General features: G+C 42.7%; 37 protein-coding genes and 1 pseudogene. 23 read left to right on the top strand and 15 right to left on the bottom strand.

What is annotated here, in order from left to right:
• Window positions 1–186 precede the first annotated feature (186 nt).
• Window positions 187–972 (top strand): reverse transcriptase domain-containing protein, encoded by a 786-nt coding sequence (locus QUB06_RS01415; protein WP_445251354.1) that lies wholly within the window; start codon window positions 187–189, stop codon window positions 970–972.
• 395 nt (window positions 973–1,367) lie between these two features.
• On the opposite strand, the gene QUB06_RS01410 is transcribed toward QUB06_RS01415, so the two are convergent.
• Entirely contained in the window at window positions 1,368–1,550 is a 183-nt protein-coding gene (locus tag QUB06_RS01410; protein WP_333280177.1) for a hypothetical protein, read from the bottom strand.
• Between QUB06_RS01410 and QUB06_RS01405 the strand changes: the two are divergent.
• From QUB06_RS01405 to QUB06_RS01395, 3 genes and pseudogenes are all read left to right on the top strand, one after another.
• Window positions 1,545–3,225, top strand: a pseudogene (locus tag QUB06_RS01405) (IS1634 family transposase). The gene QUB06_RS01410 and the pseudogene QUB06_RS01405 overlap by 6 nt on opposite strands.
• A gap of 157 nt (window positions 3,226–3,382) precedes the next feature.
• The gene (locus QUB06_RS01400) at window positions 3,383–3,538 is read left to right on the top strand and encodes a hypothetical protein (RefSeq protein ID WP_333433917.1); all 156 of its coding nucleotides are present in this window, start codon (window positions 3,383–3,385) and stop codon (window positions 3,536–3,538) included.
• Window positions 3,539–3,583: 45 nt separating this feature from the next.
• A complete protein-coding gene (locus tag QUB06_RS01395) occupies window positions 3,584–3,907 on the top strand; it encodes a hypothetical protein (RefSeq protein ID WP_333433916.1) in 324 nt (107 codons plus the stop codon).
• A gap of 199 nt (window positions 3,908–4,106) precedes the next feature.
• Here QUB06_RS01395 and mutS read toward each other — a convergent pair whose 3' ends face one another.
• Window positions 4,107–6,734: a DNA mismatch repair protein MutS gene (mutS, locus tag QUB06_RS01390; protein WP_333433915.1), complete on the bottom strand. Its 2,628-nt coding sequence runs from the start codon at window positions 6,732–6,734 to the stop codon at window positions 4,107–4,109.
• A gap of 661 nt (window positions 6,735–7,395) precedes the next feature.
• Here mutS and QUB06_RS01385 point away from each other — a divergent pair.
• Together QUB06_RS01385 and QUB06_RS01380 are read left to right on the top strand one after the other, a co-directional pair.
• Window positions 7,396–8,562, top strand: a complete 1,167-nt coding sequence (locus QUB06_RS01385) for a zinc-dependent alcohol dehydrogenase (protein WP_333433914.1) — start codon at window positions 7,396–7,398, stop codon at window positions 8,560–8,562.
• A gap of 27 nt (window positions 8,563–8,589) precedes the next feature.
• Complete coding sequence (locus tag QUB06_RS01380) at window positions 8,590–8,799, top strand: acetyltransferase (protein ID WP_333433913.1); 210 nt, start codon at window positions 8,590–8,592, stop codon at window positions 8,797–8,799.
• A gap of 85 nt (window positions 8,800–8,884) precedes the next feature.
• Here QUB06_RS01380 and QUB06_RS01375 read toward each other — a convergent pair whose 3' ends face one another.
• A complete protein-coding gene (locus QUB06_RS01375; protein ID WP_333433912.1) occupies window positions 8,885–10,039 on the bottom strand; it encodes an AAA family ATPase in 1,155 nt (384 codons plus the stop codon).
• 15 nt (window positions 10,040–10,054) lie between these two features.
• On the bottom strand, window positions 10,055–10,846 hold the full coding sequence (locus tag QUB06_RS01370; RefSeq protein WP_333433911.1) for an RNA ligase family protein: 792 nt from the start codon (window positions 10,844–10,846) through the stop codon (window positions 10,055–10,057).
• Window positions 10,847–10,991: 145 nt separating this feature from the next.
• On the opposite strand from QUB06_RS01370, the gene QUB06_RS01365 reads away from it, so the two are divergent.
• The 3 genes from QUB06_RS01365 (at window position 10,992) to hpxZ (ending at window position 13,141) form a co-directional block, all read left to right on the top strand.
• Window positions 10,992–11,861 carry a prohibitin family protein gene (locus QUB06_RS01365; RefSeq protein WP_333433910.1) on the top strand — a complete coding sequence of 290 codons (870 nt, stop codon included), beginning with the start codon at window positions 10,992–10,994 and terminating at the stop codon, window positions 11,859–11,861.
• Window positions 11,862–12,097: 236 nt separating this feature from the next.
• Window positions 12,098–12,517, top strand: a complete 420-nt coding sequence (locus QUB06_RS01360) for a peptidylprolyl isomerase (RefSeq protein WP_333433909.1) — start codon at window positions 12,098–12,100, stop codon at window positions 12,515–12,517.
• Between the two features lie 231 nt (window positions 12,518–12,748).
• Window positions 12,749–13,141 carry an oxalurate catabolism protein HpxZ gene (gene hpxZ, locus QUB06_RS01355; protein ID WP_333433908.1) on the top strand — a complete coding sequence of 131 codons (393 nt, stop codon included), beginning with the start codon at window positions 12,749–12,751 and terminating at the stop codon, window positions 13,139–13,141.
• A gap of 206 nt (window positions 13,142–13,347) precedes the next feature.
• Here hpxZ and QUB06_RS01350 read toward each other — a convergent pair whose 3' ends face one another.
• The 6 genes from QUB06_RS01350 to QUB06_RS01325 form a co-directional block, all read right to left on the bottom strand.
• On the bottom strand, window positions 13,348–14,472 hold the full coding sequence (locus tag QUB06_RS01350; protein WP_333433907.1) for a THUMP domain-containing protein: 1,125 nt from the start codon (window positions 14,470–14,472) through the stop codon (window positions 13,348–13,350).
• A gap of 239 nt (window positions 14,473–14,711) precedes the next feature.
• Window positions 14,712–16,058, bottom strand: a complete 1,347-nt coding sequence (locus QUB06_RS01345; protein WP_333433906.1) for a TldD/PmbA family protein — start codon at window positions 16,056–16,058, stop codon at window positions 14,712–14,714.
• Window positions 16,059–16,117: 59 nt separating this feature from the next.
• Window positions 16,118–16,369 carry a DUF4926 domain-containing protein gene (locus tag QUB06_RS01340; protein ID WP_333144873.1) on the bottom strand — a complete coding sequence of 84 codons (252 nt, stop codon included), beginning with the start codon at window positions 16,367–16,369 and terminating at the stop codon, window positions 16,118–16,120.
• Entirely contained in the window at window positions 16,359–16,700 is a 342-nt protein-coding gene (locus tag QUB06_RS01335) for a DUF6883 domain-containing protein (RefSeq protein ID WP_333280146.1), read from the bottom strand. The genes QUB06_RS01340 and QUB06_RS01335 overlap by 11 nt, the downstream gene beginning before the upstream one ends.
• A 20-nt stretch (window positions 16,701–16,720) precedes the next feature.
• On the bottom strand, window positions 16,721–18,208 hold the full coding sequence (locus tag QUB06_RS01330) for a TldD/PmbA family protein (protein ID WP_333433905.1): 1,488 nt from the start codon (window positions 18,206–18,208) through the stop codon (window positions 16,721–16,723).
• 266 nt (window positions 18,209–18,474) lie between these two features.
• Complete coding sequence (locus QUB06_RS01325) at window positions 18,475–19,779, bottom strand: aspartate aminotransferase family protein (RefSeq protein ID WP_333433904.1); 1,305 nt, start codon at window positions 19,777–19,779, stop codon at window positions 18,475–18,477.
• Window positions 19,780–19,939: 160 nt separating this feature from the next.
• Between QUB06_RS01325 and QUB06_RS01320 the strand changes: the two genes are divergently transcribed.
• The gene (locus QUB06_RS01320) at window positions 19,940–20,482 is read left to right on the top strand and encodes a Uma2 family endonuclease (RefSeq protein WP_333433903.1); all 543 of its coding nucleotides are present in this window, start codon (window positions 19,940–19,942) and stop codon (window positions 20,480–20,482) included.
• A 93-nt stretch (window positions 20,483–20,575) separates the two neighbouring features.
• Here QUB06_RS01320 and QUB06_RS01315 read toward each other — a convergent pair whose 3' ends face one another.
• On the bottom strand, window positions 20,576–21,613 hold the full coding sequence (locus tag QUB06_RS01315) for an adenosine deaminase (protein WP_333433902.1): 1,038 nt from the start codon (window positions 21,611–21,613) through the stop codon (window positions 20,576–20,578).
• Between the two features lie 392 nt (window positions 21,614–22,005).
• Here QUB06_RS01315 and QUB06_RS01310 point away from each other — a divergent pair, with 392 nt between their 5' ends.
• The 10 genes from QUB06_RS01310 to QUB06_RS01265 all read left to right on the top strand — a co-directional run bounded on the left by QUB06_RS01310 (window position 22,006) and on the right by QUB06_RS01265 (window position 36,333).
• Window positions 22,006–23,346, top strand: coding sequence for an adenylosuccinate synthase (locus QUB06_RS01310; RefSeq protein WP_333433901.1), 1,341 nt, complete (start codon window positions 22,006–22,008; stop codon window positions 23,344–23,346).
• A 300-nt stretch (window positions 23,347–23,646) separates the two neighbouring features.
• On the top strand, window positions 23,647–24,018 hold the full coding sequence (locus tag QUB06_RS01305) for a hypothetical protein (protein WP_333433900.1): 372 nt from the start codon (window positions 23,647–23,649) through the stop codon (window positions 24,016–24,018).
• Between the two features lie 37 nt (window positions 24,019–24,055).
• The gene (locus QUB06_RS01300) at window positions 24,056–24,424 is read left to right on the top strand and encodes a hypothetical protein (RefSeq protein WP_333433899.1); all 369 of its coding nucleotides are present in this window, start codon (window positions 24,056–24,058) and stop codon (window positions 24,422–24,424) included.
• Window positions 24,425–24,488: 64 nt separating this feature from the next.
• Window positions 24,489–25,094, top strand: a complete 606-nt coding sequence (locus QUB06_RS01295; protein WP_333433898.1) for a 50S ribosomal protein L25/general stress protein Ctc — start codon at window positions 24,489–24,491, stop codon at window positions 25,092–25,094.
• A gap of 562 nt (window positions 25,095–25,656) precedes the next feature.
• Window positions 25,657–30,258: a tetratricopeptide repeat protein gene (locus QUB06_RS01290; protein ID WP_333433897.1), complete on the top strand. Its 4,602-nt coding sequence runs from the start codon at window positions 25,657–25,659 to the stop codon at window positions 30,256–30,258.
• Window positions 30,259–30,444: 186 nt separating this feature from the next.
• On the top strand, window positions 30,445–31,002 hold the full coding sequence (locus tag QUB06_RS01285) for a hypothetical protein (RefSeq protein ID WP_333433896.1): 558 nt from the start codon (window positions 30,445–30,447) through the stop codon (window positions 31,000–31,002).
• Between the two features lie 135 nt (window positions 31,003–31,137).
• Complete coding sequence (locus QUB06_RS01280; protein ID WP_333433895.1) at window positions 31,138–33,381, top strand: tetratricopeptide repeat protein; 2,244 nt, start codon at window positions 31,138–31,140, stop codon at window positions 33,379–33,381.
• A 21-nt stretch (window positions 33,382–33,402) separates the two neighbouring features.
• Complete coding sequence (gene wecC / locus QUB06_RS01275; protein WP_333433894.1) at window positions 33,403–34,623, top strand: UDP-N-acetyl-D-mannosamine dehydrogenase; 1,221 nt, start codon at window positions 33,403–33,405, stop codon at window positions 34,621–34,623.
• A 160-nt stretch (window positions 34,624–34,783) separates the two neighbouring features.
• Window positions 34,784–35,590: a class I SAM-dependent methyltransferase gene (locus QUB06_RS01270; RefSeq protein WP_333433893.1), complete on the top strand. Its 807-nt coding sequence runs from the start codon at window positions 34,784–34,786 to the stop codon at window positions 35,588–35,590.
• A 116-nt stretch (window positions 35,591–35,706) separates the two neighbouring features.
• Window positions 35,707–36,333: a class I SAM-dependent methyltransferase gene (locus QUB06_RS01265; RefSeq protein WP_333433892.1), complete on the top strand. Its 627-nt coding sequence runs from the start codon at window positions 35,707–35,709 to the stop codon at window positions 36,331–36,333.
• Between the two features lie 59 nt (window positions 36,334–36,392).
• Here QUB06_RS01265 and QUB06_RS01260 read toward each other — a convergent pair whose 3' ends face one another.
• Entirely contained in the window at window positions 36,393–38,405 is a 2,013-nt protein-coding gene (locus QUB06_RS01260) for a glycosyltransferase (protein WP_333433891.1), read from the bottom strand.
• An 8-nt stretch (window positions 38,406–38,413) separates the two neighbouring features.
• A complete protein-coding gene (wecB, locus tag QUB06_RS01255) occupies window positions 38,414–39,523 on the bottom strand; it encodes a non-hydrolyzing UDP-N-acetylglucosamine 2-epimerase (RefSeq protein WP_333433921.1) in 1,110 nt (369 codons plus the stop codon).
• 21 nt (window positions 39,524–39,544) lie between these two features.
• Between wecB and QUB06_RS01250 the strand changes: the two genes are divergently transcribed.
• Window positions 39,545–43,477 carry a polysaccharide pyruvyl transferase family protein gene (locus QUB06_RS01250; protein WP_333433890.1) on the top strand — a complete coding sequence of 1,311 codons (3,933 nt, stop codon included), beginning with the start codon at window positions 39,545–39,547 and terminating at the stop codon, window positions 43,475–43,477.
• A 45-nt stretch (window positions 43,478–43,522) separates the two neighbouring features.
• Here the strand turns inward: QUB06_RS01250 and QUB06_RS01245 are convergent, their stop codons facing one another.
• Together QUB06_RS01245 and QUB06_RS01240 are read right to left on the bottom strand one after the other, a co-directional pair.
• The gene (locus QUB06_RS01245; protein ID WP_333433889.1) at window positions 43,523–45,031 is read right to left on the bottom strand and encodes a tetratricopeptide repeat protein; all 1,509 of its coding nucleotides are present in this window, start codon (window positions 45,029–45,031) and stop codon (window positions 43,523–43,525) included.
• A 172-nt stretch (window positions 45,032–45,203) separates the two neighbouring features.
• Complete coding sequence (locus QUB06_RS01240) at window positions 45,204–46,988, bottom strand: putative capsular polysaccharide synthesis family protein (protein WP_333433888.1); 1,785 nt, start codon at window positions 46,986–46,988, stop codon at window positions 45,204–45,206.
• A gap of 50 nt (window positions 46,989–47,038) precedes the next feature.
• On the opposite strand from QUB06_RS01240, the gene QUB06_RS01235 reads away from it, so the two are divergent.
• A complete protein-coding gene (locus QUB06_RS01235) occupies window positions 47,039–47,911 on the top strand; it encodes a nodulation protein NodZ (RefSeq protein ID WP_333433887.1) in 873 nt (290 codons plus the stop codon).
• A gap of 79 nt (window positions 47,912–47,990) precedes the next feature.
• A partial coding sequence (locus QUB06_RS01230) for an FkbM family methyltransferase (RefSeq protein WP_333433886.1) occupies window positions 47,991–49,078 on the top strand: 1,088 nt, incomplete at its 3' end.

Here is a 49,078-nt window from a genome sequence, read left to right as displayed (position 1 = left end):
GCCGGATGCAGTGAAAGCTGCACGTCCGCGTTCTGAAGGAGAGGTGTCCTGTGGTAACACAGGCATCGACTCTAATTTAGGGGAGGGGAGAGAGGTGACTCTCAAACCTCACCCGACTAATTGGTCGCTCGGTGTTCAGAAAACATGAACTGGAGTAGAGAATGATTAGACACAGCAATAACGCTAGTGAATCCTGGAGAACGTTGCCGTGACTTATTCCGCCGTGACTTATTCCGCCTACAAAAGCGAGTGTTCAAAGCTATTCGAGAGGGCGACAGGCGGAGAGCAGCTTCACTTCAGAAGCTGATTCTTAAATCCACCGCAGCGAGGCTAAGGGCAATACGCCAAGTCACGCAGCTCAATGCTGGAAAAAAGACTGCCGGAATTGATGGTAAGGCTTCCCTCTCATTCGAGGATAGATTCGCTTTGAGTGAACAACTCAAACAATCAGTTAACAATTGGAAGCACTCAAAACTACGAGAGATACCCATCCCTAAGAAAGATGGTAAGACTCGTATTCTGAAAGTCCCCACCATTGCGGACAGAGCATGGCAATGCCTTGTTAAATACGCACTGGAACCAGCACACGAGGCAACTTTCCATGCGAGGAGTTATGGATTTAGGGCAGGCAGATCGGCACACGACGCGCAGAAATATCTGTTCGACAATCTGAATTCCAGAGTAAATGGGATAGAAAAGCGGGTCATAGAACTCGATATCGAAAAGTGCTTCGACAGGATAAGCCACAAATCAATTATGGAACGGCTCATTGCCCCAACGGGTATAAAGCTCGGAATCTTCCGATGCCTCAAAGCAGGAGTCAACCCAGAATTCCCCGAACAGGGTACACCTCAAGGGGGTGTGGTGAGTCCCCTACTTGCCAACATTGCGTTGAATGGGATAGAGGACATACACCCATCAGTTCGTTATGCGGACGACATGGTTAGCGCGACACGATGTCGCATGTTGTGAGTGAGGAGGTGACTTCTCTAGGTTAGTGTCCAAACCTATCCTCAATCTCCAAGGGCATCACTGGTAACGGTGGGGTCTTTTGCAAGGAGGTAACGTCTAAGGAGCGTCCAAGCCATTTGGACAAACCGGGCAAGAGGAAGACTGAATGGGTGAACGCAAGTGAATCTCTGATGAGGCTGCGTGACGTCTGGTCATCGAAATATGGCTGATACGGTGATGAAGCCCACATTCCGCACCCTCAACTGGCACACACACAGTTGGGGTGGGAAGGAAGAGTCGATGGGTCGGTGAGATTTGAGTAATAAATACTCAGAAAGCCGTGTGACGAGCGCGATTTGTGGTCAATTTTGAAAAATACAGCCGACGGAAGTGCTTCTGTGAAAGATCGTTGGAGATTAAGTGCGCGCGACAACAACCAACCTGTGTCGCTCGAAAGCTTGGTAAAACGATTCAGGATGAAAATGTGCGATCGTGTAAATGAACAACAAAAACCAGTCGTCCCCTGTGCAGCGCTGCGGATAAAAATAGTCTAAACTCAGGTAGCAAACAACTCGCTCGAACTCAAGAAGCCCGTGCATCAAGCAACTGAGATAACCGTCTCTAACCTCGACCATCTTGGTCTGATAGCAGGTCTAGTTGATGAAATAGGAATTGTCCAAAAAATCAACGAGTTAATAGGGGAACAACCGGGTGAGATTGTCAGTCCGGGTCAGGCAGTCAAAGCGATGATTATCAATGGGTTAGGGCACGTTTGGGCTCCATTATACTTATTTCCCAAATTTTTTGAAGGCAAAGCAATCGAACATTTAATGGGTGAAGGTATTCAAGCATCACACCTTAACGAATACCGCTTAGGTAGAGTATTAGACAAGCTATATTTAGTAGGAAGGAGCCAAATATTTACTACTATCGCCGCTTCCGCAGCTCAAAAAATTGAGATCGATACAGGGACAGCTCATTTAGATTCAAGTTCCTTTCACCTGCATGGCAAATACGAATCAGAGCTAGCATCTGTATCTGTTATCGAGTCAGAAACGGCACTCGATCGCGGAGATCGCGATTCCACTAAACCTGTGTCATCGGCGGTGCCAATTAAGATTACCTACGGCTACTCCCGCGACCACAGGCCCGACTTAAAACAATTCATTTTAGATTTAATTTGTAGTAGGGATGGAGATGTACCACTATTTTTACGGGTGCGTTCGGGAAATGAATCAGATCGTGCCGTATTCACATCAATTTCTCAGGAGTTTAAACAACCGTTAAATCTGGACAGTTTAATGGTTGCTTCGGGTGCATTATATTGAGCCCCAAATTTCTCCATGTTAACCAATTTAAGATGGTTAACTCGCGTACCGTTGAGCCTAAAACAAGCGCAGCAACTGGTATTTCAGTTAAATGAAACAGAATTTAACTCTAGTTATGTGACGGGATATAGTTGGTCAGAACACAAAAGTAATTATGGTGGAATTACACAAAGATGGTTAGTAGTAGAGAGCAGTTTACGTCGTGATGCCGACCAACGTAAATTAGAAAAAAAACTCAAAAAAGCTGAAATTGAGGGTCAGAAAAAGTTGCGAGAGTTGTCAAATATTGAATTTGCTTGTGACACCGATGCCTTGTCAGCAGCCCGTCGTTTATCTACAGAAGTAAAATATCATAATTTCACCCAAATTAGTAGCAGACAATCGACAGCAAAATCCGATGCTAATTCGACCATATCTGACATTTATAGCTCTAAGTTAATATTTAAAGTTCAAGCACAACTAGAATTAGATGAAGCGTGCGGTAGCCAAGGCAACAAAAGCTAGTGGTAGATTTATCTTAGCTACTAATGTGCTGGAGGCATCACAATTAAATCCTGATGAAATGATTTTAAAATATAAGGAACAGCAGTCGGCAGAGAGAGGGTTTGGGTTTTTGAAAGACCCCTTATTTTTTACGGATAGCGTGTTTCTAAAGTCGCCGGAAAGAATCGAGGCTTTAACTTTGATAATGGGTTTGTGTTTTTTGGTTTATACTTTAGGTCAAAGGTTACTCCGGCAAAACTTGCAACTCACTAATAAAACCGTAAAAAATCAATTGGGTAAAGGAACCAATCGACCTACTTTGCGCTCGCTATTCAAAAGTTTTCAATCGATTAATGCCGTTTTTATTCAAGTAACTCAACAAGTTTCTAAGTTGACATCCGAACGGTTAGCTATCTTAAATTTGTTTCCAGTCACCTGTCGGTCTTATTATTTAGTGTTATGAAATGAAGTCGATTATTGATTGGTAAAACTGACTTACATTTAAATAATTGTTGATTCAGCAGTGATGTATTATTGTCATAATGCAGGCGATATGCTGGAAATTAATAGTTGTTAATGGTCTGATTTTTGACGTTTTATGGGTTAAGAAGATTTAATTTATGCCCTCACGTCAATTTTTAGGAATTCCTAACTGGGTGATGATCTCGTTGCATAGATTTTTGGGTGTTTTTACTCACGCTCTATCTCAGATGATTCACTTTTTCCCCCTCAATCCGCCGGTAGTGCCAGTTGGGGGTGCGGAATGTGGGTTGTAATTCTCGCCTTTACTTTTTACACAAGTCTATCATATCTTTAAAAAAATGGTATTAGATATTATCGCTCGCCTAACGGCTGCTGGCAATTTACAAGCCAATTTAATTAACCGAGGAGATGCAATTGAGGCATTACAGATTACTAGGGAAAGTTTGGTTTGTGCTTTGCGGACAGAAATAATTCTTAGGGAAAATCAGCAATTTATCGGTCGCCGTTACGAGTTATTTGCTAATATTGAAAGTAATTTGGCTGCTTTGATGGCGGTGGATGTGAGCGATCGGGCGACTGAATACGGGCGGTTGCTGAATGAGGCTTTGGAAATTGGGATGAGCGTACACAAAGAGGTAAGAAAGTTGCAAAATGGGCGTTAGAGTTGCTGGAGAGTTCCTGGTTTGTAGTAAAAGTAGTAACTGAGATATTGCACCATTTTTATGAACAGGCAAGATGCCTGTTCCACAAAGAGTGAATTTTCTTGTGGGAGTAGGGTTGGGCATCCTGCCCGCCCCTGAAAGGCTTATTGAAAATGGTGCAATATAGAAGTTACTACAATTTTTTTGACCATCGGAAATTTCAATCCTCAAAAATATCCAACTGTTCCCCCTCCGACTCTTTTTTACCATCTTTTTTAACACCTTTCCGCAGCCCGATCGCAATTTTGCTATGTTTCTCAATCTGCTTCATCACCTGTCTCGCCCTGTCAATCACCGACGGCGGCAAACCAGCTAATCTGCCCGCTTCAATTCCGTAAGATTTGTCAGCACCTCCCGGCTGAACTTGATGCAAAAATACGATTTGATCGGGCAATTCTTTCACTGTCACCTGATAATTGGCGACATTATCTAAAATAGAAGCTAACTCATTTAACTCGTGATAGTGAGTCGCAAAAATTGTCCGCGCCCGAATCTCAGTTGCTAAATATTCTGCTACAGACCAAGCAATAGAAAGTCCGTCAAAGGTTGCCGTTCCCCTGCCAATTTCATCTAACAACACCAATGATTGTGGCGTGGCGTGATTGAGAATATTTGCAGTTTCGTTCATTTCCACCATAAACGTAGATTGACCCGTTGCCAAATCATCTACTGCGCCGACGCGGGTAAAAATGCGATCGCAAATTCCCAAACTCGCAGCTTTCGCCGGCACAAAACTGCCCATCTGCGCCATTAACTGGATCAAACCCACCTGCCGCAAGTAGCAGCTTTTCCCGCTAGCATTCGGCCCGGTTAAAATAATTAAATCTGGGCGGTTTAGCGATTCTTCCCGACCCAAAAAAGCCGAATTAGGTACAAAAAATCCCGGCGGCAAAGACTTTTCCACCACCGGATGACAACCTTCAATAATTTTAATTTCCCGACTTTCTGTCATAGTCGGGCGGCAGTAATTCTGGTAAACTGCTACTTCTGCCAAACCGCACAAAACATCTGCCGCCGCCACGGCGCGGGAAACGTTGCGAATAATTTCGGCGTGTTCTCCTACCTCCGATCGCACTTTAGCAAAAATATCGTATTCCAATTGATTTAAATCTTCCCGCGCTGTCAGAATTCGGACTTCTCTTTCTTTTAATTCTTCAGTGCTATAACGTTCTTCATTGGTGAGAGTTTGCTTGCGGGTGTAGTCTTTCGGTACTTGGTCTACTTTCGATTTGGTAATGCTGATGTAATAGCCGAAAGCTTTATTGTAGCCGACTTTTAAATTAGAAATTCCGGTGCGTTTTCTCTCAGTTGCTTCTAAATTGGCAATCCATTCTTGGTCTGCTGATGCAGTTTGGCGCATTTCATCTAGCATCGGATTGATTCCCGATCGAATTAAACCTCCTTCTTTTAAATGAATCGGCGGTTCGTCAACTAAATGAGCGTGAATTTTACTTGCTAATTCTTCTAAAATGGGCGGTACATTTTGCAGCGCTTTCAAATAGGGCGATCGCCCTTGGGCTGCGATTGAGGCTAATTCCGGCAGTTTCGAGAGAGAATCAGCTAAAGCGACCAAATCCCGCGCGCTAGCTGTTCCAGAACCGGCGCGGCCTGTCAGTCTTTCGATGTCGTAAATTTGGCGCAGCAACTGCTGCAAATCTTGGCGCAGGGCGTTATTTTCTACTAATTCTTGGATCGTGTCGTGTCGGGCGCCAATGCCTTTAATGCTGAGCAAAGGTTGCAGCACCCAGCGGCGCAAAGCGCGGCCTCCCATTGCGGTGCTGGTTTTGTCTATAGCCCACAGCAGCGAACCGTGAAAAACCCCATCTCTCACTGTTTGAGTAATTTCGAGATTGCGGCGAGTTTGGTAGTCGAGTATGAGAAAATCGGTGAGAGTGTAAGTGTGCAATCTTTGCAAAGAAACTGCTTTTTCCTTTTGAGTTTCTTCGAGATATTGCAACAAACCGCCGGCGGCGCGCACTGCGAGGGGCAAATGGCCGCATCCCATGCCTTCGAGCGATCGCACTTTGAACTTTTGCAGGATTCTCTGTTTTGCTTCGGACAAACTAAACGGAATTTGCGATCGCAAAGAATAGCAAAACGAATTCGGCAAACACTCTGGTAAATGCTCGGATTTCTCTCCGGGCCTCAACATAGTCACCAAATCCGGCGCATTAGTCGGTACCAAGACTTCCGAAGGCTGCAAACGCAGCAATTCTAGGGTTAATTGTTCTAAACTGTCTGCTTGGGTAGTGACGAATTCTCCCGTAGAAATATCTGTATAAGCCAATCCCCAATGTTCCCCAGCAATGACGACTGCTGCTAAAAAATTATTTTGTCTGGGCTTAAGCATTCCGTCATCAGTCAAAGTTCCGGGAGTGAGAATGCGGGTAATTTCTCGCTTGACTTGGCGGCCTTCTTTCGCAGCTATCGAGGCATCTTCAACTTGATCGCAAACTACCACAGCATAGCCTTTTTCTACTAACATTGAGGTGTAGCGGTCTAGGGCGTGGTGCGGCACTCCTGTCATCGGCACTCTGCCAATTTCCTTGCCGCTTTCTTTACTCGTACAAACAAGTTCTAATTCGCGCGAAATCGTAACTGCATCTTGGAAAAAACACTCAAAGAAATCTCCGACTCGAAACAATAAAAGTGCATGGGGATACTGTTCTTTCACTTCCACATACCGCTGCATCATCGGAGTTAGCTTGGTGAATTCTAGTAGGCGGTGGTCGGCATTGCGGATGTTGGCTTGATTGGGGTCTGTTGGGGTAGATGCAGTGTAAGGCATAAAAGGCGATCGATAAATTTTAATCTTTAACAACTTTAGCGCAAGCTCGGCTTTTAGCTATAACTAATGATACAATATTTGACGATTAATCCCCCTTAAGCAGGGTGCGTAATTCTCAAGATTTGGGCGGAGTGTTGACCTCTACAAAAGTCACGCGCCCTGCTTAATAATCTATAAACCCGCTTTTACTTAAGAAGTTTTCGGTCGGCTTTTATCTAAAGTGAGCAAAGGCATCGGTCATAGTGAGATTAAGTGAGAAAAATTTATTTTTTGTGAGATGAGAGCGATCGCCGATCGACAAAAACAACCTCATCCATCTCGTTATTAGCTGTTCTAGCAGATGTTGAACGAAGACCGAAGTTGCAATCTTCCCCAAGGATTTAGCAATTAAGAATGTTCTAACCGTCGGGCGCGGTTGCTATAACTGTTGGCAGTTAACGGAAAAATGTAAAATTTCCCGCACTTTAGGGGCAGAAACTTTACATTTTTGGTATTGAAAACAGCCGGAAGATAGATTTTTAAATTATACCTTGGATAGAGAGAATATATATTTTATATGCTTAAAATTAAAAACATCCAAGCGAGTAATTGATCGGCTTAGTAAAGGTAAGATTTAGAATCAAAAATTTGCTAGCTAGTAGTTAACTAGAGGAAAAAAATAATGAAAGCTCTTTGCTGGCACGGAGCAAATGATGTGCGCGTTGATAATGTACCAGACCCAACAATTATCAATCCGCGCGATGCAATAGTTAAAATCACGTCTACAGCAATCTGCGGCTCAGATTTGCACCTCTACAATGGCTTCATCCCGACAATGCAATCGGGCGACATCATGGGGCACGAATTCATGGGGGAAGTAGTCGAACTCGGCAGCCAAGTCAAGAACTTAAAAAAGGGCGATCGCGTCGTGATTCCTTTTACTATTTCTTGCGGCAGTTGCTTTTTTTGCAACCGCGATTTGTGGTCGCTGTGTGACAACTCCAACCCCAATGCTGGGCTGGCTGAAAAAATGTTCGGTCATTCCCCGGCAGGATTATTTGGCTACTCGCATTTAACGGGCGGTTATGCAGGCGGACAAGCAGAATACGCGCGAGTTCCGTTTGCAGATGTCGGCCCTTTAAAAATTCCCGACGGACTTTCTGACGAACAAGTATTGTTCCTCACCGATATCTTTCCTACTGGTTATATGGCGGCCGAAAACTGCGACATTCAGCCGGGGGATACTGTAGCTGTTTGGGGATGCGGGCCAGTCGGACAATTTGCGATCAGAAGCGCGTTTATGCTGGGGGCCGATCGAGTAATTGCGATCGACCGCATACCGGAACGCTTGCAAATGGCGGCCGCGGCCAAAGCTGAAATCATCAATTACGAAGAAATAGACGCCGGGGAAGCCGTCACCGAAATGACGGGGGGACGCGGGCCCGACTCCTGCATCGACGCTGTGGGGATGGAAGCCCACGGCACCGGTCTCGACGCTTTGTACGACAAAGCCAAGCAAGCCGTGCGTTTGGAGAGCGATCGACCTACGGCCCTGCGACAAGTGATCCTCGCGTGTCGCAAGGGCGGCACAGTGTCAATTCCCGGCGTTTACGGCGGCTTCGTTGACAAAGTGCCATTAGGTGCAGCTTTCAACAAAGGCTTGACCATGAAAATGGGACAGACGCACGTTCACCGCTATTTGCGGCCTTTGCTTGATCGCGTTCAAAAAGGCGAAATTGACCCGTCATTCGTAATTACGCACCGAATGAAATTGGATGAAGCGCCCCACGCCTACGACATTTTCAAAAACAAAAAAGACAACTGCATCAAAGTTGTCCTCAAACCCTAACTCGCATTTACCCTTTAAGGAGAAACTATGCTTTTACAAGAAAAAGAATCAGGCGACTTGATAGAAATCCTCGATGTAGATGCTTTAATCAGCCCTACAAAACAAGAAGTGCCGGGAAAAAATCAAGCTGGTCAGGAAGAGCAAGAGAAAGCAACTTTTGCAAAAAGCAATTTAGTGTTTCCTTCCGGTGAAACTCTGCCGCGCTGTTGGACTGAGGAAAATTATCAAACTAGCTGATTCAAGGGAAACCCCCAACCTAATACCCAGAGCCCCGACTTCTTTAAGAAGTCGGGGCTTTAAGAGTTTTAGGTAAAAAGGGAGATTAATTCTTAACGATCCACTCGACTTGATGCGCTTCTGTGATGTCTGGAATATCCAGTCGCGCAGCTAATTTGCGAATGACTGCTTCCGGTACTGTTGCTGTGCGCGATCGATTCCGCTGCAATATTTCTTCTAGAGGTACTTCTAGATAAACAATGCGAATGCGCGCTTGATAAGCAGCAAAAAAATTAATTAATTGCTGCCGCATTTGTTTGGTAGTATTCGTGGCGTTCCACACAAAAGAACGCTCCTCATTCATGTATTCCCGTGCTCTTTTTTTGGCGGCTGTGACCACATTTCCAGGGGTCTCGTCGGGAGGGAGATTCATCTCTTTTCGCAGTGCATCCAGCGAGATTAATGGCAAATATGGGAGATTTTTCCGAATCCAATAATCTTTACCGCTTCCTGGCAAGCCAGACATCAAAATTACTTCGCATTTAGTGTCGTCAAATGCTTCGTAATCCGGGTTGCCGTTCTCTTTGCGGAAGTAGATAAATCGGCTGTGTGCTGAGGGGAATTGTCTGGGAGAATCCCAACAATTATTTTCTTGACAAAACTCCCGAAATAGTTCTATTTTATCCAGAAGTTCTTGTCTGTCGCTACACAGTCGGCCGCGCACGTCTGCTTCGGCTAAAAGTGCGAGGAAATCGCAGCGGACAACTTGACTAACTTTAATTACAGACTGCTGTGGGTTGGGTTTGTCGATCAGCCAGATGGGTAAACTGCCGAATTGGACGATCGCCACAACTGTTTCGCGAATCTCAAACTGCACAGGCGGCTCGAATTGAGATAAAATTTGTCTGACCATTCTCGCACCTTGGCGGGCGTGACCTTTTGAACTAATTCTGCCGTCGGCTTCTATTTTTGTAAAGGCTGGTTTGGCGACATCGTGCAGCAAAGCGGCGGCAAAAAGTATCGATCGTTCTTTTTGGGGAAGTTGCCGCCAATTTGGAGAAGATGTTAATGCTTCGCAGACCATTCTGGTATGAATTAAAACGTCTCCTTCGGCATGGTAAATCGGGTCTTGCTGACATCCTTTAAGGCTGTCAATCCAGTCGAAATGATTTTGAATACCCTCCCAATCCAGGAACCAATCGGGCGGTTGGGGACAAAAGGGAAAAGTCCAAGTTGGCAAGGGCGATAACAGTGTATTCATAAATTCACCTACTGGTTAACTAAAATTAAATAAATCTGTACCGGGACGCAGAATATTTGGTACAATTGGGCGATTGAGCCAATGTCCTTCGGCATTTTTAATAGCCGTCAAAAAGCTGGCACGCACGTATTTGTAACGCGCTTTTACTATGCCATATTCTTCGACTTTAATGTACAGACCTTCCATAATCTCACTCTTGTCAGTCTCTTTCAAACATCGTTCTTCATCTAATCCCAATTCCCCGCAGTACAAACGCAATCGCTCCAAATGTCCAGGTTGAATAAAATTAGATTTTTCCATAAACTGCATCATTTGCTTGGGCGATTTCAGCACTCCCGAAAACAGCACGGGAACGGACACTAACGGCAGTCCGCTTAACAACTTGCGGCGGGATTCTGTACTCAGAAATTGACTGGTTTCTAAGTCGAGCACGTCGTATTCCATAAAATAGTGCGGCAAAAAATCATAAAAAACAGTGTGTTTCGCATAAAGCCATTCGCCGTAAAGAATGTAGCGATTTCCCAGCACTTCTCCCAGGGTTCCGCTGAGACTGAAAGCCCACTGTTTGAATAAGTTAAAATGTTTTTCCCTCGGCCCGCCGGTGAGATAGTGGCCGCGACTTTGCAGCAGCATTTGTCCATCGGGTGCGAAGCTGATGCCTGTATTAGCGCCGTCTACCTTTTCTTCTATAATTAGAGGGCGATCGATCAAAACGCTAAATGGCACGCTGTCGAGGTCTTCATCTCCCGGCTGGAAACGCGAACCTTCGATGTGATAAGTTCTAGGATATTTAACAATTTTGAGCATCAGCCAATCCCTTTTATATTTTAGATTTGAGAGGCGACCCCATCCATTTTAGATTGTAGTAATTTTAGATTTGAGATTTTATAATTTAGAGGCGATCGAATCTATTTAACCATTATAATGGAATGAGCACAAAGGAGCGTGTAAGTTGAAAAATCAAAGTTTCCAGAGCATATCATCAGCACTCGCTGGGATTCTATTAGTAGGCGCGCTACTCATCGCCTTAAACTCTTTTGTCATCATCAATCCAGGTGAAGCAGGGGTGGTCAGCGTTTTAGGAAAAGCCACAGATGGAGCATTGTTAGAGGGGTTTCACCTCAGACCCCCGCTAATATCCAAGGTAGATGTGTACGATGTAACAGTGCAAAAATTTGAAGTTCCCGCCCAGAGTGCTACTAAAGACCTCCAGGATTTAAATGCTAGTTTTGCGATCAATTTTCGCCTTGATGCTGAGAAAATAGTGGAGATCAGAAGGACTCAAGGAACTTTGGAGAATATAGTCTCAAAAATTATTGCTCCTCAGACGCAAGAAGCATTTAAAACAGCCGCTGCACTGAGAACCGCCGAACAATCTATTACTCAAAGAAGTGAACTGAAGCGAGACTTTGATACTGCGCTGAAGGAGAGGCTATCAAAGTATGATGTAATCGTACTAGATACGAGCGTGGTTAACATTCGATTCTCCGCAGATTTTGCGAAAGCGGTTGAGGAGAAACAGGTTGCTGAACAGCGGGCGCAAAGGGCTGTTTATGTGGCTCAGGAAGCAGAACAACAGGCTCAAGCTGACATTAACCGCGCTCAAGGTAGGGCTGAAGCTCAAAGGCTGTTGGCTGAAACTTTGAAGGCTCAGGGCGGCAATTTAGTTCTGCAAAAAGAGGCGATCGAAGCTTGGAGAAGCGGCGGGGCTCAGATGCCAAAAGTGCTAGTTATGGGCGCAGGTTCGAGTCGGGTTCCTTTCATTTTTAATATGAACGATATTCAGGAAGAACCCGATCGCCCGCAAGTGACCAACAATTAAAATATGGCTGAGGGTTACAAACTGGGTGCTTCCGAAAATATTGGCTTTGCTAACCAGAAATCTCGCAATAAACCGGGTTTCCTCAGAAAGTGCACATAAGTCCTATGAGAGTTGCGGGAATATGCTACACTTCTGAAAGCCACAATATAACGACAGTTTGAAACCTGTCGTTATAAAAGCGAAGTCCGCAATTAACACGCAGGCAACACACTCATTTTAGGAAGCCAGGAGAAATCATGACCCGCGCTATTATGGAAACCGACAAAGGCACAATCAATTTGGAATTGTTCGATGCGGATGCGCCTAACACAGTGAAAAATTTTGTTGACTTAGCGGAAAAAGGTTTTTACGATGGATTGACGTTTCACCGAGTCATTCCTAACTTTATGATTCAAGGTGGCTGTCCAAAAGGCAATGGAACTGGCGGCCCCGGCTACAAAATCAAGTGCGAAATTAACTCCAACAAACATTTGGCAGGAACTTTATCGATGGCTCACGCAGGCCGCGATACGGGTGGCAGCCAATTCTTTATTTGCCATTCTCCCCAGTCTCATCTAGATGGAGTGCACACAACTTTTGGCAAAACTGAGGATATGTCTGTCGTCAATGCTATCCGCCAAGGTGACAAGATTATTTCGCTCAAAATTGAGCATTAATTTTCCTTAATGAGTTGCGTTTGTAGTAAGGACTTTAGTCCTTATTGCAAACAAAACTTGTGAAAGTTAAAAGTTAGAAAATCTACAATTTATGACCTATAATTTCTTGATGGTATCCGCCACGTGATTTATGCGTGGAATCAATCCCAAATCCCAAATCCTTGCATCCTCAAGCCCCCGGATTTATCCGTGGTGTCAATCTAAAATCTAAAATCTAAAATCTAAAATCGAATGACTGTTATCAATGATTCTGCTGTGGTGGCCCAGTTAACTGAACTATATTTAAAATACGAAAAAGCTCTGTGTACGAATGATATTGAAACTCTCGATAATTTGTTCTGGGATGCGCCGGAAGTTGTGCGGTTTGGGGTGACGGAGAACCTGTACGGGAGCGATGAGGTGAGGGCTTTTCGCAAAGGGCGATCGCCTGTAAATGTCGATCGAGAAATGTTCAACCTCAAAGTCGTGACTTTCGATGCAGACACGGCGGCGGTGACGCTGGAATTCCGCCGTGTGATGGATGGAGTGGTGCGGCTGGGGCGGCAGAGTCAGATGTGGCGCAAGTTTCCTCAAGGGTGGAAGATTGTTTCGGCTCACGTTTCTTTTTTGCCGCTGGAGGGATGAGGGGTGACACACCTCCGAGCAAGGTGAAATAATTTCCCCTGTCGGTATTTGAATTTAATTATTGTTGAGCCATTTAATTCCGCAGATATTCTTTTTTTCCTTTACTATTAGTGCCTGTCTCTGCCTTGTCACCTATCTTCTGCTTTCTTGGTTCTCCACTTTTGCAGTAGCTTCCTCATTACCGCTATTTTCCCTGCTACGCTCCTCTAATACAGTTCATATTTGAGCAAAGTACACGGAATCGATCCATTAAAAACCGGAATCCGCCGCGATGTCCTGAGCCCCACCTTTTTACCCAACTCCTTATTTCCAGTCAAAATAAACGCATTCCAACCTTTAAAACGATGCTTAAAAATATCCCCCAACATCTTGTACAAATCTCCCAATTCGCTAGCATCTCCCAGGCGCTCTCCGTAGGGAGGATTGCAAATCAGCACTCCTTTGTCTGCGGGGGCTTCCAACTGGGATAACTCGGTTTGAGCAAACTGAATCTTACCGGAAATACCAGCTTGCTGCGCGTTCGTGCGAGCTTGAGTTAACATATCGAAATCGCGATCGCACCCTGCAATCACCTCTTTAAGTTCCGGTAACTCACTATTTTCAGCTTCCGCCCACAATTTATCCCACAAAGGTTCGTCAAAATCCCGCCAAGTCATAAATCCAAACTTTTCTCGAAACAATCCCGGTGCAATATTCAAGGCCTTTAAAGTCGCTTCCAAAGGCAAAGTTCCAGAACCGCACATCGGGTCTAAAAACGGCAAATCAGGCGTCCATTCTGCCATCTCCAACAAAGCGGCAGCTAGGGTTTCTTTGAGGGGAGCAAGCCCCATCGCCGGTCGATATCCCCGACGGTGCAAACTGCCTCCAGAACTGTCTAAACTTAAAATAGCTCTATCTTGATGAATGTGAATGTTAATTAGCAAATCGGGATGCTCTACATCAACATTAGAACGCTTGTTAAATTGAAGGCGCTGTTGGTCGGCGATCGCATTTTTGACCTGCAAAGCTGTAAAGTGAGTGTGGTTCAACTTTTCGTTGCCGCCGGTGCAGTTTACTGCTAAAGTATTTTCTGGATATAAGTATTCGTCCCAAGGGATTTTTTGCACTTCGCGGTAGAGCATATCCGAGTTGTAACACCGGAATTCGGCGATCGGCATTAGCACTCGAAAAATCGTTCTCGACCAAAGATTGACGCGGTACAATAAAGCGCGATCGCCCGCAAAATAAACCCCTGTAAAATCTGGCTTGACATCCTCGGCCCCTAAACGTTCTAATTCTTGGGCGGCAATAGTTTCTAAACCGCGCGCAACTGTAGCAAAATATTGATTCATTGATAATTGATAATTGGTAATTGCTTTTTTTCGATCGCTCTAAATTAGATAGTAGCTGGTTTAAATCCTAACTCTCACAAACAATACTCTACCTTAAGCTAGATGCCTCGGTAAAAAAAATACTAATTTTCCGAACAGCTTTGTTAACAGGCGATCGCCCGAACCCGCACCCAATCTACCTTACCGACACAAAAACCCACCTCCTCCGGGTGGGTTTCCGGGCACCTCACCTTTGCAAGTCACAAACTGTCAGTAATACTCGTGAAATTAAAAGCTTTCACGCGCACTCCGGGTACGACACTACCGCCGTAACGCTTCACCGCACTAACGGCATCCACATCGCGCAACATATCAGGTAAAACTTGATTGAAACGCAAGTTTTTAATCGGGTAAGCAATTTTGCCATCCTCAATCCAAAAAGTACCATCGCGAGTCATCCCCGTTACTTCCAATGTTTTCGGATTAACGTAGCGCACGTACCAAGCTCGACTAACAAAAATTCCTTGCTCGGTTTGAGCAATTAAATCTGCTAAACTTTGGTCGGAACCTGTCATTACGATCGGGTAATAAGCACCTTTTGCCTCTTTGCCTTTTTGTGCCGCCCAGTAGCGGGAATAAGACAAACTTTGAGGCACGCCATCTTTGACGATTTCCAAATAGTTATTGCTCAATCCGTCGCCAAAAAAAGTATTCGATCGCAACAAAGGATGAGCCGGATCGCGCTGCACTTGCACTAACGGGCTGAAAAGTTGTTCCCCCGCGCGGTTTCCCGCTGGTTTTCCCTCTGCATCGGCGATCGACATAAACGATCGCCCCTCATCCGCCGCCCTCGCATCCAGCCCCCAAATCACCCACGGTAGCAAGCCCGCAAAAGCAGCGCCGTCAAAGATTACAGGATAAACGCCGGGAGTGACTTCGCGGGGGTTGCGGGATGCGATCGCCCGATCGAGCACTTGTTCTGCTAATTCGGCGATCGGCAATTCGTTGATACTCCAAGCAGTGCTCTTCGCCCAACTAGAACCGTCTTCAACGCGAGCAGTAAAGCTGAAATCAGCGTGTGTAGAGTTGTTGCAGGCGCGGAGTCCGGTTGACGAGGCGATCGCGTACAGCGACGCCTCAGTGCTCAAAGTGCCCGAACCGTGAGCCCCCCCCTGGGAGGATCTCGCGCACGCTTGCTGCACCATTTCTGCCCGCGCTAGAGGCGATATAGTTGCGGTTGCTGCGTCGAATGCGGGCGATCGCAAATCGTAGGTTTGAGGCGGCAGCAGCGGCATCCATTCGGGGTCTGCCGGCGCAATTCGGGCCAATTCTTCCGATCGCTTGACTGCAGAGGCGATCGCATCTTGATCAAATTCTGTAACAGCAGCAGAGGCGCTTTTGTTACCGAAATAGCTAGTAATGCTCAGGCTAAATACAGTTTTGCTGATATTTTGGCTGATTTGATTTTCCGAGAAGCGGGAAAGAGATTCCTCGCCAGTAGAGAGACTGACAAATACTTCCTCTGCTTTGGAGAGTTTGACTGCTTTTTCTACTAAAGATAACGCTTGGTCTTCACTTAAAAGTGCGGGCGATGTTGTTACGAGCATAAGCTAAAGTCCCGGAAGATTTGTTGTATTTGAAAATACGTTTAGCCGCAATACTACGGTTAACTCGCCTGTACTAAAGAGCGTACTGCTAACACTTCATCTGCTCGCAGAGGTTCCACATCTGAAGGAGAAACAGCCACAACTAAAATCGATTCTCCTAAAGCATTAAATATTTCTAGAACGCAGCCATCATCTTCGCCTTCCCTTGGATGAGGTACCCGATCCACTAGCATGGCTACATCACCTTTTTTGAGCTGATATAGCGGCATATCCCGACACAATGCTACACGCTGGTAAAGTTCAAGTTTCACGTCGAGACTCCTTTTTGGGTTTGAGAGTAATAAAATGAAAACTTCCGTCAATTTGCCACTGCAACCAAATTGTAACAACTGCTAAATTACGTCCATTAGCCCCTGGCAACTCACCTTCGGCGCGAAAGAACTTTCCGAATTCATTAGCACCATTTTCTACTGCCTCAGCCGACGCTATCAAAAACTGGATGGCTGCTAACAAAGCTTCTGGGTTATCTTGACTAAAACCCCCTTGAGCGAGAAATTTTGACTTGTCATCTTGTGCTTTGGCAACAAGTAAATAGCGCGTCAACTTTGCTTCGGGTATGATAGCATCCGCTGGAATTTTCACATTAAAAACCTACCATCTAATTAAGAATTTCCCCCAATTTGAATATCTCTCACTCGCACCGGCACACAAGCGTGAGTCATCTGAGCAACCTGCATCGGTTCACCTTTGCCGCACATATTCGTGCCGCACTGAACCAGCTCCGACGCCGGCCCGATCGCATCTATTTGATTCCAGAAATCAGTAGTCATTGCTTGATAAGTTACATCCTTCAACATACCGACAATTTTACCTTTTTCCACCTTCCAAAAAGCATCGCCGCCGAATTGAAAATTGCGCCGCTGCTGGTCGATGGAATAACTACCCATACCGTCGATTAAAATCCCGTCTTCGGTATCAGCAATCATCTCTGCCAAAGTAGCAGTATGGCTGCCGCCATCCGGGCCCGGCTCCAATCCCAAATTGGGAATTCTCACCATCGGCACGCTCGACCAACTGTCAGCGTAAGCAGAACCGTTGCTGCTACCGCGTCCGAGGCGATAAGCCGTCTCTCTGTCAGTGAGATAATCAACTAAAATTCCATCCTTGACAACGTACCACTCTTGTGATTTTACGCCCTCATCATCGTAACCCATTGTACCGCGGCCACCTGGTTGAGTGCGATCGCACTTAAAATTCACCCAAGGTGCAGCGTATTGCAGTTTATTTAACTTATCAGTAGTAGCAAAGCTAGTGCCAGCAAAATTAGATTCGTAACCGTAAACCCGGTCTAATTCAGTTGGATGACCGACAGATTCGTGGATTGTCAAAAACAAATTTGTCGGCTTAAGAATCAGGGATTTGCAAATACCAGCCGGGACTGTGGGAGCGCTGACTTTCTCAATAGCTTCGGCGGCAACTCTTTCGACTTGACTCAACAAATCATCTGGATTAATATGTTCGTAACCGATATTCAGCGGCGGGCGTTCGTAACTGCGACTTTGGGCATCGCCGCCCGCAATTGCCGTACAGTCAAAACCCGGATAGCTGCGGTAGATTGTTTGTTCGATTAGCGAGCCTTCTGTGGAAGCAAAAACCTTGTCCTCGCGGCTTGACTGCAAAAAAGAAGAAGCTTTTTTGATGCCTTGTGCGCCGTGTGCTAGCAGCCGCTCGTTGATAGTTAGCAGCAGTTCAGCTTTCTCAGCAACGGGTACAGAAAAAGGGTCAATGGCGATCGGAGTAATGTAGGTATCGACATATTTTTCGACAGGCACTAACCGCACCGGTTCCTTCTGAGTTAAGCGGCTGCCTTTAGCGATTTCTACAGCCAAAGCGACTATTCTTGCAACCTCTGCGGGTGTTTTGCTGTGACTGGCGGCAAACCCCCAAGCGCCGTCTAGAAGCACTCGCACGCCAAAACCGGAACTTACGTTATCGGACAGTTGACTTAAAGATCGATCGCGCGCGTAAAGATTCTGCTTTCGGTAAGTGCAAAAACGCACATCACCGTACTCGCAACCTGTTTTCCGAATCAAATCTACAGCTAAATTTGCTAACTCGTTAGCAGAGATTTTTGCAGTTAATTGCACCATAGTTATTCGTCATTCGTCGTTAGTTGTTAATTATTATAGCGCTTTTCAATTTTTTGAACCATTTTCAACAAGCCTGCTATGGGCGGGCAGGATGCCCACCAAACAATAAATTCACTCTTTGTGGAACAGGCATCTTGCCTGTTCTTAAAAATAGTACAAAGAGTGAGTTTATTGGCGGGCAGGATACCCACCCCACAATAAATTCACTCTTTGTGGAACAGGCATCTTGCCTGTTGTTTATCATTGGGCAATATCTCAGTTTAATCTCACTCCATCTCCTGCAAAACCCCGGTTAAAATTTCCACAAGGCGATCGATATGTTCTTTCTCAATAATCAGCGGTGGCGACAAAGCAATAATATCACCAGTCGTGCGAATCAGCAAGCCTTTTTCATAGCACTGAATAAAACAATCAAAAGCCCGTTTCCCCGGCTTCCCAGCAATAGATTCCAACTCAATACCCGCCACCAGTCCCAGATTCCGAACATCAATTACGTGCCGCACCCCCTTCAAAGAATGCACCGCATTTTCCCAATAACCAGCCATCTTATCAGCTCGTTCAAACAGCCTTTCTTCCTCATAAATATCCAGCGTCGCCAGAGCAGCGGCACAAGCCAGAGGATGACCAGAATAAGTATAACCGTGAAAAAGCTCGATCGCATTTTCAGGAGCATTCATAAAAGCATCATAAATGCCTTCTTTCACAAACACCGCCCCCATCGGCACCGTACCGTTAGTTATACCTTTCGCCGCCGTCACAATATCGGGAACAACCCCAAAATATTCCGTAGCAAAACTAGATCCTAGTCGCCCGAATCCGGTAATTACCTCATCAAAAATCAGCAGAATTCCGTATTTGTCGCAAATCGCCCGCAGTCGCTCCAAATAACCTTTCGGGGGAATCAAAACCCCTGTAGAACCAGCCACTGGTTCCACAATTACCGCTGCAATATTCGACGCATCGTGCAAAGCGACAATCCGCTCCAATTCATCCGCCAAATGCGCTCCCCATTCCGGTTGTTTGCGGCTGAAAGCATTGTGTTCGAGATTGTGAGTGTGAGGCAAATGATCGACTCCCGTGAGCAAACTGCCAAAAAACTTGCGGTTTGTACCGATACCGCCGACAGAAATCCCCCCAAAACCAACGCCGTGATAGCCGCGTTCCCTACCGATCAATCTTTGGCGAGTTCCTTCACCTTTCACCCGGTGATAAGCAATCGCAATTTTTAACGCTGTTTCCACCGATTCCGAGCCAGAATTAGTAAAGAAAACGCGATCGAAATTGCCCGGAATCATCTTCACCAAACGTTCCGCTAATTCAAAAGCACCCGGATGTCCCATCTGAAAAGCCGGAGAGTAATCCAAACGCAAAACCTGCTGTTTAACTGCTTCGGCAATTGTCTCGCGGGCGTGTCCTGCATTCACGCACCACAGCCCCGCAGTACCATCTAAAATTGAGCGGTTATCATCGCTTGTAAAGTGCATATCTTTTGCCGAAACCAATATTCGCGGATTCGCTTTAAACTGTCGGTTGGCAGTGAAGGGCATCCAGTAAGCGTCCATATTTGTCATCGTTTTTTTATTTTTTTATATTGATGATTCTGCCTCCAAACTATAACTTGCTACCGATTGCCGATCGCCAGACGCTTATTATAATTTTACAAATATCTCTTTGCTGTTTTAATTAAAGCTTAGTTTATGATAGACTTAGGTATTAGACGGAGACTCGATCATGTCACTAACTGTCAAAGACTTAGAAAAAGTACAAGCCGAACATCCTGAATGGCGACTAGAGTTAATACAGGGGAATATCATTGCAATGGGCCCATGCGATTACACCTCAGATGAAATTGGTTCTCGGTTAATTATTCTTTTGGGAATCTGGGTACTGCCACGCAAGCTGGGTCGATTAACGGGTTCCAGCGCTGGCTTTATTTTACCAAATAGTGACTTGCGCGCACCAGATGTATCTTTTGTCAAAGCAGAAAAGCTGAAGCGGAGTCGGCGGGATTTTGTAGAATTGGTTCCTGACTTGATGGTGGAAATTAAATCTAAAACCGCTCGCATCAAACCTATCAAAGAAAAAATACAATCATTTTTGAGTCTTGGAACGGAAGTGGGAATATTGATTGACCCGGACAGATTAACTCTCACAGTATATCGTACAGCAGCCGAGCCGGAAGTGCTCAGAGATGGAGACATATTGACAATTCGAGAGTTTTTCCCTGGCTGGGAATTGCCAATTTCTGACTTGTGGCCACCCGTTTTTGATTGAAAAATTAGTCGGTTCGTAGTAAGGAATGCAAGTCCTCTCTATGAAGAAGGACTTGCATTCCTCACTACGAACCATTGAGAGAAGCTTACACAGTTAATTCACGATCGCCTCCACAGACTCATGCTGCAACAAACCAGTTAGCATTTTCACAGGCCTCTCCCCGTAGGGCCACGCGAAAGCATGGCGGAAAGCAGCTTCTTGACACGCTTGCAACTGCCGAAAATCAATGATATCCAAAGTTAACAAATTCTCGTACTCGAAAGGCAATCGCACGTTGTGCAATCCCGCGTTGTCAGTGCAAATGGCAATATCCACGCCAGCTTCAAAACATCGATCGAACACAACCTTCAATTCCCGCATATCCTGCAACGTCCCCGTTTTGAGATAGGTAGTCGGGCAAACTTCCAAGCATTGACCCCTGCGCGCGACTTCTGGCAGCAGTTCGGGATATTTTAACGGAATTTGAATCCCGTGGCCGATCCGCATCAGATAGGGCAAAAGTTCGGGATAACAGCCAGAGGTAGTTTCGTAGAGGTGGCCGGTAGTTTTGATGCCGATCGACCTCGCGTACTGATACAATCCGACAAACTCCTCCAAACGCTCGCCAATAGCCGCATCGCCGCCAGCTAGATCGATCGCGCAAACGTATTCTCCCATTTGTGCGGCCAAGTCTACGATCGCCCGATTCACTTCATAAGGCAAACGCGAGTGCATACACAAAATTTGGCTAGTAACAATCGGACAATCGCTAATTTGACTGGCCTTGCCCACAACTTGTACAATTTCTGCCATCAAATCAATGCGTTCTGATTGATCCAAATGTTCTGGAGTCCGCAAATAAGGCGTATAGCGCAACTCCAAATAAGCCATATTTTCAAACACGTAAGCGCCCCGCATCAACCGATAGATAAAATAAGGCAACGTCTCAACAGTTTGAACGCTTTCTACCAGCGTGTGCAGTTCCAAATACTCATTGAGAGTATTGCGTGGACGAGTGTAAAAATCCTCAAACTCCGAGTATTGTTGAAATCGATTAACCATCTCAGCATTGTGGCGATCGAAATACCGCCACAGCACCCTAGGAACGACAGAACCACCCAGATGGCGGTGCAACTCAGCGTGTAAAGTCATGCGATTTTAGATTTTAGATTTTAGATTGAAAGAATTGAAGGATTGAAGAATTGAAGGATTGAAGAATTTGTAATTTAGTCCTATACGCATCAGTGGCCAGAAACCGGGTTTTCCGCCATACCAGCCAACAACCTCCAGCAGGTAAACTGTTCCACATTTAAGCTGCACATTGGATTCCCATAAAAACTCATCAAATCCTCTCTCATTCTCCCCTCTCCCATTCTCCCCCTCTCGGGATCTCCCTTCCCAAGTCCCCCGATAGTGCTGGAAGTGGGTTGATCAGAGCAATACAGCCTCAAGTCTTTCAATTGTAACAAAAATTTATTTGACATCCGGGACACGTTCGTACATAATCGGAGATTGTGTCAACCTGAACTGAACGCGAGAAACCCTTGGCTAACGTAGTTGTGATCGGCGCCCAGTGGGGCGATGAAGGAAAAGGCAAAATTACCGATTTGCTCAGCAAATCCGCAGATATCGTTGTCCGCTACCAAGGGGGCGTCAACGCGGGTCACACCGTGGTAGTAAACGGTCAGACTTTCAAGCTGCACTTAATTCCGTCCGGGATTCTCTACCCTGATAAAGAGTGTATCATCGGCTGCGGCACGGTGATCGACCCTAAAGTTTTAATTGCAGAGTTAGACCAGTTAGAGGCACTGAATATTTCAACAACCTCGCTGATGATTTCGGAGACGGCTCACGTAACGATGCCCTATCATCGATTAATTGATGTAGCATCGGAAACCCAGCGGGGAAATTATAAAATCGGGACGACGGGACGCGGCATTGGCCCTACTTACGCCGACAAGTCGGAACGCACTGGCATTCGGATGCTAGATTTAATGGACTTGGATGGGTTGCAAGAACAATTGGAATGGACGATTAATTGTAAAAATGTCCTTCTCGAAAAACTCTACAATTTGCCGCCTTTAAATCCGCAAGAGGTAATTGATGAATATCGAGTTTATGCGGAACGTTTGCGGCCGCACGTAGTTGATAGTTCCCTGAAGATTTATGAGGGACTTCAAAAGCGGAAAAATATTCTGTTTGAAGGCGCGCAAGGCACTTTATTAGACTTAGATCACGGTACTTATCCTTACGTTACTTCCAGCAATCCCATCGCTGGTGGGGCTTGTGTGGGAACCGGAGTCGGCCCAACAGCGATCGATCGCGTAATTGGCGTAGCAAAAGCTTATACAACCCGCGTCGGAGAAGGCCCCTTCCCTACCGAAATGGTAGATGGAATTGGCGCAATTTTGGGCGAGAGAGGTGCAGAATTCGGCACGACAACCGGTAGGAAACGCCGCTGCGGTTGGTTCGACGCAGTAATCGGCCGCTACGCAGTCCGCATCAACGGCCTTGACTGTCTGGCAATTACCAAACTAGATGTGTTGGATGAATTAGAAGAAATAAAAGTTTGCGTTGCTTACGAAATTGACGGCGAGAAATGTGTTGATTTCCCGAAAAGTTCCCGGATATTTGCTCGCTGCAAACCTATTTACGAAACCCTTCCCGGTTGGAAACAGTCTACGGAAGAGTGCCGGAATTTGGAAGATTTGCCGCAGCAAGCATTGGATTATCTGAAGTTTTTGGCAGATTTGATGGAAGTGCCGATCGCGATCGTTTCTCTCGGTGCGAGCCGCGACCAAACTATTATTGTAGAAGACCCGATTCACGGCCCGAAACGCGCTTTGCTCTCTGCTGACGGTACGCCTGTAGCAGCACACTCGTAATCATTGGTCGAAACTTAACGTCAAACCCAGTCAGAGACTGCTGTTTGACTATTAAATCTAGATCCCCCCTTAGCTTGCCCCCTACTCAACCCCTACTCCCCTTAAGAAGGGGGGGACAAGACTCTTCTCAAAGTCAACCCCTACTCCCCTTATTAATGGGGAGTAGGGGGTATGCGAGGGGGATCTAGACTACAATAAAAGTGAGATTTATCAAAGATTTTAGCCTTAAGTTGACACTAATGACTTGTAATATTTTCCCGAAAGTAAGTTGTTAAATCAGGAAGGTCAAGAGGAAAGCTAATGTTAGATTTTATTTTTTATGCATTCAAAACCGAACTGTCACCACACTATGTCGAAATGTCGGAAGAGGTTTACGAGTGGTTGGCAAAATCAGAATTTTCCCAAATTGGCAAATCAGTTCCCAGAAATATTTTGATAGATGAAGAAGAGGAGAAGCTACCTGTAGTTGAGTTAGATCGAGATATTCGCCAGAAGCTCAGAAAATTTTTCCGAGATGCAATTATCTGCGAAAGCGATACCGTCCTCACCAAGCTGGGAGATTCCCGTCTCAAAGAAGAATATCAAGCAGCAACCTACCGTTTGAGGAAATTGCTGGACTTGCTAAAATGTGTTGAAAACGAAGATTATCAGTATCTTCAGCGAGTCCTTTGAATGAGTTTCTGGATGTTTACTAGAAGGAGTAATCCCAATGTTTGACATCAGTTTTTATTCAGCCAATGGTGAACCGTCCGATAGTGTAAGAATAACAGCAGCTACTTACGAGTGGTTAGCAAAATCAGCATTTTCAAAAATAGGCGGGGCATCAGTCGAAACCGAAATTTACCTAGATGAAGAAAATGTAATTCTGCCTCTAGTTGAATTAAATCAAGATATTCGCCAGCAGTTTAAGAAAATTTTCAGTGAAGCAATCATCAGTGAAAGCGATGCAGTTCTTACTAAGCTTGGTGATTACCCTTCAAAAGAAGAGTATCAATCAGGAACGTACCGTCTGAGAAAAATGCTGGAATTGCTGAAGTGTGTGGAAAACGAAACTTATCAATACCTTCAGCGAATTTAATTGAGCGCGATCGCAATATCACAATTCTGGTAAAATGTGAAAACAATCAGCAGAAAGTCAGAAAATGGAACTCGCAGTAGAATGTCAAAAGCGGGCAGAAGGCAGCAAACCTAACGCCCTCCGCCGCTCTGGATTGATTCCCGCCGTCCTCTACGGTCACAAAGGATCTGAATCCATTTCCCTTACCATCAAAGCCAAAACAGTTGAACACCTGCTCAAAAAGCACGTAGTCAACAATACCCTAATTGACCTCAGCATTCCCGACCTCTCTTGGAGCGGAAAAACCTTGCTCCGGGAAGTTCAAGTTCATCCTTGGAAGGGCTATCCTTACCACCTGAGCTTTTTCTCCGTGGCAACTCAAGACAGCCTGGAAGTTGAATTGCCACTACGTTTTGTCGGCGAACCTGTCGGCGTCAAGCTAGAAGGCGGCATTTTGGATACCGTGCTGACGCAACTCCCAGCTAAGTGCAAACCTGACAGCATTCCTGAAGCAATTGAAGTAGATATTTCTCATTTAAAGGTTGGGGATGCGCTGCATATTCACGAATTAGTTTTGCCTGCAGGAGTGGTAGCTCTCGGCGAACCAGATCAGGTGGTTGTTAGCGTGCTGGGAATTCAAGCAGGTTCTGAAGCCGAAGACGCAGAAGAAGACGCAGCCGCAGCAGCTTAATTAGTAATTGCTAATAGTTGTTAACTAATGGTTGCAAAAAAAGGGCGATCGCTTTCTCCCAAAAGGGCGATCGTTTTTTGCTAAAAAGGCTATTCTAATTTGGGTGCGATCGCACATCTTGCACCATTGTCAATTAGCCTTTTATGAACAGGCAAGATGCCTGTTCCACAAATAGTGAATGACTTTCTTGTGGGCCGTTGCTCCTAGCCCGCCGCTAAAAAGCCTATAGAAAAGGGTGCAATCTCCCTTGCCCAGTCCACAAGAAAGCATCCCACCAGGAAGAACCAGCCGTGTTTACTTTCCTTTACAACACGGGCGCTCGACTCTTTAGCTACAAAAGTCGGGACTGGCGCGCAAATCCGCCAGAAACCGTACTGATTCTTACATATTTAGCCGTAAAATCAAAAAATCAGCCGAGAATCCCGGTTCCTCGCCAGCACCGAGAGTCAAAAAAATTAAGAATTAGGGGAACAAGCCCGCTACTCTTAGTGTCAAACGCGAGTATAATTGTGAAACGTTTTGACTACCCTATTTAATTCCTGCCTCTGGAGCCGCCGCCCATATGCCATCAACAGTGAATACAGAATCAACAGCGGTTCAATTTAACCAACAGGGAGAAACATACTTATCCCAAGGAAAAATAGAAGAAGCGATCGCCTCCTGCGAGCAAGCTTTGAAGATTCACCCAAATTTTGCACCGGCTTACAAGACTTTGGGCAACGCGCTGCAAGCTCAAGGCAGGATGGAAGAAGCGCGGCACTGGTACGCTAAAGCGATTGAAATAGAACCGAATTTTGCGGAAGTATACGCGAATTTGGGTAGCCTGGGCGCGCAGCAGCAAAAATGGCAGGAGGCGATCGAGTTTTACAAAAAGGCGATCGCGATTAAGCCGAATTTCGCGGGAGTGTACCGGAATTTAGCAAAAGTATTTGGACAAATTAACAAACCGGAAGAAGCCCAGCAGTGCTGGTATCAAGCATTTAGTTTAGAACCGGAAAAAGTAGCGCCTGGGGAACACTTGAATATGGGCGACGCTTTTTTTCGGCAGGAAAAATTTACCGAAGCGATCGCCTGTTACGATCGCGCCATAAAATTAAATCCTAATGTGGCGACTGCTTACCAAAATTTGGGCGAAGCGCTAAAAAAACAAGGCAAGTTAGAGGAAGCGACAGCATATTATCGCAAAGCTATTGAACTCAACGCAGCTAATGCGAGAAACGGCAGCGAAGGACAGCAAACTTTGGCGGGTGCAACTGCGAAAAACGGTGCAGTTAAGCAGCAGCCCGCAGCAACCGCAGTTAAGCCACCAGTGCAGCAGGCAGTGCAGCCGCCAGTTAATCCGCCAGTTCAGCAGGCAGTTAATTCTACAATTAATATAGAAGATCCAGAAGCATACAAAATACTAGCAGAAGGCTATTTTGCTCAGGGCAAATTGGAACAGGCGATCGCAGCTTGTAAGAAGGCACTGCAAATTAAGCCGGAAGCGCCACTTTACAAAATGCTGGGCAACGCGCTGCAAGCGGGCGGCAAAATTGATGAAGCTAAAAGTTGCTATGTCAAAGCAATAGAAATTAACCCAAATTTTGCCGAAGCTTATGCTAATTACGGCAGCATTTGCGCGCAGCAAGAACAGTGGCAGCAAGCGGTTTCTGCTTACGAAAAGGCGATCGCCCTGAAACCGGATTTTGCAGGTGCTTTCCGCAATTTTGCCAAACTGTTAACTCAGTTAGGGAAGTCTGAACCGGCGGCTGAGGCTTGGTATCGAGCATTTGCGATCGACCCGAAATCCGGCACCGCTGAGGAACACGAGAATTTAGCCAAAACTTTGATCGAGCAAGGTAAGGTAGAGAAGGGAATTGAGTGTTACCGGCGCGCGGTTGAGTTGAATCCAAATGCGGGCGCAGCTTATCACGAATTGGGCGAAATTCTTAAGGGTCAAGAACAGTGGGAAGCGGCGGTAGAAGCTTACACTAATGCCATTAGAAACAATCCCGATCTTTCTTGGTCGCACAACAATTTAGCTGAGTCGCTGGTTAAGTTGGAACGGTGGGAGGAATCTGTAAATGCTTACCGCAAGGCGATCGAATTAAATCCAGATTTTAGCTGGTCTCACAACAATTTAGCCGATGTGTTGCTGAAGTTGGAACGGTGGGAAGAAGCTGTAAATGCTTACCGCAAAGCAACAGAATTAAATCCAGATTTCAGTTGGTCGCACAACTATTTAGCAGACGCACTGATTAAACTAGGTAGGTGGGATGAGGCAATTTCGGCTTACCAAAGGTCGATCGAACTCAATCCCGACCATTTTTGGGCGCACAACAATTTAGCAGAAGCGCTGGTGAATTTGGAACGTTGGGATGAGGCAGTTGTTGCCTACCGGCGTGCTAACGAAGTTAATCCGAATTTCTTCTGGTCGCAGAGCAAATTAGGCGACGTGCTGCTAGAAATGGAAAGGTGGGAGGAAGCGATCGATGTTTACCGACGCGCAGCCGAGTTAAATCCTGATTTTCCGTGGACTTATTACAACATGGCAACGGCTTTTGAGAAGCTGGAACGGTGGGATGAGTCGATCGCCGCTTACCGTCGCGCTGCGGAAATTCAGGCTGATTTGCCCTGGCTTTCGCAAAAGTTGGCTGATGCTTTGAGGATGCGATCGCAGTGGGATTTGAAGGAAGCGATGCGTTTGTACCGGCGGGCGATTCAGGGGAATCCTGATGACGTGCAGTTGTATCACAAGGCGCTCGAGATTGCGCCGAATGATGCTGACCTTTATGTTGAGTTGGCTAATGCTTTGGTGCGGCACAGTTGGCCGGATGGGGCGATCGTCTTTTATCAGATGGCGTTGCAGATTCGGCCTGATGACAAGGCTATTTCTGAGCGGTTAGAAGAGGTGTTAAAAAAAAAGGGTGTAAGTAGGGCGGCGAAAAAGAGCGATCGCGCTGTTCACGGAAATTCTGGAAGTGCGATCGAACACACCCCTGGGATAGCTGCGGAGTACCACGAATTAGGGACTTCTCTACAAGAAGAAGGTAAATTTGCCGAGGCTGTGGCCGCCTACCGCAAAGCAATTTCAATTAATCCCAATTACTTTGGAACTCACCACAATTTAGGCGATGTCCTCAAATGGATCGGTAAAGTTGATGAGTCTATTAAAAGCTATCAGAAAGCGGCAGAACTCAATCCAAATTTTGTTTGGTCGCACCACAACTTAGCTGATGTATTTCAAGAAGAAGGTCGGCTTGATGAAGCTGTTGCTGCTTATCGGAAAGCGATCGAAGTCGATCCTAACTTTGGCTGGTCTCACTACAATCTAGCGAAAACTCTAGCTAAACAAGATAAGTTTTCCCAAGCTTTGGAAGAGTATCAGACGGCGAGTAAACTAGATCCGAAACTTTTTGGTTTGGATTATCAAAACTTACGAGATTCGCTCTTCCTCGGTCAAGACCCAGCTTACACGAAGTGGCGCGCTAAGCACAGCCCAAGAGAAGCTGACTTGCGAAAAATGGCGGAAACATTAGAAATCTTTAACTACAAGCCGCTGATTAGCATTGTCATGCCGGCTTACAATACGCCAGAAAATTATTTGCAGGAGGCAATAGAATCAGTTCTCCATCAGATATATCCTTATTGGGAATTGTGCATTGCGGATGACGCATCAACCGCGTCTCATGTCAAGCAGATTTTACAAGAATATGCAGCTAAAGATAGCAGAATTAAAGTAGTTTATAGAACCAAAAACGGTCACATTTCTCACTGTTCCAATTCAGCTTTGGAGTTGGCGACGGGTGAATTTGTGTCATTGCTAGACCACGACGATACGCTGACACCAGAGGCTTTGTATGAAGTGGTGCTGCTGCTGAACCGCCACCCGGAAGCGGACATGATTTATTCAGATGAAGACAAGATTTATCAGGATAAAGAACTGATAAATCCTTTCTTCAAGCCAGAATGGAGTCCGGATTCATTTTTATCTCGGATGTACACTTGCCATTTGGGAACTTACAGGCGATCGCTAATCAATGAAATCGGCGGTTTTAGACCGGGTTTTGAAGGAGCTCAGGATTATGATTTGGTTTTGAGGTTTACAGAAAAAACTGACAAAATCTTTCACATCCCTAAAATTCTTTACCACTGGAGAATGCACGCGGGTTCGGCTGCAGGCGGTGTAGATGCTAAACCCTATGCCTATGACGCAGGGCAAAAAGCTTTGCAAGAGGCGATCGAACGCCGGGGCGAACCGGGGAAAATTGAAGGCGTTCCCTACTTTTTGGGACACTTTATTGCACGCTACAAAATTGCGGATTACAAGCGGGTCAGCATCATTATTCCGACGCGGGATTTAGGCGATGTTTTGGACAATTGCTTGGAGTCTATTTTTACTAAGAGCGTCTACCCCAACTACGAAGTTATCGTCATCGATAACGGCAGTCAAGAGAAACACACGGCGGAAATTCTGGCTAAATGGACGGCTAAGGAATCAGCGAGGTTTAAAAGTTATCGCCTAGATATTCCGTTCAATTTCTCTAAGATTAATAACTACGCTGTTAGCAAAGCGGAGGGAGATTACTTGCTGTTTTTGAATAACGATACAGAGGTAATTACTCCCGATTGGATTGACGGGATGGTTGAACAAGCTCAGAGAAGCTCGATCGGGGCTGTGGGCAATTTGTTGATATACTCAGATAACAAAATCCAGCACGCGGGAGTGGTGATGGGGCTAGGCGGCGGAGTTGCCGGTCACAGTTTTTACCATATGCCGCGATCGATTCCTGGCTATTTCGGGAATGTGGTAGGCATGAACAATGTTTCAGCGGTAACTGCTGCGTGTTTAATGTGTCGCCGCGAAGTATTTGAGAGTATTGGGGGGTTTGACGAAGAACTAACAGTGGCGTACAATGATGTGGATTTGTGTTTGAAAATGCTAGAGAAAGGGTACCGAAATATTTACCTGCCTCATGTAGTTCTTTACCACCACGAATCTAAAAGCCGGGGTTATGAAGACTCGCCTGAAAAGAAAGAGCGACTGAGGAAGGAATCGAAGCTGATGGAAAGCAGGTGGCAAAAATATATTGAGAATGACCCTTACTACAGCCCTCATTTAACCAGGGCTTGTCAAGACAGCGGTATTAGATTGGAGGACGAGAATTGGCGGGGGAGTCATTAGGAACATCCCGATGAGTTTAGGGTGTCAACTTAAGTCTAAAGCCCTCTGTCTCTCTGGTTTGTACTAAAGTCTCGCTCCCTCTGGCATCCCCCAGTGGTGTCAACTGAACAGTAAAACCCTCCGTCTCTCTGGAATCATCGGCCCTACGCTTAAGGAAGCAATTAACTCAGGATTCAGCAATCTGAAATGAAAAAAACGATTGACGTTGTAGAAGTGCTTAGTACCCCCGTCGCAGAATCTCAAGGGTTACTAGCGTTTAATCTCGATGCACCAGAAACAGGAACTCAAACTGATGCTGGGGCTGTTGAGTTTCGGGGTTGGGTTCTGGGGAAAATGTCTCCGGCGATCGCGGTTGAAGTGATTCATCAGGGGAGAGTGCTGAAAACTATTGCGGTGAATGTTCCTCGTCCTGATGTGGCCCAAACTTATCCCCAAGCTTCAGAAGCAGGAATTAGTGGGTTTCAGGCAATTTTAGACTTGAGTAGAGTGATTGATCAGCACGACCAGTTAACTGTATATTCGATTTTACGGGATCAAAGTCTTGCTAAGATGGCAGAAGTAACGGTTAAATTAGGATCTGAATCCTCTACTGTGGAGGTTCCCCTGCCTCAACAGGATGCGGAGTCAGGGGTAGATGGCATACAGTTAAAATTACAAAGGATTCAAGCAGATTTGGAGCGCTCTAAAGTGTTTGTGCAGACTGTGAAGACAGATTTGCTGAACCGGGAACAGCTAAATCGGTAGAAACTGGGAACTTTTGAGTGGGTTAATCGTCCTGCTGCTAATCGCCACTGTCGGTTTCAATGTGGAATTTGTGATACGAGGTTTGACGTTTAAAGCCCAGACTAGCAACCCTTATTTTTTTAGAGCCTACCACCCATGACGGTCAAACTTTTTCAGCAAGCGAACCAGTTGTTAAGAGAAGGAAAGTTAGAAGAGGCGATCGTAGCTTACCAAAGTGCCATCAGTCAAAATCCAAATTTTTATCTGGCTTATCATAATTTAGGGGAAACCATGGAGAAGTTGGGGCGTTGGGAAGAAGCCGTTGAAGCCTATAGACGGGCAGTTCAGTTAAAACCGGGTGCAGCTTGGTCACATTGGGGGTTAAGTCAAGCGTTACAACAGGTAGGACGGGTTGAAGAAGCTCAACAGCTTAGAGAAAAAGTAGCCAAGATTGAGCCGAAGTTGGTAGAGGTGCGATCAAGGCTTGAGACATCTTTGAAAGTTCAGACGAATAGAACTGTTGAAACTATTCCATGTTCTTCCGTATCTGTAGATATCAAAAAAGCGATTCAGGATAATGAGTCAGAGAAGAACGAACCTGATACTCAATTTGACCCAGAAGGAACAGAAGCGTATTGTCGGCAAATCACCAAAAAGTTAGATCCGTTACATCAGTATTATCAAAAAATCGATCACAATCCAAACAACTATTTACTTTATTTATATTTGGGTAACAGTTTGGTCAAACAAGGATTGTTAGATAATGCCATAATTTTTTATAAAATTGGGTTAAAAATCAATCCAGATCACCCAGAACTGAATTTGCAACTTGGCAAAGTTTTGATCGAGAAAAAAAAATGGGAAAGAGCATTAAATTATTTGAGTAAGAGTGAACATTTAGAACCTTATAACTTTGAGTGTAATGTCAGTTTGGGAAAAGTTTTTGAGAATCTAGGGCGGTGGGATGAGGCAATTTTAAGTTATAAAAGAGCCTATAAAATTCAACCTGAAAATTATTATGTTATTAAGAAACTAGGAGATGTTTTGGAGGAGCAGGATAAATCTCAAGAAGCAACTGAGCTTTATCGCACGATTTGGGAAATGGACTATGCTGGTAAATCCAATGAGTGCAGTTTGGATAGCAATTATAAAAAAACTGTAACCTTTAATCAAAATGTACTATTTGCCCTCCATATTTCTCCACCTTATGATGGGACAGGCTATACAATTCGTTCCCATGATATTTTAAAATCACTTCGTTTTCATAATCTGAATGTGTTGGCTACAACTCGCTTAGGATATCCCCAAGACTTGCCCGAGTATCAAAACGGCTCGATTCGGGATTGGGATCAAATTGAGGAGATTAAATATTGTCGTCTGAGAGACTCAGATGGTCAGAAGGGGAGATGGGATCTTCGCAGTTACGAGTATATAGAAAAGTATGCAGAAGGGTTAGTGACGTTGGCTCATTCACATCAAGCATCAGTGATTCATGGGGTTTCCAATTTTTTAAATGGAATGGCGTCTGTGTTAGCCGCTCGAAAGTTAGGAATTAAATCCATCTACGAAATTAGAGGTTTGTGGTATCTCTCTAGGGTCGCCAAGGAACCTAATTTTCAGAATTCCTATTGGTATGCTTATCAAAAAATGATGGAAGCTACGGCTGCCAGACAAGCGGATGGTGTGGTTGTAATTTCTCAAGCTTTAAAAGAAGAGGTGATTGACTGGGGGGTAGATTCAGATCGGGTAACTGTGATTCCTAATGCAGTAGATTTAAACCGGTTTAGTCCTCGGAATCCTGCAAAACACTTGATTGAAAAGTTCAACCTTACAGGAAAGTTTGTAATCGGTTTTGTGGGGTCTTTAAATGTATATGAAGGAATTGATATTTTAATTCAAGGAACGCAAGATTTAATTGGACAAGGCTATCAAATTGCTTTGTTGATTGTTGGAGATGGTTTAGCACAGAAAGAATTGCAGGATTTGGCTCAATCCAATTCGGGTAAGGCTCAAATTATTTTTACAGGTCGTCTTCCCTTTTCTGATATCCCTGATTATTACTCGGTCTGTGATCTATGCGTGTTTCCTCGCCGGAATGACCAGGTTTGTAGATATGTGCCACCGATGAAGGTTTTGGAGCCGATGGCAATGGCTAAACCGGTGATTGTTTCTGATTTGTCGCCGTTAGTAGAAATGGTGGAGGATGGAAAGACGGGTTTAGTTTGTAGGTGTGGTAATGTTGAGAGTTTAAAGTCTCAAATTTTGCAGGTTTATCGCGATCGCGAAATGGGGAACCGGCTGGGCAATGCTGCACGAGAGTGGGTAAGATATTACCGGAGTTGGGACAAAGTATCTGAACGATATTTAGACGTTTATAATAGTTTATTCGCTAGAAGTTAAGATTTATTGGAGGATTAAGAAGTGCAGACAGTTTGCGTAATGGGATTAGGTTATGTGGGCTTGCCAACGGCGAGTTTGCTGGCGAATCGGGGATTTAAAGTTCATGGTGTAGATGTCAATCAGAAGATTGTCGATCTGATTAGCCGAGGAGAAGTTCATATTCAAGAGCCGGACTTGGATGTATTGGTGAGGGCTGCGGTTAATAGCGGCAATCTGACTGTTGGTTTGGAGCCTATATCGACAGATGTATTTATTATTGCGGTTCCGACTCCGTTTAAGGATAATCATGTGCCGGATATTTCTTATATTGAGGCTGCTACAAAGGCACTTGCTCCCTATGTGGAACCGGGAAATTTGGTAATTCTGGAGTCTACGAGTCCGGTGGGGACGACAGAAAAGATGTCGGCTTGGTTGCAGGAGTTGCGTCCTGAGTTGGATGTTCAGGGGTCGGTTTATCTGGCCCATTGTCCTGAACGGGTATTACCGGGTCAGACGTTGAAGGAGTTGGTGGTGAATGACCGGGTGATTGGGGGCCTGAATCCTGTCTCGGCTGAAAAGGCTACTCAATTTTATCGCCAGTTTGTGACTGGGGAGATTGTTTGCACCAATGCGCGGACAGCAGAGTTGGCTAAATTAGCGGAAAATTCTTTTCGGGATGTTAATATTGCTTTTGCGAATGAGTTGTCGATGATTTGCGATCGCCTTGATATTAATGTTTGGGAACTGATAGAATTAGCGAATCGTCATCCTCGGGTGAATATTCTGCAACCAGGGCCGGGAGTTGGGGGTCATTGTATTGCAGTTGATCCTTGGTTTATTGTGGATGCTGCACCCCAGGAGGCGCGGTTGATTAGAACGGCACGGGAGGGGAATGATAGTAAAATTGATTTTGTCGTTGCTAAGGTTAAGGAGGCTGCTGCTAAGTTTGAAAATCCCAAGATTGCTTGTTTGGGGTTAAGTTACAAAGCCAATATTGATGATTTACGGGAAAGTCCGGCAGTTTTAGTAATTGAAAAGCTCGCTTCTGAAGGAATAGCAGATATTCTAGTTGTGGAACCTTATATTGAAAAGTTACCTCCACGGCTTCAGGAATTACAGAGGGTTCAATTAGTTTCATTAAAAATGGGAATAAATGATGCTGATATAGTTCTGTTTTTGGTTGGTCATCGAGAGTTTAAAAATATCAATCCTAAGTCTTTAGAATATAAAGTTTTAGTTGATACAGTAGGAATTCTAAGATAGAATAATAAGTCTGACTTTCAAGCTTTATCAAAAAAACTAGAATTGATGAATTTTTTTTATTCATAATCATCAAAAAAAAATATCTTCAATTCCTTCTAATTTATACAGACAATAAAAAAAGGACGACATAGCTGTTTTTAAACTTAATAAGGAGTTCAACATGAATAGAGAAAAAAAGGTGAAGTATAATTTAGATTTGTTTCTTCAACTAAACGAAGAATATAAGGACAAGCCAATAGTTAGAAAACCACGTTCACTTTTAAGTAAGCCAAGACTAGAAGCAGCGAAAGGTCGAGCGAGTCGCCTTAATTCAATGCTGGGTGTTGATAGTAGTCAAAGAGTTCTAGAAATAGGATGTGGACGCGGTGATCTTTGCTACGTGCTTGCCAAAGAATATCAGTGCGAAAGCATCGGTGTTGATGTTAAAAAGTATAAAGAGTGGGAAGAGTACAATGAGGAAAAGCTGAACCTCTTGGCTTTTGATGTTACTGAGCAGGATTATAGTGCTTTAGGAAAGTTTGATAGAATTCACTCATGGGCTGTTTGGGAACATATCAAACACCCATTTTCGGCATTGAAAGCAGTCAAAGATTTGCTGCAAGAAGACGGAAAAGTATATGTGTCTGCTAATCTGTATCGAGGACCAAAAGCATCTCATAGATACAGAGAAGTTTATTTCCCTTGGCCTCATCTACTTTTTACAGATGATATATTTGAGGAGTTCTATCAATATATAGGAAAACCTCCTGCCAAACCTGCTTGGGTTAACAAATTAACCTATGCCCAGTATAAGTTATATTTTGATTTTGTATATCTATCCATAGAACAAGAGTGGTTAACATCTTCAAAATTTGACGAAGATTTTTATAACCGTTTTGAAGATGTTTTGTCTCGATATCCTAAATTTGATCTAACCCATGACTTTATAAATGTTATACTTTCTCATAAGACTCCTAAAAAAGAATAAGTTTAATCTAATCAAGCATTAGAAAGCCACTTTATGGTATATTATTATATATAATGTAGCAAGTTAGGGGAATGAAAATAGATTTATGTCAAACATAATGTGAATAGAGGGAAATTATGATTTATCGACAAATTAACCTATCCGATCTTGAGGGAAACAGAGAATTGAATCAAATCTATGATTTGCTAGAAGAGTGGGTTGAGGAAGATGAGCAACCTGTTAAGTTGTATCAAAGCGACTGTTTGAGATGGAGTTTTATTATGTCTCAACTGAGTTCCTATGAATCATTGCTAGATGTTGGTGTTGGTCAAGGTCAATTTATTCATGCCTTAAACCTGATGAGCAAATTTAAAAAACTTGTAGGTATTGATATTAAGATATATCCGGGAATGAAACGATTGATGAAAGAATATTCAACTTCCAATCTATTTAAAATTATGGACGTTATAAATTTGCAGTTTAGCGATCAAGAATTTGATATTGTTACCTGTATGGAATGTTTAGAGCATCTAGAGATTCCAGCTTTTAATGCAGCTTTAAAAGAGTTACGACGAGTTTGTAGAAAGCAGCTTCTTATAACAGTTCCTTTTCAGGAGAATCCTTTGCCTAAATATCATAAGCAAAGCTTTGATGTGCCTCAGTTAGAACAATATTTTCCTCAAGCCGAAAAGATTATACTTAATTATAAGAATAAAACTAACTGGGTTTTAATAAGAGAAGAAATTTTGGTTAAAAACACTTGAAAAGCCGACCTTAACCTGTGTAGCCATGAGTATTAAATAGATACATACAACTCTAGAGATTACACAACTTTTCTATACACCGAGATTAGCTTCTTTGCTAAAAATTTCCAGTCTCGTTGTTCCTTTACCCAATTTCTAGCTTCTTCTCCTAATCTTTGTCTCCAAGCCTGATTACAAATCAATTTTTCAAGAATGTTCGCAAGATCCTCACTGTTATCCTTTTGATGTAATAAACCCGTTACACCATCATTAATAATTTCTGTTAAAGCAGCTACATTAGAAGAAACTACACATTTGCTCATACTCATTGCCTCGAAAGGTTTCATCGGTGATACCATTTCGCAAACAGGCTGACCCTTGCGAGGATATGGAGTAATATCAATAAGACTGTAATACTTCTCAACTTCATGATGGGGAACTCGTCCCGTAAACGTTACTATATCCTGTAAACTCAACTGCTCTGATAGCTGTTGAATTTCTTCTAAACAATCGCCATCTCCTACAATTAAGACTGTAAAGTTATCTAATCCCCTCTCTTTTAGAATTGAGGCAGCTTGGAGCAAATAGTCTAGTCCTTCATACTGAACAACTGAACCCACATAACCAATAACAACCTTGCTTTGATATCCAAGACTCTGTTCCAACTCTCGGTCACGTTGGAGGGGCTTAAACCTATCCGAGTCTACTCCATTTGGTATAACAGTAATCTTATCACTGGAGACACCACGCCGAACCATTTCATCACGTAAGGCTTCAGTAATTGTTATTACTGCTGTAGCATTCGCTGCTGCTTCAGTTTCCATACGCTTCATCATGTTAAAAAGATCAGAATCCTCATAGCAAGGCTGCCTGGACATTCGAGTTACTTCCCATAGTCCTCTAACTTCATAAATACTAGGCAATCCCAAAACTCTAGCTGCGTAATTAGCGGCAACTCCATTCATAAAATTTGAGGCCCCGTGAAGAATGTCTGGTTGATGAACCTTGGCAAAATTGATCAGAGCTTGAGAATACTTAGCTAAATATTGATTAAGTGGTAATTGACCAAAGCCATTATCATAGGTCAGCAACCGATAATACATAACATTATCGATAAGGTCTAACTCAGGAGCTTCATTAATCTCCTTATTCTTATCTAGCGGATAGCCAAGACGAGTGACAGGATCTAATTGAATACTCTGCTGGCATAGTTCTACACTTAAACCATGAGCGCGAGTAGCATAGCCTCCTGAATTGTAAGGTAAAGAGTTATGTAGAAGATAATTAACCTTAATACTGTTTCTTGATGAAGAAAAAGACCGATCATTTTTTTCTGGTAAAGGGAATCCTTTCTCCAAAAGATAAATTTGTCCTTTCAAAAATAAATCTTGATCTTCACCTGTTTGACCATTCACATATTCAAGCAGTTCACAAGCGCGATATAAGTCTCCAAGCCGACGATAACGAGCATATAGTACCTTTGCTATTCCCGTATTACCACTCAGTTCAAATGCTTTTTCTCCAAATTCTATTGACTCTTCTGTATGAGAATCTTTAATCTCCGAAAAAATTAGACTATTTAACTTAAATTCATCGACAGTACCTTCGGTCAAGTATTTATGAATTAATTGATAGATTCCCTCAACCTCATAACCTGTTTTAAGAGCCTCCTGTACTTCCTTTCTAAACTTAGTCTCTGAAAAATGATTATTTTTCTTTTTCTCTTGTTCTAATCTCCCTAACTTGTTAGGAATATTAACAGATATTTTTATAGAGTCAACATTTTTTTTACTATTTTTCTGTCTTCCTGGCAGCCTTACCTCCAGCGTATTCGATATAACACTTTCCCATTCATACAAATTACTTAGGGAATCCGAGTCAAACTCTTGTTTTAAATGTGAACACAAATGCCTAAATCTAGAAACCCAGTCTGAAATCGTTTCAGATCTCCAGTAGGGAGAAAAATCCCAAGATTGCTGTAATAAACTCGCCATCTCACCAAAATTTCCTTCTTGGTAAGCCTCCCATGCTTGCTTAACCAAACAACTGTAACGTTCTAAATTCCCAATCGCACTTTTTCCGCTCACATTCATTCTCACATTCATTCAAGATATCGACTTACAATGTCTACAATTCGTTCAGCAGCATGACCATCCCCAAAAGGATTAACCGCATTCGCCATTTCCTGATAGGCAGCAGAATCACTGAGCAAAGGCATGGCAGCAGCAAATACTTGCTCAGGATTGGTTCCCACCAGTTGAGCCGTTCCAGCCTCAACAGCCTCCGGTCTCTCCGTAGTCTCCCGTAATACTAACACAGGCTTACCCAAACTCGGAGCCTCCTCCTGCAATCCTCCAGAATCCGTCATCACTAAGTAACAACCGCCTATAGCCCCGACCAGTTTACCATAATCCAGCGGTTCCACCAAGAATACCCGAGGATGATTTCCCAGTAAAGCCGTCAAAGGCTCCCGAACCGTGGGATTGCGATGCAGGGGTAACAGTAGCGCCACATCCGAAAACCGCTCTAGAATCTGGAGAAATCCCCTAGCAATATCCTCCAGGTTATCCCAGTTTTCCCGGCGGTGGACTGTTGCCAAAATCACCCGATGGGAGTCCCAGTCCAAACCCGGAATCTCACAAACCGGATTTTCCTTAGCCACAGCTAATAACGCATCAATCACCGTATTCCCCGTTTGGTGGACTTCTCCCACCACCCCAGAACCCCGCAAATGTTTAACCGCCTGGTCAGTGGGAGCAAAATGTAGTTGAGCGATTTGGGAAATTAAGCGGCGGTTGGCTTCCTCTGGGTAGGGGTTGAACAGGTCATTGGTTCTGAGTCCCGCCTCCACATGACCCACCGGGACTTTCTGATAGAATGCAGCTAGGGCAGCAGCAAAAGCGGTAGTGGTGTCCCCCTGGACTAAAACCAATTGCGGTTGCAACCTGCCAAAAAGTGCCTCCAACCCCTGCAAACTGCGACAGGTGATATCTGTTAAAGTCTGGCGTGGCTGCATGATATCTAAATCCAAGTCAGCCTTGAGATTGAAAAGTTCCATCACCTGAGCTACCATTTCCTTATGTTGCCCGGTCAGGACTACCTGGGTAGTGAACTGAGGGTTTTTTTGAAACTGTTGGATAACCGGAGCGAGTTTAATGGCTTCTGGTCGTGTCCCCAGGGTAATACAGATGCGGTTGAGGGAGTTTAACATGATGGTCAAGAGATTCTCTAAATGAAGATTATTTTATTTGATGCAATTTTAGAAACCCATGCCTGTGAAAGTTTAGCACAGGCTTTGACAAAAAGAGGCCATTCAGTTCACTGGACAGGCAAAATTTGGAAAGGTCATGAATTTCCTAAACAAGAAAATGATATTAGTTCAATTTGGGAGCAAGTTAATCACTCAATTGACTTAAATCCCGATATTATATTTAATTTTAGGGCTTCTACTTTACTGCCCGAAATGTTAATTAAACTTAAAGAGAAAGGTATTCATACGATAGTTTGGCTGCCTGACGATCCAGTTTTATATCACATTTGTTACCGCCATGTTGTAGATTTTTATGATACTATCCTGCACTGTGGGGACGTTAATATTTTGAATTTTTATGAGCAAAATCATGGACGTTCAGGATTCAATTTTCCTTTCTGGACTGATCAGAGTCATTTCCCCTTTAGTTATAATCCAGAAAATGCTGATTATGATGTGGTATTTTTAGGGAATTGTATAGGAAAGGTTAGACAAGAAAGATATCGATTCATTTCTAATTTACCTTTTAGTACCAAAATATTCGGCAAGGTTAGTGAAGACCCTTTTAATCTCTGTGGTGGTTTTATTGAAGCCACTAAGGAAGTTTCCCGTTGCTTAGGTGGAGGGTTAATTGGCTTAAATATTCCTCAATATTTTAAAGATTATCATAGCACCGATTATGATTTTCCTGAATTGGCTAACTTGGGACATTTTCAGTATCCATCTCGGATTATTCAGTATGCAGCTTGTGGTGTGCCTATTATTTCTCTACAATCAGGCGAGCCTCCTGGTACCTTTCCTGAATTAATAACTGCTTCAAATATAAGTATTTTGACGAAAAAAATCAGGTCATTAATTAATAATATTGAATCATTAAGGCAACTTTCTTGTCAAGTGAATCAAAGGTTTATTCAAAGTTTTTCTGCTGAATCTAGGGCTATTTTTTTAGAAAAAATTATCATCAATAAATATTTAAATTTAGATAACACTGCTAAAGCAGAGTTGTTTAGTTATGTTACAGAACAAAATGCTAAAAAATATCAAGAATCTAATCGTAATAGAAACAGTTTAGAAATATTGAGTAATAAGGAGAAAGATACTCAAATGAATTTACCTACTATTGAAATACAACGAGAAAATTTACAAAAATTAAATTTAGAAAGTCCTAGAAAGTTCAAAATCTTATATTTTGGTCATTTTGCGAATGGAGACACTGATATAGTAGCCTGTCTATTGCGATCATTAAGAAACTTAGGACATACTGTTTTACATATCAATCCGTGGGCACGTCATAGTCATATTCTAAGAAACCGGCCTAAAACAATTTCAGGATATGGCGCTGTTTTTATTGACTTACCATCTATTGAAGTATTTTTAAACAATTTTCAACCCGAAGTAATAATATGTTGTGCTGGAGGTCTTTGTTTTGAAGAAGCTGATAGTCAAGAGTTAAAATCAAGAGGAATTCTGTTGATTGCTTTGACTTTATCAGACCCAGATATACAATCGTCAATGATCAATTATGTTAGTTATTTTGATTATCATACTACTAATTCAGAATTAGCATTAAACCGTTACAACGAAGCAGGTATTAACAATACATTTTTATTTCCTTTTGGTATTGATAGAAGCTATATAAATGCTCAAGTAGAATATTCTCCAGAACATGATGCTGATGTTATTTGTTTAGGTCATGCAACAAATCGACCTGAAAGACAAGAATTAATGGCTTATTTAGCAGATAAATTTAAAGTTAAGGTTTATGGCAATGGCTGGCAGCTACCCAATTCAAAAACTGTTAGGGGTTACGAAATGCTACAAGCTAGTCGTTCAGGTCGTATTCATATTAATTTTGCCCAAACACGAGCAGGATATACAAATATCAAATGTGGGGTTTTTGAGTCGATCGCCAGTGGTGCTGTGTTATGTACAACAGAATTTACAGAAATGAAAAAATATTTTGAATATGGTTCAGAAATTATTGGTTTTAACAGTAAAGAAGATATTACTCAACAGATAGAAAATATTTTACAAAACCCGGCAAAATATGAAGCTATGCGCCGTCGTAGTTTTTATAAACTGGCTAACAAACACCTTTATGAACATCGTTGGTTAGATCTATTTAATCGGATTGAATCAGATATTTTTGAGAAAAGTGAAATTATCAGTGAAGAACGAGCAAAAGTCTTACGCAAATCTTTAGATAAAAATTATAATTTTAGCAAAAAAGTAATTATTTCTGGTTTTTATGGAGCCGGAAATACAGGAGATGAATTAATCCTGCGTTCTATTAGTCAAGGAGTCATAAAATTATATCCACACATTCAGTTTTTTGTGGCAAGTAATAATCCTCAAAAAGTAGAGTCTATGCACGCCTTACAATCTTTTGAAAGAAATAATTTGCCTGTAGTTGACTGCGAAATATCATCAGCATCAGCAACCCTTCTTGGTGGTGGAGGGTTGTGGCACGATTATACTTTCCTTCCTTCTGGAGGAATGCTGTCTCTCTTTAGCAATACTCAAATTTCTTTAGCTGGTTATGGGAAACTTCCCCTTTTAGGGTGTATATACAATCTACCATTTTATGTATTTGGCATGGGAGTTGGCCCTTTGATCAACCCTGATGCTCAAAAGTTTCTGAGTTTTTTAGCTAAACAAGCAGAATATATTTCTGTGAGGGATAAAACTAGTCTCCAACTTTTAGAAAAAATTATAGAATCCCCAAGTAAGATTGAGTATTTTCCAGATCCAGTATTTGCCTTAGACATCAGTAAATATTCAATCCCTGATTCAGTTAATAAAATCAGGGGAAATAATCCAATATTAGGTGTCAATTTGAGACATTGGAAAATCAACATAAATTCTTCATCTTTTCAAGAAAATTTAGCTAACGCACTTCAATCAATAACTCAACAATACAACTGTATCTTACTGGGAATTCCTATGCAAAATAACCAAGATGAAGCTATATTAGATCAAGTATTTGCAATGATTGAGTCTCCTCAACCTAAAATAGTTTTGAAGTGGACAGATGATTTTTCTGAATTGTTTGGTGCATTAAAAGCCTGTGATGGCTTAGTTTCTATGCGTTTACACTCTTGTTTATTAGCACATCGTTTAGGTATTCCAACTTTGGGTTTAGCTTATGATCCCAAAGTTAGTTCTCATTTTGAAGACTTGGGAATAGAAAATTTTTCGGTTTCATTAGATGTTTCAGTCCCACTATTAGTTGATAAAATAAAATCAATTATGGATTTAAAAGGTGATTTACCAGAATCTGTGAAAATTAAGGTGCGAAACCTAGAGTCTCAATCAAGAGAAGGTATTAAAGTTATTGGAAATCGCTTAAATTCTGCGCTCACGGTTAGGAATACAGCCAAAATTATCAATCAAATTGTCCAAGATACTCCAGCAATTCCAAAAGTAATTAAATTAGTTGAGAAAAATTTAAGTTGCTTGTCATTTGCTTCTGAAGATAACTCTCATGTGCTATCTTCAGCTTGGTATGCACCACAAAAAGACCCTAAATTTGAACTAACTGTGTTAAGCAAAGACAAGATTAAAATTGATCTTAAGTTGACCGAACCAGATGATAAGAGATATATCACAACTGCTGATATTGCTTTTAATAAACCTCCTAAACCAACTTATGATTGGGAAATCAAACCCTCTTGGGAGTATTATGTTTATTTAAAAACTGATTCTATTAGTGGTAATGTTAGAGGTATTCTCTGGTTTATACAATATTCAGAAACCGAGCGTTTAAAGCACACTACCACTAATATTAAAAATGGCGAAACACAATTACAAGTATTGACTCATTCAAGTGCCAAATACTTTAGAGTTGCGATTAGATTAACTGGAAATTGTGTGGTGAACGTGGAAAAACCGACAATTTATGAAGTTAAGAGTTAAGTTTATTCAAAAATCATCCTAAAGAGTTACTTAGCTATCCATATTTTATTTAATCACAGCAAAATATTTATCATATCTATAAACTGTTGGAATTTTGCCTAAATGTTTACTCAACGAAATTGCCACATCCATATCATACTTACGATTGACATCATCTAAAATAATCTGCACATTCCAATTAAACAAATCCAGATAACTTAAAACACCCTTGCGGCGATGTTGTGGAGGGCCATCCACCAAAATTAGATGATAATCAATATTCCGCAACTCCCGCCGCACAACGTTTCCATCATACCACAGATCATTAACTAAAGGAGCATATATGTAATGGGAATCATACTTATTGAGCCATTCTTTATCATGTTCAATAGAAACCATGTTGTAATACTTTGATAACTCTAATGTTCCTGTCCCACTCCCCAATTCTAGGATAGTCGAACCAACGGGCAAAGTTTCTAAAATATAAAGAAATAAATTCTCTGAAATCGCCCAACCATTTAAATTATTGACATCATAAGCCTGTCTTAATTTTTCGTAAGGAAAAGAATAGTTGGGATTCATCAAACTACACTTGCCGTAAGCACTGATGGCTTTACCCAACTGCTGTTGTCCCATCCAAATATCTCCTAAAGTATCATAAATACCATAACAATTAGGTAGAATACTGTTAACTCTTGTCAGCAAGTCTACCGCTTCATTAACATTCTTCAAATCATCAGAATGAACCCTAACTTCAGACAAAGGCTTTGCACGATTATGATTCGGAGTGAGTTTTTCTAACAAAGAAACTAGCAAGTCCAACACCAACTTCAACCTTGAACCCAAAATCATTGGCTTTTTGTTGTTCCAAGTTCTAAAACCCAAACGCAAATAGTAAGTTTCAGAACTCGTATTAAATACATTAGTTGTAAACTCAGAAAAATTTTTTCCTGACGTTGAAATGTAGAAATATGGCCCTAGTATTTTGGAGTTGGGAATAGCAGAGTATGGACTTGGTATAAGTTTCTGATTTTTATCCAAAAACTCAACTTGTATTAAAGCTTGATTATGAGTGGGAGGCTGGTCAGAAGAGCTTTGACCGCTTATGGAATAACTCGTTAAAGGTTTGGTAGGTAAAGTTACCCATCGGGGCTGTTCTGTTAATTCAATCAAGTCTTCATGATCTGAAAGACAAAACTCACAATATTCTTCTCTCTCAAGACTATTAAATAATTGCTTATACTTGCCATTCAATTCATATAAAAAAATCGGATTAATCTGAATAATTTTCCTCAAATAATGAATACCTCTCTCCCAATAACCTTGTTGAATCAAAACTCGACCTAAGTTAATATAAAAGAAAGGCGAATTTGGATTAATTTCAATAGCCCGATGATACTCAGTAACAGCCGGTTCTAAATTCCCTTGTTTAACTAAAGCGTCGCCTAAATTAGAATAAGCCCAAGCAAAATGGGGGTTCCTTTCAATGACTTGATGATAAAGTGCGATCGCCTCATCTAACTTCCCCGCCCGCTTCAAATGATTAGCCTGCTTTAGCAACTGACCTGCACTCATCGCTTGATTCTCCATGACAAATCCAACATTAACCTACACTAACATAAAGATATGAGCCGCTCATGAATATATATAAATATTATCAAAAACCGAATGTACTATGCAATCTCCTGATATAAAAATTGCTTCACTAATATTATAAATTAATTTTCTCAGTGACATTTAAAAGTTTTTATTTGTGAACACATCTATAAAACTCATCAATTTGAGACGCAGTATAAAAATGTTTAGTAAATTTTGATTTTAACATTTTCTCCAAATATTCTTCAGAAATTACAAGTTTTTTCTTAAATTGTTTATACAGATTACCGTACCACTTCTGGGAACTAATATTATGGTTTTCTATTTCAAAATCTCTCATCCCAGTAAACCCTCGAAGAATCTCCTGTTTTTGACTATCCATAAGTTCAGCTTGCATAATCAAGATATGATAGGAGTGATGGAAATAGGTTTTCCATCCCAAAGTCGAAAAAGGTTGCGAATAAACATCAAAATTAAAAGATTTATTAAACTCTCGCTCAAACCAACCCAGGGGATAATTGGGGTTTAGTGTCCAAAATTTGTCAATCAGTTCTTCAACAGTTAACTGCTGGATTTGTTCTGGGGTTAAATGGGGATAATAAATCTCGATATTTTGAAAAAATCCCCCAATATTGACATCAATCGGATTTCTGACCAGTGAAATAACTTTCAAGGGTTTTCCCAACCAATTTTTTAACACAAAATAGCCATCAACACAATGACCCTTGTGCATATTATTCTGTAAATAGGTTTCGTCTAAAAAATGAATATCATAGACCTGTATAGCATACTTTTTTAAAGACATTGAAATAGAAGTTGAACCTACTTTTCCCATTGTATAGACTAAAAATCGCGGATGATTGGCTTTTTTTTCAATTTTATGATTGTTTACACTTTGAATCGTCTGTTTATGCTTTCTTATTTTCTGCAAGCATCGGGCTTTTTCCTCGTTGAAATTACTTAAATCGGGTCTAAAATTAATACACTTTTCCCAAATCTCTAACGCCGATTCATACTGTCCTTGATTAAATAAATCAATAGCATTTTGTCGCATTCCCCTGAGATATTTTCGACCCGTAAACCTGACTTTATCAATCGCTGCTTCAGCCTGAATATTAACTGTAACCTTCGTCGGATGGTGTAGAGGAAAATCAATAGATTGGGTGGGTAAATTTGCAATTTCATCTACTTCCCAAGTTGTATGGGCGGCATCTTCCCCAAAACCAACATTAGAAATTAAATTCTGATTAGGGACTGCACATAAACCTTGATTAACAAAACAAGTAAACGTCCAAGCCCATCCCCAAGAATTAAATCCATTATAGGTTAAATCAAAGATTTCCGCCCAATATTGAGCCGATGGGTAATCTCCTAAATAGTCTTGTAACCATTGACTTTCCCGTACCTGTAACCATTGTTTCAAACTTCCATCAAAATATTTCCAAGCTCGTTTCCAAGTAGCCCAACCCCAATAAAAGCTATAGGCTGAAAAGTAATAACTAGAATCTGAACAACGGTATCCATGAGTGTTTTCTCCTGTAATTTGAAAAACACGCTCATTATGGCGATATCGCTCTAATAACTCCTGACAAAATCGAAAAAAACTCAGTTTAGGAATACAATCATCTTCTAAAATAATTGCTTCTTCAACTTGGCTAAAAACCCAATCTAACCCAGTAGAAACCCGTTGTTTACACCCTAAATTAATATCCGAATAATTTTTATAAACTTCACACTTCCAGTCAACTCGATCAATAATTGCCCGTGTAGCTGCACATTTTTCAATTTCTCCAGGGTGTTCAGGGTTAGGGCCATCAGCAATGACGAATAACTGACAGGGTTGTAATGTTTGAATCACCTCAAAAACCTGTTTTGTTGTATGAGGTCTTTTAAAGATAATCAAAACGATAGGTGTTGTGAAAAACGGCTGATTCATGGTATGATTGCGATATCAAAAAATATTCAAGCATTAGTTAATTTAATGATATGGAGCAGTATATCATCCTTAAAGGAATAGCAGGACTAGGAAATAGACTATCGGCTTTAAGCGCAGCTATTAAATATGCTCAAACCACTAACAGAAAACTAATCGTTGAGTGGAATGATCATTGGTACAGTAGCCATTCCTCCAAAAATGTCTTTTTTGAATTTTTTCAGCTTGTCAATATAGATAGTAGTCTTCAGCATACCTATGATATTCCCCATTATAGCCAAAAAACTGTTGCTCCTGCAATGTGGTTCAATCATTTAACTGACTCTAGCGATCAAGTTATGCAATTTCCTCTTGTTTGGAAATTAAACGATCAATATTTAGGTCAAAAATGTGTTGTGGAATTAGATCGTTCTTACACAGAAGATATTGTCATCTTTACTTCCTATGGAGGATTAGATAGAAAAATTCTGCGTCATCATCTAAAACTTAAACCCGCTGTTCAAAAAATCGTGTGTGAATTTGCTGAAAAATATTTTTCTGAAACTGTAATTGGTGTTCATGTACGTTTTACAGACAAACAACCTAAACAACCTTTAAAGACGGTTTTTCAAAAAATTGATGACCTTTTATCTGTAGAACCTACAGCTAAAATTTTTTTAGCTACTGATAATCCTGATATCATTATTGAATTTAAACTCCGATATGTTAATCATATGCTAGTGAGAAATAAATGGTTCCCCTCTGAGCACACACCAATCCATCGCTATCAATCTGGACGAATTCCTGAAGAAATCCTCCTAGATGCTGTTGTTGAAATGTTTTTACTCAGCCACTGCAAATATTTAATTGCACAAGGTAATTCATCGTTTTCTAGGATATCAACTTGTTATTTTAAATCAGATAGCAATAATATCATGCTTTGGTAATTCACGCTAAAGTTGCTTTTCCTCATTCTAATCCCTGATACAATAAATCCCAAACGCATTAAACTTCAAGCCTTCCTCCATGAAACTCGACTTCCTCAACCTCTGTCAACAACATAATATCACCCCACGCGGTATTATCTCCATAGGCGCTTACGACGGCAAAACCCTCAAACGCCTCAACCTCCCCAATACCCTTAAAACCCTACTCATCGATGCCAACCCCAGTGCCGTTGAACGACTGCAACAGAATTTTGCCGAGCGCCCCAATATTCAAGTTGTTCAAGCTGCCATTGCCAACCACAACGACACCGTGACCCTGCATCTGACTTCCCTAGAGTCTAGCAGCTCCATCCTACCCTGGCAACAGTACAGCAAAATTTACCCCAATATTAAAGAAACTCAACAACTCACCCTCCCTTCCCATACCCTCGATACTCTCCTGCAAGAACTGGATCTGTCTCCCACTGACTTTAATATTCTGATTCTCGATATCCAAGGTGCTGAACTCCTCGCATTAGAAGGCGCTACCCAACTCCTCAACACCCTAGATGCCATTTACACCACCGTTCATTATCAAGAACTGTTTAAAGGCGGGGCTTTAGCGGAACAAGTCGATCAGTTCCTCACCGACTACCAATTCCAGCGTGTAGCAGAGGAGACTCCCTACCATCCCGCTTGGGGAGAAGCGTTCTATGTCCGTCAGACTGTTAGAACTGAGGATGGGCTGCTTCCCGTTCAACCCCTATCCCCAACCTCTCAACTGCTTCAGGAAACCCAACAGGAGTTAGAAACTTTACAGTTACAGTACCAAGAAACTTTGGGAACGTTGGAACAAACCCAAGATCAACTGCAACAAAAAGCAGAGAATTTAGCTGAGTTAGAATCTCAACGGGATCAAATATTAGCAGAATTAGAACAATCTCAAACCCAACAGGAACAACTCCAAACCCAACTTCAACAAACCCAAACCGACCTTAAACAATCTCAAATCCAACAGGAACAACTCCAAACCCAACAGGAACAACTCCAAACCCAACAGGAACAACTCCAAACCCAACTTCAACAAACCCAAACCGACCTTAAACAATCTCAAACCCAACAGGAACAACTCCAAACCCAACTTCAACAAACCCAAACCGACCTTAAACAATCTCAAACCCAACAGGA

It is taken from the genome of Microcoleus sp. D2_18a_D3 (assembly GCF_036702455.1).
Classification (GTDB): Bacteria; Cyanobacteriota; Cyanobacteriia; order Cyanobacteriales; family Microcoleaceae; genus Microcoleus.
The sequence above is the reverse complement of the archived record's forward strand: the minus strand, read 5'-3'. Positions and strand labels throughout refer to the sequence as shown.

Coding starts and splice junctions, on each gene's coding strand:
- QUB06_RS01265 (WP_333433892.1), top strand. CDS start 35,707: ATGATTTATCGACAAATTAACCTATCCGATCTTGAGGGAAACAGAGAA.
- QUB06_RS01315 (WP_333433902.1), bottom strand. CDS start 21,613: ATGACTTTACACGCTGAGTTGCACCGCCATCTGGGTGGTTCTGTCGTT.
- QUB06_RS01370 (WP_333433911.1), bottom strand. CDS start 10,846: ATGCTCAAAATTGTTAAATATCCTAGAACTTATCACATCGAAGGTTCG.
- QUB06_RS01330 (WP_333433905.1), bottom strand. CDS start 18,208: ATGGTGCAATTAACTGCAAAAATCTCTGCTAACGAGTTAGCAAATTTA.
- QUB06_RS01375 (WP_333433912.1), bottom strand. CDS start 10,039: ATGAATACACTGTTATCGCCCTTGCCAACTTGGACTTTTCCCTTTTGT.
- QUB06_RS01395 (WP_333433916.1), top strand. CDS start 3,584: ATGGTATTAGATATTATCGCTCGCCTAACGGCTGCTGGCAATTTACAA.
- QUB06_RS01260 (WP_333433891.1), bottom strand. CDS start 38,405: ATGAATGTGAGCGGAAAAAGTGCGATTGGGAATTTAGAACGTTACAGT.
- QUB06_RS01280 (WP_333433895.1), top strand. CDS start 31,138: ATGACGGTCAAACTTTTTCAGCAAGCGAACCAGTTGTTAAGAGAAGGA.
- QUB06_RS01245 (WP_333433889.1), bottom strand. CDS start 45,031: ATGAGTGCAGGTCAGTTGCTAAAGCAGGCTAATCATTTGAAGCGGGCG.
- QUB06_RS01325 (WP_333433904.1), bottom strand. CDS start 19,779: ATGACAAATATGGACGCTTACTGGATGCCCTTCACTGCCAACCGACAG.
- QUB06_RS01235 (WP_333433887.1), top strand. CDS start 47,039: ATGGAGCAGTATATCATCCTTAAAGGAATAGCAGGACTAGGAAATAGA.
- QUB06_RS01410 (WP_333280177.1), bottom strand. CDS start 1,550: ATGCACGGGCTTCTTGAGTTCGAGCGAGTTGTTTGCTACCTGAGTTTA.
- QUB06_RS01385 (WP_333433914.1), top strand. CDS start 7,396: ATGAAAGCTCTTTGCTGGCACGGAGCAAATGATGTGCGCGTTGATAAT.
- QUB06_RS01320 (WP_333433903.1), top strand. CDS start 19,940: ATGTCACTAACTGTCAAAGACTTAGAAAAAGTACAAGCCGAACATCCT.
- QUB06_RS01360 (WP_333433909.1), top strand. CDS start 12,098: ATGACCCGCGCTATTATGGAAACCGACAAAGGCACAATCAATTTGGAA.
- QUB06_RS01380 (WP_333433913.1), top strand. CDS start 8,590: ATGCTTTTACAAGAAAAAGAATCAGGCGACTTGATAGAAATCCTCGAT.
- hpxZ (WP_333433908.1), top strand. CDS start 12,749: ATGACTGTTATCAATGATTCTGCTGTGGTGGCCCAGTTAACTGAACTA.
- QUB06_RS01305 (WP_333433900.1), top strand. CDS start 23,647: ATGTTAGATTTTATTTTTTATGCATTCAAAACCGAACTGTCACCACAC.
- mutS (WP_333433915.1), bottom strand. CDS start 6,734: ATGCCTTACACTGCATCTACCCCAACAGACCCCAATCAAGCCAACATC.
- QUB06_RS01350 (WP_333433907.1), bottom strand. CDS start 14,472: ATGAATCAATATTTTGCTACAGTTGCGCGCGGTTTAGAAACTATTGCC.
- QUB06_RS01400 (WP_333433917.1), top strand. CDS start 3,383: ATGCCCTCACGTCAATTTTTAGGAATTCCTAACTGGGTGATGATCTCG.
- QUB06_RS01300 (WP_333433899.1), top strand. CDS start 24,056: ATGTTTGACATCAGTTTTTATTCAGCCAATGGTGAACCGTCCGATAGT.
- QUB06_RS01285 (WP_333433896.1), top strand. CDS start 30,445: ATGAAAAAAACGATTGACGTTGTAGAAGTGCTTAGTACCCCCGTCGCA.
- QUB06_RS01345 (WP_333433906.1), bottom strand. CDS start 16,058: ATGCTCGTAACAACATCGCCCGCACTTTTAAGTGAAGACCAAGCGTTA.
- QUB06_RS01290 (WP_333433897.1), top strand. CDS start 25,657: ATGCCATCAACAGTGAATACAGAATCAACAGCGGTTCAATTTAACCAA.
- QUB06_RS01270 (WP_333433893.1), top strand. CDS start 34,784: ATGAATAGAGAAAAAAAGGTGAAGTATAATTTAGATTTGTTTCTTCAA.
- QUB06_RS01240 (WP_333433888.1), bottom strand. CDS start 46,988: ATGAATCAGCCGTTTTTCACAACACCTATCGTTTTGATTATCTTTAAA.
- QUB06_RS01250 (WP_333433890.1), top strand. CDS start 39,545: ATGAAGATTATTTTATTTGATGCAATTTTAGAAACCCATGCCTGTGAA.
- wecB (WP_333433921.1), bottom strand. CDS start 39,523: ATGTTAAACTCCCTCAACCGCATCTGTATTACCCTGGGGACACGACCA.
- QUB06_RS01295 (WP_333433898.1), top strand. CDS start 24,489: ATGGAACTCGCAGTAGAATGTCAAAAGCGGGCAGAAGGCAGCAAACCT.